Source organism: Stenotrophomonas sp. Sm10, assembly GCF_030985515.1.
GTDB classification, from domain to species: domain Bacteria; phylum Pseudomonadota; class Gammaproteobacteria; order Xanthomonadales; family Xanthomonadaceae; genus Stenotrophomonas; species Stenotrophomonas hibiscicola.
In genome coordinates this window covers 1-56,512 of the sequence record NZ_JAPTFO010000011.1, presented here as the reverse complement: position 1 = coordinate 56,512, position 56,512 = coordinate 1, and the positions used below count along the sequence as shown (strand labels likewise).

Sequence of the window (56,512 nt, the reverse complement as noted above, 5' to 3'; positions counted from 1 at the left end):
ACGACATGCAGGGACTTGTCCTTGCTTGCGGCCCGGGCCAGCAGGTCATCGCTCATCCACTTGCTGCCCGCAACGCTGCCGGCCACCGCCAGGATCGGCTGAGTCAGGAATGCCTCGGCCTTGTTGTAGGCGTCGTAGGTAATGATCTGGTTGAGGTTGCGGGTCAGCGCGAAGCCCGGGGCGTTGGGATGTTCGGCGCGCGGGGTGTGGTAGTACTCCCATGCTTCGCGCAGCTCGGCATTGGGCGCGTCTTCTTCGCGCAGTGGTGCCAGAGGAATGGTCGCGAACTCGCCCGAAGCGATGTCGGTGGTGCGCGCATTGGAGCCGAAGTCCAGGTAGCCCACGGCATCGGCGTCCTTGACCGTGTTCTCCCAGCCATTGCGGAACATCTGGCCGATGTTGACTGCACTCACCATGCCGAGTGCCTTGATGCGGCGATCGTTGATGGCGGCGTTGGCGCTGTAACCCGCGCCGGCGCAGATACCCATCGCACCGATCTTGTCCTGGTCCACGTAGGGGAGGGTGGTCAGGTAGTCGATGACCGCACTCACATCCTCGGTGCTGACATAGGGGTTCTCCAGCTGCCGCGGTTCGCCGGTGCTCGCGCCCTGGTACGAACGGTCGAAGGCAATCGTGACCAGGCCTGCTTCGGCCAGCTTCCTGGCGTACAGTCCGGCGGTCTGCTCCTTCACGCCACCACCGGGATGGGACACGACGACTGCCGGGTACTTTCCGGCTTCGTCAAAGCCTTCCGGGAAGTACAGGGTGGCCGCCGTGGTGACGCCCTGGCCATTGAGATTCTTGAACGTGACGTTGCGCATGTGCGTGCTCCGGTGTGGGTGTGAGGTGGCCGGCTCTGCTGCCGACAGAGCCCATCCTATTGACCGGATTGGGTCCAATAAATAGTCTTCCGGATACATGAGCTGTAAGAAGAACTAAACAATGCCCATCGAACCTTCGCTCGTAACGTCCCTGACCTGGTTCGCCCATATCGCCCGGCATCGCAGCTTCACCAAGGCGGCCACCGAGATGGAGATCACGCGGGCAGCGCTCTCCCAGCACCTCAAAGCACTGGAGGAGCGGCTGGATGTCAGGCTGCTGCACCGCACCACCCGGAACATGTCGCTGACCGAGGAAGGTCAGCAGCTGCTGGACGTGCTGCAGCCGGCACTGACGGCGATCGAGAAAGCCGTGGAGGAGCTGGGGGAGGTCCATGCAGAGCCTTCGGGTGTGATCCGCATGAACTCTTCGCGCATCGCGTCACGACTTCTGCTGGAGCCGCATATGGGCGAGTTCCTGGCACGTTATCCCAAGCTGCGGCTTGAACTGATCATGGATGACGGCTTCTCCAATCTTGTGGCCAACGGTCTGGACGCCGGCATCCGCCTGGGCGAGAGCCTAGACGAGCACATGGTGGCCGTTCCGATCACGCCCCCGCTGGAGATGGCGATCGTCGGATCCCCGGCCTACTTCGAGCAGCACGGTATACCCGAGACTCCCGCTGATCTGATCCGGCACAACTGCCTGGCCTACCGGTTCACGTCCAGTGGGACGATCGACCACTGGACGTTCACTGCACCAGATGGCCAAGGCCGAAAGCTGGTCTTCGAACCGCAGGGCAACGCGGTGTTCAACGACGACGACAGCATGCTCCGGGCAGCGCTGCAGGGTGTAGGACTGATTCGCCACATCGATCTGTGCGTCAGCGAGCATCTGGCCAGTGGTGCACTCGTACGTGTACTGGCGCCATGGTGCCGTCCATTTCCCGGCTTCTTCCTGTACGTCCCATCACGTGCACAGATGCCAGCGAAGGTCCGGGCGCTGATGGACTTCCTGGTTGAGCGGCGTGAGCAGCTGGCCTCTCCGCAGCGCAGGCGCGTGGTGGCCGAAGATCGTCGCGCAAAGAGAAGGCACGGCAGCCGACCCAAGGCGTTGCCTACCGGGTAAGAGGAGTTCAACGTCCGTGCGGAGCTTCGATGGCTCCGATCTCGCGCAACTCAACCAATGCGAAGTTTGGGCGTTTGTTTAGCTGACCTAACTACTCATGTACCTTGGAGCGCATTTATCCGGTGCGCCGTCCAGCCTAGGCTGGTCGCTCTCTTTGGTCGGCCACTGTGAACACACGCCTCAGGCGCGTCGCCAAGGCCATCTTCAGCCCGACCCCTCCCACATGCAGCAACGAGATGTCAGCCATAGTCGGCAAAACGGTGCTTCAGATGGGTCAGCACCTCTGTGGATTCAATTCATGTGCGTGTTGAACCATTCGACCAATCGCGCCGGCTGTTCGCCAAAATGATTGTAGGCGTAGAAGCGCTGATTGGACTCTTCGATCCACATCAACTCCTTCGCGCCTGAGGACAGTGAGTCGAAGATTTCCTGGCCGTCCTTCTCCCCGTGGATCATGAAATCCCTGCGCAGCTGCGCCATAAAAACGGGCAGCGTCACGCCCGAACCGAAGTTCTGGGGACGGAAATCAAATAAGCTAAATCCCGATGTCTCACGGCAGCGCTGGTCTAGTCGCTGTGCGGCCTCTTGAGGATCCAAATGCATGTTCTGCGCACCACGTTCGATGAAGGTGGGTCCAGATACAACGTTGAGCAGCGCCAGAGCCTTGATGTTCTCGAATTCTTCAGGCCATCTCTGCATTGCGATAATAGTGGAGTTGCCGCCCATGCACCGGCTGTAGAGACTTGTTTGCATCTTGCCCATGTCCTGTTGTTCGCGCGCGTAGCGGACTGAGCCAACAACGTCCCGGCATTCAAGCAAGCCCAAGCCGCTGATGCCCCCATTGGCCTGCCCGCTCCGGCCACAGTTGCGCAGGTCATATGTCAGGATATTGTAGCCGGCGTCATGGAGATGGCGCAGCTCCGGCAGAAAGTTGACCTCAAAGCCGCCGAAGTACTTCTTGAACTCCGGTAGGTGTCCGGGGAAGCCATAGCGGTTACAAGTCATCGGATGGTTGATGATGAGGAGGCGGTCGGAGTCCGCCGGGATGTACCAGGCTTCTAGGGGCACTCCATCTATGGATGGAAACCAAGTCTCTTGGTAGGCCATACCGTAGTCACTTGGCGTGCGCATGACGGGGGTACGTAGACCCGTCTTGAAAAGCGTCGCGTATTGCTCAACTAAGGGATGCAGCTTATCGCCGAGTTTGCCGGCGGCACCCTTGATAGCCTCTACGGCATTACCGATCAGAGAACCATCATCCGCGCCAATGGACTGCGCGTAGTCAACGTCGAACGCGCCAATTTCCTCCGAAGTTCGAACCGGCTCGTTCATTTTGTATTCCCTCCGTACACAGAAGGCTCAATGGTGCGCCCGTAATCGTGCATCTCACGTGAGAAGGCTATGAATGCGCACAGCCCTAATCTTCTCGCCAAGAAACTGACCATCGTTCGATTCGGCAGCCTGATCGGCCCTCTGCCTGCGAAACCCTTATCGATCGCCGCGAATGGCATAGCGGGCATGGGAGCAAGAATCGATCGCCAAGCGTTCCGGCAACCGGCTAGGCGTCCCGGAAGTGACCGCCTGGTCGGGAGTGATCCTTGGCGGGGCAGGGGTTAGGAAGATCTATTAGGGTAGGGTGGACGTCTGCTTCTGGCCGAGAGCGGACTTGTGCCCATCGGATAGGGCAGGGGGGCTGCTATCAAATTTTAGGATTAGGGTGCGTTATCGAGAGTAGGGCGCGCCTTCTCGCTTATAGCGAACCCCGGGGTATGTCACGCGCATCTACAGCACCCCACGCCATTCACTCCAGCAGCTAGTCAGCAGGCCGCGCCGGGAGTTCCAACTCCACAGTCGATTGCCGGAGCCAGCTATCAAGTATCAAGGCAAGGAACTCTCAGTTTATTGGGCTACGGCTACATTGCCCACCGCTCTATTGATCTGCGCAAATGCAGATGCGATCCGACCATCGTTCTGTGATAGATCGCTGCGGGCCTGTATGTGCATCCGTTGGGCCTCGATCACAGTGAGGAAGTCCACTGTGCCGGCAGAGAACTTGGCCTGCGCCAACGCGTATGCGTCAGAGGCTCGCGCGGCACGCGTGAGCAATTCCCCACGCTGTTGCTGGAGCGAGGTGAAACTGGTCAGCGCATCGTCGATTTCCTTCCAGGCCCGCAGCACGGTGTGCTGGTAGGCCACTGCGGCTTCCTGCTGCTGGAGTTCGCGAAGCTTGACGATGCTCACACGCCGACCATGGTCGAACAAAGGCAGGTCGAGCACCGGGCCTATCGACCAGGTGCGGCTCGCCCAGTCGCCGAGGCTTCCGGAAGTGGTGGATTCGTAGCCGAACTTACCACCCAGACGGATGCTGGGGTACAAATCGGCGCGGGCCACTCCGATCTGCGCGGTAGCCTCATGCAGGCGGCTTGCCGCCGCGCGGATATCCGGGCGACGCAGAGCGACCTCGGACGGCAGCCCAAGCGACAGATCGGGCAGGGCGGCCGGCATGGTAGGCGTTGTCTGCATAAGCGCACTGAGCGCGCCGGGCTTTTCGCCCAACAACAGTGTCAGCTGGTTGGCCTGCGTGCCCTCATTGGCTTGAAGTGCTGGCAGGCTCGCCCGCAACCCCGCCAGTTCGGCTTGCTGGCGGTCGCTGTCCATGTGGTCGGTGAGCCCACCGCTGACACGTGCATCTATGATGGCGGTGCGCTCAGCGGCGGCGGCGATGTCCTCCTGCACCAACGCGATTTGGCGCTGAGTGGTACGCAGTGCGAAGTAGGCCGTGGCCACGTCGCCAGCTGTGGACAGTCGCGTCATCTCCAGCAGGGCCGCCTGCTCCTCAACGCTGGCGTCGGCCGCCTCTATAGAGCGGCGCACCCGGCCCCATAGATCCAGCTCCCAGGACACATCCACGCCTGCCTGATACAGGTCGAAGGGCTCACTGAGCACCTTTTTGAGCGTGTCGGACTGGTCGCCACCGACCACGTCGAGCAGGCGCGTAGAGGCCCCGCTTTCACTTTGGCGTTGTCGGGAGACGCCGCCACTCAGGTTGGCTTGGGGCAGCGTCTGTGCCTGTACGGCACGTCGTTGCACGCGCGCCTGGGCCAGGTGCAGGGCAGCGGTCTGCAAGTCCGGCGCGGCATCGCGCGCCCGGCGCTGGAGCTCGTCGAGCACCGGATCGTGGTAGGCGCGCCACCACTCGCCGGCGGGCAATGGGTCGGTACTGGCCGTGCCGCCAAGACCGGCGTCGCTTCCGCGCCACTGGGTCCAACTGGCCGGGCTGTCCGGTGCCGGGGAGCGGAAATCCGGCCCCACCGCGCAGCCGGACAGGGCCACGGCCAGCGCGCAGGGAGCAAGGACACGCAGCAGGTGGGAGCGTCGATGGAGCGGCATCGGGAGCATGGCCATATCTCAAGAAAGTCGATTGCGGAACAGCCAAGCGGCCAGCGGCAGCGTGATGGCCGCCACGACCAGCATGGGCAGGAAATCGGAGGCGATATCGGCCAGACCTGCGCCTTCCAGGTAGACCCGGCGGACCAAGTCGATGCCGAACCGAAGCGGGTTGGCGTAGGTGGCCACCTGCAGGACATCGGGCATGTTGCGTACCGGCGTCAGCAGGCCGGAGAGCAGCATCAGCGGCATGATCAACAGGAACGTATAGAGCATGGCCTGCTGCATGTTCCTGGCCAGCGCGGAGATGGACAGGCCGACGCCGACTGAGGCGGTGGTGAACGTCACCAACCCGAGGTAGAGCAGCGCGTAGGATCCGCTCATGGGGATCTGGAACCAGAAGCGGATGATCAGCAGGATGATGGTGGACTGCGCCAACCCCACCGCAATGGAGGGCAGTGCCTTGCCGACCAGCACCTGCATCGGCGTGAGCGGTGTGACCAGCAGCTGGTCGAACGTGCCCTGTTCGCGCTCTCGCGCCACCGACAGTGCGGCAATCAACAGGGTCTGGAGCATGCTCAGCGCGGCGATCAACGCCGGCATGAGCTGCCAGCGCGACTCCAGGTTGGGGTTGTACCAGGCGCGTCGCACCATCGAAACGCCGGCGCTCCCGTTACCCATGCTGCCCGAGTAGGCACTGACGATGGAACCGACATATGCGGCCGCCGAACCGGCGGTAGAGGAGTTGCGGCCGTCGAGGATGAGCTGCACCGGTGCCTGCTGGCCATTGGCCAGGCGCTGCTCGAAATCGGACGGGAACGACAGCACCAGCAGCGCCTCCCCGGAATCAATGGCGTCGGCGATCTGAGCGGACGAGGTCAGGCTGCGCTTCCGTTCAAACACGCCGGTGCCGTCCAGTCGCGCCAGGATCTGGGTGGAGGTCTCGCTGCGGCTGAGGTCCAGCACCGCGTAGGGGGCGTGCTTGAGCTCGTAGGTGGCGCCGTAGCCGAACAGCAGCGCCTGCATCAGGGCCGGGGCAAACAGGATCGAACGGCTCTTGGGGTCCTTGATCAGGGTCAGGAACTCCTTGCGGCACAGGAAGGCGATCTTGGCGAGGTAGTCGATAAGGCTGTCCATCGGTCAATCCAGTCGCTTGCGCAGGGTGAACCAGGTGGCGATGGTCAGCACCACGATGTAGACCCCGAGGATCCCGCACTTGCTGAAGATCATCGGCCAGTCGTTGCCGGCCAGGAACAAGGTCTTGATCAGTGCCATGAAGTGCGTGGCCGGCAGTGCCTGGCTGATCACCCGGATCATCACCGGCATGTTGCGCAGGTCGAAGACGAAGCCGGAAAGCATCATCGCCGGCATGAAACTAACCAGCAGCGCTAACTGGCTGGCAACGAACTGGTTGCGCGTGGCGCCGGAGATGACCAGGCCCATCAACAGCGAAACCGTGAGGTAGAGCAGGGACGCCAGCGCCACCACCCACAGCGAGCCGCGCATCGGCACATGGAACAGGAACGTCGCGGCCAGCAGGCACAGCACCAGGTCGATGGCGCCGATGACCATGTACGGGGAGAGCTTGGACAGCACCAGTTCGAGTGGCCGCACCGGCGTAACGAACAGCGACTCCAGCGTGCCACGCTCCCACTCGCGTGCGATCAGCAGCGAGGTGAGGAAGGCACCGATCAGAGTCATGACTAACGCGATCAGGCCCGGCACCAGATACCAGGTGCTATTGCCCGCCTCGTTGAACCACATCCGCTGCACCAAGGTAATTCCCGGCGTCGCGCGGGTATCGCCCGCGCCGCGGTCCAGTTGGTTTAGTGCGGCGCTGGCCAGCGCGCCGGACACATACCCTTCGATGGTGGTGGCGGTGCCTTGGTCAACGCCATTGACGATGAGCTGCACCTGAGCATGGTTGGCGCCAAGCTGCCGTGAGAAGTCCACCGGCACGCGCACGATGCCGTCGACTTCGCCGGCGCGGAGCATGCGTTCGGCAGCCGGCATGCTGCCGGCCCAGAGCGGGCGCAGGTAGGGCGAGCCTTGCAGGCCACTTACCGCCTGCCGTGCAGTGGGAGAGGTATCCTCCAGTACCACCGCCAGCGGTGCGTTTTTAACGTCGAAGGATAGCCCGTAGCCAAACAGCAGGATCAGCGCGACCGGCAACGCCAGGCCCACCGCCAGGTTGCTGCGATCACGCAGCATCTGCCGCGTTTCCTTCTTGATCAGCGCGTACAGCCGCGTCCAGAAGCCTTGGCTGATCATCTTGGTTGCTCCACTGTGGCGCGTGCGGTCGGTTCATCGGTCTGATGCTCACGTGCCTGCTCAACGATGCCGATGAAGGCCGTGTTCATGTCGGCGCCAGCCTCCGTACCGGCCTGCACCCGCACCTCCTCAGGCGTGCCCAAGGCGAGCAGGCGACCGGCATCCTGAATTGCGATCCGGTCGCAGTACTCGGCTTCTTCCATGAAGTGAGTGGTGACGACGATGGTTACGCCATGCTGGGCCAGCCGGGTGATGGTGCGCCAGAACATCCGCCGGGCCAGCGGGTCGATGCCGCTGGTGGGCTCGTCCAGAAACAGGATTTGTGGCTGGTGGATGAGCCCGGCGGCCATCGCCAGGCGCTGTTTGTACCCACCAGGCAATTGCCCGCTCTGGGCGGCAGGATCCAGGCCGAACTGCTCCAACGAGGCCTCGATGCGGTCGCGCAGTGCCTTGCCGCGCAGTCCGTAGGCACCCCCGAAGAAGGCGAGGTTCTCGCGCACGCTCAGGTTTCCATACAGAGCGAACTTCTGCGACACGTAACCGATGCGGGAACGTGCGCGCGCACGCGCGGTCCGCAGGTCAACGCCGACTACTTCCAGGTGCCCACTGGTGGGCGGCAGCAGGCCGCAGAGCATACGAAAAGTTGTGGTCTTTCCTGCGCCATTGGGACCGAGCAGGCCGAAAATCTCACCGCGGTTGACGTTGAAAGATGTGTTGGCCACGGCGGTGAAATCACCGAACTTCCGCACCAGATCGCGCACCACGATTACCGGCCCAGATGAGGCCGCGCGGTGTTCGGGGTCGACCGGTGCCAGCGTCTGCGGCGCCATGGCCGTGGTCGCGGCCGGTTCCTCGCGTGCGGCGTGCTGTTGGTGCAACAGCATCATGAACGCATCTTCGAGCTCGGGCGGGCGAGGCTCGGGGTTCAGCCCGTCGAGCAGCGCGTCGCGCCTGTTGGCAGGAGCGTCGGTCTGTTCGATGTAGCGCACGGCGCCGCCCTTGGGCACGGCATCCACCACGATCTCCTGCGCATCCAGCAGGCGGGCCTGCAGGTCACGCGCAGGCATGCCCGTGGGCGGGGCCACCTGATAGGTCAATCCGGCTGCCGTCCGCGTCAATGTAGCCGGGTCACCCTGGGCCAGCAGCTTGCCCTCGTGCATGACAAAGACCTGCGCGCAGCGCTCGGCCTCGTCCATGTAGGCAGTGCTGACCAGTACGCTCAGTTTTTCCTTTTCCAGCAGCTGCTCGATGATGCGCCACAGGTCGCGCCGGGACAGCGGATCCACACCTACGCTGGGCTCGTCCAACAGCAGCAGGTCGGGCGAGCGCACCAGCGTGCAGGCCAGGCCGAGCTTCTGCTTCATGCCACCGGACAGATTGCCGGCCGGGCGCGCGGTGAAGCGGGCCAGGTCGGTCATCTCCAGCAGGTTGGCGTAGCGTTCGCGACGCTGCTGCTCGGGCACGCCATGCAGGTCGGCATAGAGATCGAGGTTCTCCTGCACCGTCAGGTCTTCGTACAGCCCGAACCGCTGGGGCATGTAGCTCACGCGATCCTGTACCCGCTGCGGATCGGCGGCAACGTCATGTCCGAGCACCTGCAGGCGGCCGGCATCGGCCTTCATCAGCCCGCAGACCAAGCGGATGAAGGTTGTTTTGCCGGCGCCGTCCGGGCCCACCAGCGCGGTGAGTTCACCCGGGCGGGCAATCAGCGAAATGTCATCGAGCGCAACCACTACCTCGCCCTTGATGGCGCCAGGGAAGGTTTTGCGCAGCCCTTCGGCGGCAATCGTGACCGCCGCGGCGCTCACTTCGCGTCACCCTGGCCCAAGCGGACGGTGGCTGGTTGCCCCAAGCGAAGCTGGTCATGTTCGTCTTCGGCAACCACACGCACTTCGTACACAAGGCTGGTGCGCAGTTCTTCGGTCTGTACGGTCTTCGGGGTGAACTCGGCAACCGAGGAAATGAAGCCCACGCGGCCCTGCACCGGCGCATCGGGCTGGCTGTCGGTGGTGATGGGGGCGGGCATACCGGTGCGGATGCGGCCCAGTTCGGTCTCACCGACGTAGACGCGTATCCACTTTGGATGGGTCAGCGCCAGCGCATAGACGGCGCGCGACGCGGTTGTCATATCGCCCGGCTCCAGGAGCCGCGAGCGCACCACAGCATCGGCCGGCGCTCTCAACTGCCCCTGGTAGACCTGGAAGGCCAGTAGGGCGCTCTGCGCCTGAGCAGCCTTGAGCTGCGCCTCGCCACTGGCGAGGTCTTCCTCGCGCGCGCCGATCTGGGTCAGGCGCAACGCTTCCTGCTGGTCGGCGGCCTGCGCGCGTGCAACCTCCACCTGGGTGCGGGCATGCGCCAGGTCCTGAGTGCTCACGCCCCGTCCCTGCGTGTTGCCGGCGATGTCCTGTAGTCGCGCGAGGTCTTGCTCGGCACGCGTCAGCTGCGCCTGCGCCGCCGCCGCCCGTGCCTTGGCCTGCGCCAGCTCCTGTGGGCGTGCGCCGTTGCGAAGACGGTTGAGCGCCTGGGTCTGCACCTCTATCTGCGCTTGGGCCTGCGCAGCCTGCAGTTGAAGGGCTCGGGTATCCAGCGTTGCCAGTAGCTGCCCGGCGCGAACCTTGTCACCTTCCTCGACCAGCAAGGTGTCGACCCGGCCGGCGCCATCGAAGGCAAGTGAGATCTGCCGGATGTCAACGTTGCCCTGCAGCGTGAGCGCGTCCTGCGCCGCTGCGTGTCGATGGAGCCACCACCAGACGCCGGCAGCGCCAACCAGGGCCGCTACGGCGATCACGCCAACCAACTGCTTCTTCATCGGTGGATTTCCGGCGGGTAGTGGGGGTTGGCCTTAGATTAAACTCACTTTAATGTAGGCGGCAAGCTCTGGCATAATGGTGTCTTGGCGAATGAGAACGACGTGATGAACGATGCGCGCAGAGCTGCACGCGTGGACGGAGCCGCCACGCGCTCCCGCATCTTGGAAGGGGCAGGCGAGCTGTTTGCCCGGCATGGCTATGCTGAGACCACCGGCAAGGCCATCGCCGAGAAGGCAGGCGTTGATTTGGCATCCATCAACTATCACTTCGGCAACCGCAGTGGTCTGTATCAGGCGGTTCTGGCGGAGGCCCATAGCCGGCTGGTAAGCCTTTCAGATCTATCGCGCCTGACCGCAGCCGAACTATCACCAAGCGACCGCCTGCGGTCCCTGTTCCAGAGTCTGGTGGACTCCATCCTCTTGGAAGGAGGCTGGCACGTGGACGTGCTGGCACGTGAAATTGGTTCGCCCACGTCCCACTTCCAGCATTTGCTCAGCGCGGAGATCGAACCCAAGCTGGTCCACGTTATGGAAATTGTTAGCTCAATCACCGGCATTCCGGTTCGGGATCCGGCGCTGTTGCGGTGCTTGATTAGTGTGGCGTCGCCCTGCCTGGTCATGCTGCTGGGGCGCAACCTGCCTGGTCCCATGCGCGCGGTCGCGCGCATGCCGCCAGCGGATCTTGTCGCGCATTTGCATACCTTCGCAATGGCGGGGCTGACCAGCATTGGCAGACAGCACTCGTCTGCTGCCTGACGGACGTCGTGCTGGACCCGTCGATATCGACGATCCATGGCACAACTGCCAGGACCGTCAGTTCACTTCTGTCCTGTCGGAGCAGCTGAGGCAGAAGGGCTTGAAGACTTCTATTGCAAGTCGTCGACCTTGACTCAACACTGCTTGGTCACAATCACTTTAGGATTCATGCTCCAACGGTCGATGGAGTGAGTTGCGGTCACGAACTTCGCTTCTGATGTGAGCGGGCATCGAACGTTGAGATTAGGGATGTTTATCGAGGGTAGGGTGGATGTCCGTTTCTGGCCGGAAGCACTCGTGGGCCCGCCATGGCAGCACCCGGCCCAAAGTAGCCATTGGTGCGGCCACCGATCGCCACCACCCGGTCCGTCTGTCCGCTGCCTTGTTAGCCGGACCGTGCCGCCCTAAGATCGAGCTGTATCAAGGGGAAGGCCTGGTGCAAGGGGCCTTGCGGATAAATCGTTTGACCGGACCCAAGGGTCCGCCTGTTAAGCAGCTTGCCACCAAGGGGGAAATCATGGATGAACTGGTGATTGGCGTTGTATCTGGCCTAGTTGCATCATTCATCGTGTTTGTGCTGCACAAGCTCTATCTATCGGTGATCCGACCGTGGATTGAGGACCGTGTGTACAAAGACGCGCGAATCGAGGGCCGCTGGTGCATCAGCTACCCAGAAATGTCAGAAGTCGAAGAACAGGTCACGCTGGAACGATCTGCTCACAAGGTCACGGGCCAGATCAACTGCACGAAAGGACCGGATGCAGGAAAGATCTACGACGTCGAGGGGACCTTCAGGAACCTCCTCCTTACTTTGACCTACGCATCCGCGGATCGTTCCGCACTTGATCGTGGCGCGTTCGTTCTGCAACTGAATGGCAATGGTGGCTCGTTCTGTGGTCACTCGTCTTACTACTACAACCAAGATCACTCCATTGTTGGCGCTGCATGTGAGTGGCGCCGCATTGCAGGCTAAGAACTCATTCAAGCCGAATCTGCTTCGCGAGTGGGATTTTTTCAAGCGCCAGCCCCCTTCCAGAGATTTGTAGCGTATGCCCGAAAGGCCATTAGACGATGAGAGTCGCAACTTTCCGGAGTCGGATGATCCTGACTTTGAATCAATCAACAGATTCAATCGTGCCCTTTCGGCGCACGACGAGCGCGGCCTCGCTCTCGCACTGGCTGCTTTCGCCGAGGACACGCTGGGCCGCCTACTGCTGACTTACCTTATTGATGGCAAACAAGCAAAGGATCTGGTCGAAGGTTTCAATGCGCCTCTTGGCACGCTTGCTAGTCGCATGAAGGCCGCTTATGCAGTGGGCCTTCTCACAAGGGAGCAGTACGAAGATCTTGAGATCGCACGAAAGATACGCAATGTTTTCGCTCATGATTGGGAGGGAGTCTCCCTGAATCAGCCCAACATCAGAGCCATGATCGGCCAGTTGCATGGTTACAATTTCGATCAGGCTCCTATGACCAGAGAGCCGCGTGATCGACTTCAGCAATCCATTTCAAATGTGCTTACCGAGCTTCGCATCCAGATCGCACAGCACCGTAAGCATCGCAGGCGTGCGCCACAAGTAGGATTTCGCCTCACTACTATTAAGCCGGGCTCAGGCAATTGGGCCTAACGACTCATTCAAGCCCAAGCCGTTCCGCGACGCGGCTTAAATCTAGAGTTGAACGTCCAGTCCTGGCCGGAAGCGGACGCTTGGTCGGACGTGACCTGCCTGCAGTTCTACAGTTCCCTTTCGGTGCAAAGCGGTCATACGTGCGATTTCGAGAGAGATTTTATGGAACTTCTACTAAGTGTCGAGGACCGCTTCTTGCTCGCCGATCGAGGGTTGGTTCTGGCGCCCGATTTGCCGCTCTCGCACGGTGAGAGCAACCCCGTCTTTAACGTCATCGTCGAGCGTCCGGGCGGCACTAGATTGGAGGCACAAGCGGAGCTTCGTCTCGACCATTTTCGACCTGGAGGCTACAAACTAATCGTCCATCTCCCTGGGCTCGATAAGACTGACGTACCCGTAGGCAGCAAAGTCTGGAAGGTATAATCCAAGTCTGGCCGGCAGCAGACATCGGCGGGGCGGGGGATTAGGAAGATTTATCGGGGATAGGGAGGGCAGCTGCAGACCAAAAGCGGACGTACACGGCCTAGAGACCATCGGGCAATACACGCTCTCTGCTTATCTTGGGGAAGCTGAAGTCATAGGCTAGGCAATGAGTTGTATTTGATGTATTAGTTTGCGTGGTTTCTTGGATGAAAGGGGGAGCTGTGATAATTAATGAGGCGGTCGAGAAATTTAGTGCCCAGCCTGAGGCTATTGCTCTCGGTATTTCTGCGTTGCAATCCGTGGCGTTGGATGAAATCTGGCCTCAGGATGGACTTGCGGTTGTAGTGCCCGCCAACCTGGTGCGACTCGTTTCTTTGATTCGAGGTGGAAGTCGTGAGCATGCTGAATTCCTGTTGCGCGTGGTCCATTACTTCAACTCTTCCTTCCGCTGGAACAAGGTGCGCGCTTCTGATTCAGAAGTCGTAGGTAGGTTGGTTGCATTCCTTAGTCATCTTGAGGGAGCCGGGCGTCTCGTAGTTTTGGGTGATGAGGTCGACGATGTGGAGGTCGCTGAGGCGTTCTCAGGTCTCTACCCGAGTGGTGCGTTCGAGATCGCGATGAGCCCTCCGCGCAACTTCGTTCGCGATTACTTGGTGAGAATTTATTCTTGGTCGAAGCGGACTGGTGGCGTCATCGTTGAGCGTACGAGACGTGTTTTCAACGATATGGGGCACCAAGTTGCCACATTGCAGTTGCCGGACAGTTTGGATCGCTATGTTGATCTGAAATCGAAGTATGTAAAGCATGCTTTTTCATTCCCCGGGGGTAAGGCTGCCAAGTTCTTTCTGGGCGTCGCTGTTAGCGCGGCAGGACTGTTTAGCCCTGCCGCATCTATAGCAGGTTTAGTAATTGCTTTCGCTGACCCATGAATACGGATCAGTAGATGGGGGCTATGCCTGTGGGGAAATCACGCGTTTACAGAGCGTGCGGCTGCAGGCTGAGTGATTCCGGTTGGGTGGGCTATTATTGGGTGGGCCATTAGAGGCTAAGGTGGCTTTGGAAGATTCACGTAAAGGATGTAAGCATGAAACGCACTCTCACCGGTAGTGATGGGAAGGCGATCGCAATTCTGGATGGCTGGCGCGTGCTTCAAGGCAGCGACGGGCGCATGGTTCCAATTCCCCTTGTGGTCGTGGGCTGCAAAGGAGTGATGGGCGTATGGCTGCAATTAGGTCTGGCGCACGTGGATTCTAGGCAGTGACGGACGCATGGTAGAGATACCCGCAGGGGCTCGCGCCCTTCAGGGCTCGGACGGGCGCATGGTCGCAATCCGTAAGGGCTACCGTGGCGTTCAAGGATCAGATGGCCGCATGGTAGGCATCGCCCCCGGCAAGCAGGCGGTTCAAGACGCTCGGGGCCGCATGCGTGGAAAGTAGGGCGTCATCCAACAGTTCATTCAAACCGACGCCCCTTCGCGCCCCGCTTTAACTCAGGATCTGAAGTCCGCTTTTGGCCGGAAGCGGACATCGGCGGGGCAGGGGATTAGGAAGATTCATCGGGGGCAGGGTTCATGCATCATCTTGGCAAAAGCTGGTCATCGAGTAGTAGGCTTCCCGACGACCCACGCATCAAGGAATGGAGCAAAGATGATCGTCCCAGAGGTCAATGGATATGGGGGCTCAGGCGTCGAGTCCTTTCAGGAGTACTTCGCCCGTTGGCCCCAGGAGCTAGGTAATTTCCCTCGTGACGTTGTAGAGAACTGGATCTACCGCCACTGGCAAGATTTTGGTCGACATTGGCTAGATCGTGACCTGATGCGCTTTGAGTTTCAGCTAGTTGAGCTAACCAATTCCGAGGTAATGGGAATTGGTCATATCAAGGACTGGATGCAGACCTTGGACTACTGGGGCGACGAGCTGTTTCGAAGTGCGAGCCGGAGAGCCACTTGGCTCGCCAAGTCAATGCTTGACTGTGGGACATCACCGGCGCCCATCATCGTGGCGCGCCAGGCGTCTGGCATGTATCACCCTATGGGGGCGCCAATGCACGGCACTCAGCTAATTGAGGGTCACTTGCGACTTGCATACCTGCGCGGAATGATTCGACACAATCATCCCTCACTGCGGGAAAGGCATCACGTGTGGTCGGTTCATCTGCCTCGCGACTCGTTTGAGTTGCAAGAATCACAAGCGGGAGGATCATGAGAGAGCTGTACATTCCCAAAGAACTTGGTGTGCGATTCTACTTCGACGGAGAGCTACCGAAGTCCGCATCCTCAGAGGGCGGATTCGAGAAAAAACTCGCAACGATTGAAAAGAACCGCTCGGAGCTGATTACTGCAACCGTGCTCCTCGAGGACCGAATGGTTGAGGCAGTTGGCATTCTTCTCTTTCGCAAGCATGCCTCAGGCGATCTCGAACGAGAGTTCTTCACAAAAGAGATCATGGGGACCTCGGATTTCTCCTTTGCCTTCAAACGCCGTGTGTTCACCAGGCTTCTTGAGCAGACCAAAGCGCTAGAAGCTACGAAGATCAAGGCGATCAAGGCAGCACTCAGCAATGTTATGGCTTGGCGCAATGCATTCGCCCACGGAAAGGTTCTACATGAGCTAAACGGCGGTTTCCTCCTGCAGTACCACAGTGGCGGCCATCAAGAGCTGGTGCTCGACGACGTATTCTTCGAAAAGGTTGAAGCGACAGTTCGTCATTGCCTTTACACGTGCAATGACGTCATCTTGCGAGCGCGATTGGAGCCTGAAGAAGTCCGTCCGAAGAAATCGACCTAAGGAAGGAGGCGGGCGCCAGATCACTCTGCAGTGCCGCCTCTCCAGCCTGCGCCACACCAGCCATTCCCCTATCTCTGCAGACTCAACAGAGGTTGCCGCAAAGTCGGGGGACTTGAGATGGTTAGAGGTCATTTCAAGCGCAATAGGACTTCGTTCTTTCGAAAAATCACAGGATTCTTTGGGCGGAAGCGCTTCGCATTTGAATTTTCGATCATGCCTTCCTTGATTAGTTCACCAAGTGCGGACTGCAGGTCTGAGAGCAAGCCATCTGTTTCTTCGATGAGGTCTGCCATTACGACCATGTCGACCGTCAAAGCGTCACCAACTTTCGGGACGCGTCGGAGCCACGCCTTCTTAAGGTCTTGCATGGGGCCCGTACGTTCCGCCGAATGATCGTCGGCGCTGAATAGATCGGACTGCCCATCGCTTCTAGCAACCTGATCTAACTTGTGTTGCAATTTGAGACGATCCTGCTGCCGCGATGTCTTCTCTGCTTCCTCCCAAAAGACCACTAATCCAGCGGCATGGTGGGTGGCATACACCAAGTTGAAAATTACCTTCTTTTTATTGATGTACTGGACTGGTAATACAGCGGTGCGCAAGCGTTGCCGAGCATGCTCGCCGCATTGCGCAGCAAGCTTTCCCCGGTACCGCCGCATCAGCTCGCGCCGCTTGGCCTCTCCTGCGGATCCCGCCGCCTCTCGCCAATCATCACCGAACACACCAGTCAGGTTCGTATCTTGCTCGGCCAGTCCTGTTGCAAGATTGATGAAGTTCCACATGAAATTAATCAGAAGCTCGGTATTCCGCCGCTTGAGTAGCGGTGCGAGCACCGTTGGCTCGATGATGCCCTTCCAGCCGAAAGGGTCCACGAACACGAAAGCGAACTCGTCCGGCTGTAGCCAGCGCAGCAAGTCGGGGATAGCTTCCCCGAACGGCTTACGCCAAACTTCCGGGCGGACGATGTTCGTTGGTGCAAGTTGAACGTGGCTATCCAGCAGATTGGCTCGCTCCGTATCAGTCTCCATGAAAACCGAGCGGATCTGAACCTGATGCTGGAATCTCTCTCTCAACTCAGCCTGGCACGCCGCCATATGACGAATAGCAATGCCAGGCGATGTATCAGAAAGATCATTGGACGAAGACTTCCATGGCCCAGCGAAGCAGTCGATGTATGCGATCTTGCTCCACTTTTGACCAATAATCATGAGGCACCGTTCCAGATACGACGCCAGAATGTGGTGCTTGACCAGAGAGTGCTCTCGGTCTTCATAGCGCTCCAGTGCCCGGCTTATGACTCCATTCATCCCCGTTCCCCTCAGTTGAGTTTTGCCGAATGCGACTAGGCCATTACAGATTCACGGGGCCGGGCATGCCATTCCATTGACGACCGTCGAGCTCCCGGCCGTTAGCTTTTTTGGAACGGCGCTTTCCGTCCGCCCCCCAGCCGCCCCACTGCTTGAAGAAGAAGGTGGCATCCTGTGCTTCGCACTGGGTCCGGATTGCCCGAGCCCAATCCGGCTGCATAGGGCGCGCACCTGGTCCCGACTCGCCACCAACAATCACCCAATGGATACCGGTGAGATCTAGCGAGCCAAGATCCTCTAGTAGCGGCTCACATGACAGAAAACGTATCTTGGCGGGGATTTTTCGCAGCACGTCGATGCGCGGCACGCCGTGGCGCTTGTTCTCTACGGAAACACCCAGCCAGACATTGCTAGGCACATCCCGTCCGGCGAAATAGGCACCAAGGCGCTCATGGCGCTTGGTGAGAATCTGGTAGCGATGCTGTGGCGTATCCGAAATCACCTTCATTACCGAGTCGAGAAATGCATCGGTAATGCGCTCGTGAAAGAGATCGCTCATGGAGTTGACGAAGTACATCGTTGGCTTCTTCCGTTGCCGCGGCTCATCTAAGCGCTCTGGTAGCGTCTTTAGACGAAAGCCATGCTTATAGGCATCCAAGCCCATTGCCTGCAAGCGCTTAGCTAGCGTCTCGGCATAACAATGTTTGCAGCCTGCCGACACCTTGGTGCACCCGACGGCGGGGTTCCAGGTTCGCTCAGTCCACTCGATCCGTGAACTTGTACTCATCGCGCATTCCCTGTGAAGATGGATCTGTTACGAACCGCCTATTTGAGCAATCGGGCAGCCGGGTTGTCTTCGGCGGACCCAGCCTGAAAGTATCCTATTACGCTTGCTACAGAACGATGCTCGGTCATCGCCATCACCGCAGGCAATGGAACCCCTTGCTTCCCTGCCTCGGTGACGAAACCCGACCGCAAGCTGTGCGCTCCAAAGTCTCCCTTCAGCCCTGCCAGCTTCGCCCGGCGCTTCACGATTGTAGCCACCGAACCAGGGAGCAGGGCAGGCCCCACCCGATCCTTCCAGATTCGACGGAAGATCGCTCCCTCGCGGATTCCCGCGGCCTCAAGCCAATCAGAAAGCGCTTCAGCACTTCGGCCCAGGATCGGCTTGTCCGGCGTGGAATCTCCCTTCACCCCGGCCTGCTGGGTCTTTGAGTACTCCAATCGATAGATGTAGCCGTTCTCGCCGACCTTGCGCAGGTCGCGCATATCCGCGGCCGCGATCTCGCTACGCCGGCGACCACCGCTGGCAAAGCCGAAGCAGAGTAGGGCGCGGTCACGCAGACCCTCCAAGCTGTCATCGCAGGTCGCTAGCATGGCCTCGAGTTCGGCCCGAGTGATCGCGGTCTTCTTGGTTGGCCGCTCACCCCGTTTGACCGCAGCACGCCGGGCCCGGCTGAGTAAGGTGCGGACGCTGGGCAGCTCGCAGGGGTTGGTCAGCCGCTTGAGCTTGTGGGCGGTTGAGAGCACTGCCACCCGCTGGACTACGGTCGACAGCTTCAGTGGCCCGACCTTGGCCTTGAGCCCGGCGTCCACCAACGTCTGATCCAGCGCCGGCGGCAGCTCGCTCACCAGCTCTGCTTTGCTTCGACGTTGGATATGGTCGACCAAGAACTGGATCACCACAGCCTCGCTGACCGGCAGTGCCAGCTCGATCCCGTAGCGCCCTTGATGCCAACCGGCCCAGTAGCGCAGGGCGGTGGCGTAGCTGCGGGTGGTGTTAGCAGCAGCCGCTTCGGCTAGTAGCTCGCGCACGGCATCGGCGGCTTGCTGGGCCAGTTGTTCCGGCAACACCAAGCAGAGGACCGTCGCTGCGTTTGTGGGCAACGTGTTATTTCTTTTCATACTATGTAATGTTCGCTATGAACTAAGGCTACTACTCGCGATAATCATCACTTATCGCGAGTACGCTACCAGCAGAGTAGGGCGCCAGTAAAGGAGACTTCGCATGGCCCGGGGCATCACGGAATCTGACGTCCATAGCGCCGCCGACGAATTGGTCGGCAAGGGCGAACGCCCAACCGTCGAGCGGATCCGGGCTCACCTGGGGACAGGCTCGCCGAACACCGTGACCCGCTGGCTGGAGACGTGGTGGAAGCGACTTGGCACGCGCCTGCAGCCAGCGCGTCCGGACCTGGAAGATGCACCAGCGGTGTTGGCAGAACTCGCCGGACAATGGTGGGAGCTAGCGTTGAGTCATGCCCGGGAGGCCGCCCATCGAGAGCTTGCAGAGGCTGAGCAGTCACTGGCCGCCCGGCGTGATGCACTGGACGCAAAATCCCGGCTTGTAGCTGACGAGCTGACGCAATTGCGCTCAGAGCGCGACGATGCTCTCACAGGAGAGAGGATTGCCGCTACGCAAGCTGCAGAGCTACAGCGATTGGTTGACCAGCTCCGCCTGCAGATGTCAGAGCTTGTAGAGCAGCGGGATGTCGAGCGCCGAAGAGCCGATCGAAATGAAGCATCGAGACAGCAACTCGACGCTAGGCTTCATGAGGCGCTAGAAACGGCGAAATCTGAGCGAGAAGACTGGGCCGAGTACACCAGATCTGTCGAGAATCGGGCGCTCAGCGATGTTGATCGCGCCCGACAGGAGGTGAAAGAACTCCAGGTGCAGCTAAGCAAGGCATCCGAGCAACACAGAGCTCTTGAGAAGCAGCTGCGTCAGGATGTCCAGGCCGCCCAATCAGCCGCCGCCACGGCCAGTCAGTCTGCCGATATCCTGCGCGGCAGATGTGACGCGCTCGAGGGACAGCTTTCAGGGCTTCGAGATTTGCCAGCTCAGCTGGAAGTTGCATTCAAGCGATCCAAAGAAGTTCGCATCGCTGCTGATGTTAGGCCGAAACGCAAGCGGCCGAAGCAATGAGCGCGCTGAAGTAGCACTTTTACTTGGAAGGCTCGCCTCCAGAAGGCGAGCCGAATCACCTCGGTTCCTGCAGTCGAGCCTAGTGGACGCCAACTAGGAGCGGCGTAACAACTTTAGTTGGGTCGGCTTCTGGGGCAACAGTTTCGCGGTTTCGTCGAATTAGGGGCGCCTTGATGGAAGTTCCACCAAATGTGTGGCGACTTTTCGTAGCAAATGGGGCGACTTTCCGTAGTAGGTGGGGCAACTTCTCCCCGTCAATCAATGTCGATCAGCCATTGCCACGCGGACCCAACAAAGGCCCAGATCCGGCGGACACGTAATTTCGCATAATGTATATTATGTTCATTGCGCCATTGCCCGATCCAGGCTTCACCAGTCACGCTCCTGATCCACTCCAGGCGCCGGCCTGATTGTCAGTGATTCGATCACTGCCAACCGCCCTTTGGGCTTCCCTCAACCTCTGCAGGAATGCCAAAGGATCTTGCGGATCTGACAGTGGCCGGTAAAGACGGCTTTGCGGGCGTAGTTTTGCCGCTGATCTTGCCGTGGCTGCACGCCAGCCTGGCAAGAGCGCTTTCGCCGATTCGGCACCAACGACCGAGGCCTCAGGAGCGCGTTCTGGTACCCCAGCCGTAGCCACTCACTGGTCGTGACGCGTCACGCTATTCGGCTCGTTCCATGCCGGCGAGCTCCATGCCATCTAGGCGCGGGCCCGCGTCGATGCGCTGAGGATGAGGGACATCCTTAGGAACTGTGCAGCCAGCCTCGGCTGGATATCGCCGGCCACGTGCGACCAACGCATCGCATCACAGGAACCTGTGCATCACAAAGACATCCACCAAACCCAGCGTCCCATGCCGGAACGCCTTCGGCAGCGTTCCCACCACATCGAACCCCAGCTTCCGATACAGCGCCACCGCTGGGCGATTGGTACTGACTACGTAATTGAACTGCATGGCCAGGAATCCTTCCGCCCTCGCCCGCTCCAGGCTGTGTTCCACCAGGGCCCGGCCCACACCTTGCCCTTGTGCCGGCGCATCCACCACATACGTGGCGCTGGCCACATGCGCCCCAAGGTCAGGGAAATTCGGGCCCATCTTGTACATGCCCACAACCCGGCCCTCCAGCACAGCTACATGAGGTGCCTGGGCCTGGAACCAATGCGCGCGAAACGTCTCGACTCCAAAAGAGCCGGCAAAGGGCAGCGCATCCTGCGCCGCAATGGCCGCCTTGAACATGCCCCACATCGCGTCGAAATCGCCTGCACGGGCGGGCCGGATCTCCATGCGTCTCCTGCAGATCTGTGGTCGTGACCAGGCTGGACACTACCAGAATCCGGCACCTGCCCCGTAGCCGCTTCACGCGCCACCGCCATCGGCTCCGCAATAGTTGTGGGAATTCCGGCCCTCAGAGCAGTAGATGCCTCCTGTTTCCGTGCACATCCCGCACCGGCTTCGACGGTGGCGCGTTCCTGCCTACGTCCTGCTGGGCGTCTACCTGCTGTACCTGCTGGCCGGCAACATCTTCCTCAATACCCCGTTGTTCGATCAGGTCACCAACCGCAAGCCGCACAAGTTCGTGATGACCACCGGCCCGGCCATCACGCTGCTGCCCGGTCATGTCATCGCCTGGAACGTGCACATGCGCGGCCACGTGAACCACACGGTCTACGCGCTGCATGCCGAGCGCGCCAGCGCCCGGTTGGCGGTGCTGCCCCTGTTCCAGCGCGAGGTGCGGGTTCCGCGCTTGCAGGCGACAGGGGTTTCCGCCGAGATCAGCCGCGTCGAAGAAGCCATCCCGCCACCGCCGCGCAGTGACCGCGGCTGGACGCTCCGTTTCGACGCCATCCACAGCGACAGCATCCGCAGCGCACGCTTTGGCAAGCTGCTGATCATCGGCAAGGGCCACGGCACGGTGGGCTTCCTCAAGCAGCTACGCGGCGGGCCGTCGGAGCTCTTCGAATCCGAGGTGGCGTTCAGCGATGCGGACACCAGTTTTGACGGCGTGCAGCTGTTGGGCGACATGGATCTCACCGCGCGCTTCAGCTATCCGCGCCACTATCGGGACCAGGCGCCCGGTCTGGCCAAGTTGAAGTTGCTGCATGCCCAGCTCGAGGTCGACGCCCGCAGCCAGGGCCTGCGCATGGACACGGATGCCACAACGCCGAAGATCTCCAGCGCGCCAGTGCCCGGACGCCTGCAGCTGGCGCTGCACCTGATTGACGGCCAGCTGCAGCCCGGGGACCGCGCCATCTGGCAGGTGCCGCTCTACCTGGGTGATGGTGCCCCCAATCGCGGCGTGCTGGCCCTGCAGCTCAATGTGTCCAACGACCTGCGCCTGCAGGCCCGCCTGCCGCCCAAGCCCGGCTCAGGCAGTGAAGTGGATGCGGATCTGCGCGTCCGTGGCCGGGACGTCCCCTTCCAGCAGCCCGCCCAGCTGCTGGAACGCAGCTCTGGTACCGTGCGCGCCGAATGGACGTTCGCTTCGCTCAACTGGATCCCTGCCCTGTTCGTCCGCAAGCCGTGGCTGCAGCTGGACGGCGGCGGCACGCTGAAGGCGGACCTGCGCGTGCGCAACGGCGAACTGATCGAAGGCAGCACCGTGGACATTCCGGCCGCCGAAGCCGTGGCCGAAGTCGCCGGCGTACGCCTGGCCGGCACGGCCAGCGCCCATGGCGAACTGAAGGCCGGCAGCCCCAGCCAGGCACAGCTGGCTGTCCGGCTGCCACGATTCACTGCACGGCCAACCGATGCCAAGGATGTGCGCCTGTTCGACGGCCGTGATCTGGCCCTGGACCTGAGCGGCGACGGTCGCCTGCAGGAGCTACGCAAGGGTGTCCGCGCGCACCTCCGATTCAGCCAGGCAACCATTCCCGACCTGGCCGCCTACAACCGTTACCTCGGCTCGCCGCAGGTGCGGCTGCTCCGTGGCACCGGCAGCCTGAGCGGCGATGCCACGCTCGACACCGATGGACGCGTCGGTCATGGCACGGCCCGGCTGTTTGCGCGCAACGCCAGTGCCAAGGTGGCGGGACTGGAAATGGGCGGCGATATCGGCGTGAACGCGACCCTGCGCCGCGGTGACTTCAATGAACGTCATTTCGATCTGTCCGGCACCACCGTGGAGCTGCGCAATGTGCAGGTGGCCGGTACAGAGCGCCCAAGTGCATGGAAGGGCCGCGTGGCCTTCAAGCGTGGCCGCATCGATGCGCAGTCGCCCTTCCAGGTCGATGCCACCACGGATCTGGATCTCAGCGACGCCCGTCCGTTGCTTGCACTGTTCGCAGAGCGCACCGACTACCCGCGCTGGACCTTGTCGCTGCTGGATTCCGGACAGGTACAGGCACAGGCAACGCTGCGCTGGCGCCCAGGCCATCTGGTCATCGATGGACTGCAGGCCGAGAACGATCGCCTGTCGGTACGCGCGCGGCTGGATCTGCTCGACCAGCGCAAGCGCGGGGACCTGTATCTGCGCTGGGGGCTGCTGGGTGCGGGCATCGAGCTGGACGGTGACCAGCGCCAGTGGCACCTGGCCAAGGCACGCGAGTGGTTTGATCAGCGGCCTTCCCTGCTGCCAGCGAGCCAGGGAACGGGCGCCGCAGGTTCATCGGACTGAAGGCTGGCGGCCTGCATCCATTTGCGGCCTCAGTGCGTAGACGGAATCAAGCGCATCATGGAGCTGCTATGAAGCGGAGTTCACAGGTTTTCGGGCTTCTGGGATGGATGGCGATCACCTTCATCGCGGCCACTCTGGGGGCGTGGGCGTCGGCATCCGCGGCAAGCTTCTACACCACCCTCGCCCTTCCCCCGTGGGCACCACCGGCCAGTGTCTTCGGTCCGGTGTGGACCTTGCTCTACGCCATGATGGCCATTGCCGCCTGGCTGGTCTGGCGCGAACGCGGCTGGCGTGGAGCACGACCGGCGCTGATGCTCTACCTGGTGCAGCTTGCCGTCAATGCGCTGTGGAGCTGGCTGTTCTTCGGCTGGAAGCTGGGCGCCTTGGCCTTCGCCGACATTCTTGTATTGATTGCGCTGGTATGCGCAACAACCGTCGCGTTTGCGCGCGTCCGTCCGATTGCGGCGGCGCTACTGCTTCCCTATCTGGCCTGGATCTCGTTCGCTTCAGCGCTCAACTTCGCGGTATGGCGAGCCAATCCCGGGCTGCTGTGACCTCTGCCGGTCACGCCTGGGCCGCGGCCTGCCGGTGCCAGCTCCGCAGCAGGGCCGGCTTGAAGGCCTGCTGTCCGCAGCCGGTGGGGCATCGCACCACCCGCGCCGCAGTATGGCTGACCAGGCCCTGCCCTTCCTCTGCCTTGAAGATCGTCTCGCAGGACAGGCAACGGGCCACCAGCGAGTACAGATGCAGCAACCGGCCACTGGCAGGGTCCTGCAGCGCATCCACATCCAGCAGTTCGAACTGGCAGCTGTCAGGCAGCATGCGATACGGGGGCAAGGGCACGGTCTGCAGATTCACGGGGCGGTCGCTAGGGAAGTGGACCCACCCTAGGCAATGACCTGTCGAGCTGATGTGCAGCGCAGATGTACTCTTCGCGAAAACTGCAAGTGTTCGACCTGGTCTTTACATGAAGAATTCAGCTTGGACAGAAACACGCTTCACACGCACACACTGGTAGGCGGATGCACGATTTTGCTTCACCATTGATGGATACGGATGTATCACTGGGCTATCCAGCCATCCACGAACCATGAGCCCTGCCCTTGATGCCTTCTGCTGAATCCGCGCACGACACCGCCTCGTCCAGCTGCGCGCGCGAACCGATCCATACCCCCGGCGCGATCCAGCCGTACGGTGTGCTTCTGGTCGTTGAGCCGCAGTCCCTGCAGGTGCTCGAGCGCGCCATCAGCCATCCGGGGCTGCTGCAGCAGTTCGGCGAGCCGTTGGCGCAGCATGTCAGCAAGGTGCTTGGCGGTGCGCTGGCGCCGTTCCAGGCGTTGTTCCAGCAGGCGACGGTCGGCAGCAGCGCGCATGTCGGTGCCGTGCATCTGGATGGCCATGGCCGCCATCAACTGCTGCTGCACCGCTCCGCCACCGATCTGCTGGTCGAGCTGGAAGCGCCGGTTCCCGGCCAGCCCGGCTCGCTGGAAGAACTGTATCCGGCCATCCGCGAGCTGATGGCCGGGATCGAGTCGGCCGGCACCGTGGAAGACCTCTGCCAGCTGGCTGCCGCGCACATGCGCCGGCTGACCGGCTTTGACCGCACCCTGGTCTATCAGTTCGATGCCGGCTGGAATGGCATCGTGGTGGCCGAGGATGGCAACGGCCTGTTGCCGTCCTACCTTGACCTGCGCTTCCCCGAATCGGACATTCCTGCGCAGGCCCGCGAACTCTACCGCCGCAACCGGGTGCGCCTGATCGCGGACAACAACTACACCCCCGCGCCGTTGATGCGGGCCGACGACCATCGCGACGCACCAGCCACCGACCTGAGCCTGGCCGTGCTGCGCAGCGTCTCGCCGGTCCACCTGCAGTACATGCGCAACATGGGGACCGGCGCATCGATGTCGGTATCGCTGGTGCATGAAGGCCGCTTGTGGGGGCTGGTGTCTTGCCACACCGTGCAGCCACGGCGCCTGCCCTACCACGTGCGTACCGCCTGCGAGCTCATGGGCCAGATCCTGTCGCTGCAGATCGCGTTGAAGGAGCGGGCGCGTGCGGTCGAAGAGCGCGTCGCGCGGCGCTCGATACTGGTCAAGCTGCTGGGTCGCATGGCCGGCGACGAGGACTTCATGGCGGCCCTGCGCCAGGACGAGGCCAGCCTGCTGTCGCTGACCGGCGCGGCCGGCGCGGCGATCGTTCACAAAGGCGATTGCCTGCGTGTTGGCCAGTGCCCTTCCGCCAGCGACGTGCTGGCCCTGGCGAACTGGTTGGCCGCGCAGCAGGCCGGTCAGGAAACCTACTGCACCGATCACCTGGCAGCCGACTGGTCGCCTGCCGCGCACCTGGCCGATGTGGCCAGCGGCCTGCTGGCGGTGTCCATTTCGCAGTTGCATGACAGTTATTTGATGTGGTTCCGGCCGGAAGTGGTGCGTACCGTGCGCTGGGGTGGCGATCCCCGCAAGGAAGCCGCACCGGGCGTTGCGCTGTCCCCGCGCAACTCGTTCGAGGCCTGGAAGGAGACCGTGCAGCAGCGCAGCCTGCCGTGGAGCGACGCTGACTGCGAAGCGGCACACGAAATGCGCACGGCCATCGTCGATATCGTGTTGCGCAAGGCCGAGGAAATGGCCGAACTGAACGAGCAGCTGCTCCGCAGCAACAAGGAACTGGAAGCCTTCTCCTATTCGGTCAGCCACGACTTGCGCGCTCCCTTCCGTCACATTGTCGGCTATTCCGAGCTGCTGGGCAGCTCGGCGGGCGAACGCCTGAACGATACCGAGCGCCGCTTCCTGGACACGATCGTGGAATCGGCCAAGTCCGCCGGCACGCTGGTGGATGACCTGCTCAGCTTCTCGCAGATGGGACGCTCCACGCTGGGGCGTGTGCGGCTGGACATGACCGCGCTGGCCGAGGATGTGCGCCGGAGCCTGGCCCTGGACTACACCGGCCGCGACGTGCAGTGGACGCTCGCACCGCTGCCGGAGGTTGAAGCCGATCCGACGATGCTGCGCCTGGTCTGGCAGAACCTGCTGGCCAACGCGATCAAGTTCACCCGCGAGCGCGAACATGCAGTGATCGAGGTTGGTCACGAGCGAAACGACGAGGAAGACCACTTCTTCGTGCGCGACAACGGCTGCGGCTTCGACATGCGCTACGTGGACAAGCTGTTCGGCGTGTTCCAGCGCCTGCACCACGTCGAAGAGTTCGAAGGCACCGGCATCGGCCTGGCCAATGTCCGCCGCATCATCGGCCGCCATGGCGGCCGTACCTGGGCCGTGGGCGAGCCCGGCAAGGGCGCGACCATTCACTTCACCCTACCCCGCTCCACAGGAGAACACCCATGAGGGACCTGCGGCCGATCCTCCTGGTAGAGGACAGCCCCAAGGATGCAGAGCTGACGATGGCCGCGCTTGAGCGCTGCCAGCTGTTGAACGATGTCATCCATGTACGCGACGGCGCCGAAGCGCTGGATTACCTGCGCTGCGAAGGCAAGTTCGCCGGTGCCATGCACGGCGGCCCGGTGGTCGTGCTGCTGGACCTGAAGCTGCCCAAAGTCAATGGCTTGGAGGTACTGGAGCAGGTCCGTGGCGACCCGTACCTGAGCAGCACCCCGGTTGTGATGCTGACCTCTTCGCGCGAGGAGCAGGATCTGGTGCGCAGTTACGAACTGGGCGTCAACGCATTCGTGGTCAAGCCGGTCGACTTCAAGGAGTTCTTTGACGCCATCCAAGGACTGGGCATGTTCTGGGGCATCACCAACCAGCCACCACCGCACCGGCCCAGCGGCTCGGGGCAGCACAATGCGTGATGGATCGCGCCGCAGCGAGCGCCTGCGCATCCTCATGCTGGAGGACAGCGCGCTTGATGCGGAGCTGATCACCGCACAGCTGCGGCGTGCCGGCCTGGAGTTCGAGGTCGAGCGCCTGTGGACGCGCAATGCGTTCATCGAGGCCATCGACAACCGTGCGTTCGACGTGATCCTGGCCGACCATGTGCTGCCCGGATTCGATGGCGATGCGGCCCTCGCGCTGGCGCGCGAGCGGATTCCACAGACCCCTTTCATCTTCGTCTCCGGCACACTGACGGAAGAGCTGGCCGTACAGGCGCTGACCCGTGGCGCGCGCGATTACGTCGTCAAGCAGCGCCTGCAACGCCTGCCGGATGCGATCCGCCGCGCTCGCCAGGAAGCCCATGAACGCGCCCAGCTGATGCATGCCCAGGCGGCGCTGAACGAGAGCCAGGCGCAGCTGCAGCAGGTCACCGATGCCGTACCCGCGCTGATTGCCCAGCTCGACAACGCGCATCGCTACCGGTTCGCCAACAAGGCGTTCCTGGACTGGCATGGATTCAGCCTGGCCGAGCTGCTGGGCCGGACCGCGCGGGATGTCAGCGGCATCTCCGCTTTCGAACACGCCTTGCCCAGCCTTGAACGGGTACTGCAGGGCGAACGCACGAGCTTCCAGGTCGAGCTCGTCCATCGCAGTGGCGAGTCGCGTTTCGTACAGATGGAATGCGTGCCGGAGCATGCCGCCGATGGCAGCGTGGCCGGCTACATCTGCCTGGGCAGCGACATCTCGCTGCTGAAGCAGGCCGAGCTGGCCCTGCGTGAGGACAACCAGCTGCTCGAGCAGCAGGTGCAGGCGCGCACGGCCGAGCTGCGCGCCAGCAAGCGCCGCCTGCAGGCGATCTTCGAGTCCAGCTTCCAGCATCAGGTGCTGCTGGATCTGCGCGGATGCGTGGTCGATGCCAATGACGCTTCCTTGGCCGCTGTACTTGCAGACAAGAAGGACATTGTTGGCCAGCACTTCGCCGAATCGGTCTGGTTCGCCACCACCGAGGGCATGGGCGCAGCGATCGACCGCGCCGTCGGAGACGCAGCGCAGGGCCGCAGTTCACTGCATGCGCTGGAGCTGGAGCTCCCGACCGGCCGCCGCAGCTTCGACTTCTCGTTCCGTCCGCTGCTCGACGCCGAAGGGGCGGTCACCGCCGTTGTCTCCGAGGCCGTCGAAACCACCGCACGCCTGCAGGCCGAGCACGCGCTGCGCCAGTCACAGAAGATCGAGGCGGTCGGTCAGCTCACCGGCGGCATCGCGCATGATTTCAACAACATCCTGACCGTCATTTCCGGCAATGTCGAGCACGCCATGCTGCTCAGTGAAAGGGCTGGCGAGGCCGGTGCGCTGGTGGGCCGTGCGCTGGACAATGCGCTGAAGGGGGTGGGCCGTGCCGCCAGCCTGACCCAGCGCCTGCTGGCGTTTGCCCGCCGCCAGCCGCTGCGCAGCCAGGCCGCTGACCTCAATGTCCGCCTGCTGGACATGCACGACATGCTGCAGCGTGCACTGGGTGAACTGGTGCAGCTGGAGATCCGCAGCGCGGAGGACATCTGGTGCGTGGAGATCGACATCAGCCAACTGGAGGCCTCCGTACTGAACCTGGCGGTCAACGCCCGCGATGCGATGCCGCATGGCGGGCGGCTGGTGATTGAAGTCGACAACAGCCATCTGGACCACGACTATGCCGCGCTGTTCCCGGATGCAACGCCGGGCGAGTACGTGATGCTGCGGGTGCGCGACAACGGCCACGGCATGGATGCGGCGACGCTCGCCCGGGTCTTCGAACCCTTCTTCACCACCAAGCAGGTTGGCCGTGGCACCGGCCTGGGCCTGTCGATGGTGCACGGGTTCGTCAAGCAGTCAGGCGGCCACGTGCTGATCGATTCGGTGGAAGGCGGCGGCACCAGCATCACCATGATGTTCCCGCGTTCACTGCTGCCGTTGCCCAGCGAGGCGCGCACTCCGCAGACCGGCCTGGCAGGCTATTCGCCGCGCGAGGAAACCATCCTGGTGACCGAGGACAACGACGATGTCCGCGCCCACACGGTGGATGCACTGCGGCTGCTGGGCTACCGGGTATTGGAAGCCCACGACGGCCCTTCCGCACTGCGGCTGCTGGAACGCCCGGATACCAGGGTGGACCTGCTGTTCTCGGACGTGGTGATGCCCGGCATGTCGGGCTGGGAGCTGGTGCGGGAAGTCCGTGAACGCTGGCCGGAGGTCGCCGTGCTGTTCACGTCGGGCTATCCCCGTGACCACGACCAGGTGGGCAGCCAAGGGCGGGCCGTTGCGCTGCTGCCAAAGCCGTTCACCCGAAGTGATCTGGCGACGGCCGTGCGCACCGCGCTGGAGGCAGCGCCACACTGAGGTCAGGACGCCGGATCGCGCCCGCCGGCCGCGATCCGGTTGATGTCCGCGCACTCCACCGTCGCCGGTGGATGCTCCCTGACGGCCAAGGCAATCATCGCTTGGCCCAGTGCCAGGTTGCTCGTCACCAACGAAGGTGCAACCGCACCGGCCAGTTTCATCAATGGCGCACCGCCCCAGTAAAGGGGCTTCAACAGGGCATGACGGGTGCCGGTGCCCGGGACCGGCCTGACACCGCCCGGGCGCAGCATCACGGTGCGCACCGGCAGGCTCTGCAATGCGACTTCGGTCTCGCCCTTGATCCTCAACGGCATCAGCCGGCTCCGAGGGTCCGCGCCGGCACCGGATACATACAGAAAGCACCCTTCGGGATTCGCAGCCGCCCAGGCAAGGGCCACCGCCTGAGTGGTGTCCAGGGTCACGCGTCGGTACTCGGCCTCTGCCGTTCCAACCGGTGGCGCCCCGGCACAGTAGAAGCAGGCATCGAACCCGGCCAGTTCATCCGACCGGTCCTGGATACGCAGGAAGTCCGGAACGATCAGTTCGCTGCCGGCGCCGCTCAGACTTCCCGGATGGCGGACCAGCGCTGTCAGGCCGGACACCTGTGGTGAGCGTCGGCAGGCCAGCGCCACACCTTGCCCGACCAGGCCTGCGGCACCGGTCAACAGAATCCGTAATGCGCCCGTCCCGGCCATCGTCATCCCCGCTAGAGTTTCACGAAACGCTGGATCTTCCGCGCCAGCCAGCCACTGAACACCAGCGGCGCATCCAGCGCTGACACGCAGATGCAGGGGACACCGGGCGCGGTCACCGGTTGATGCTCCACGTCTTCGTCCAGATCTGCCACGTCACCCGGTGCGAACAACCCCAGCGCATCATTGTACGAACCCCGCAGGATCTGGGTCAGTTCGCTGCGGCCATGGCTGTGCATGGGCAGGCACTTGCCCGGGGCAATCTTCAGCATGATCAGCGAGGGCATCTGCTCGGCACGGATGCAATGCACGCCGGGCGCCATCCAGCGCCAACGCAGCTCGCTGAGCGATGCGCCGAAGTACGGGTGCAGTGATGCAGGAAGGTGGTCGGGGTCGGCCTCGGGCCGCTCCCTCGGCACAGGGCGCCTGGTTCCGGCGATGGCGCTCGGCGCCTCCGAGGCCAGCTGCATCAGCATGGCCTCGCGCAACTGCTCGCGACGCCCGTCGGCAGCGGGCGGTTGGGTCTGCTCCAGCAACACCGAGCCGATTGCCTCGGCATCGCGCAGGCGCTGGCGGCAGTGGGGGCACTGCTCGAGGTGGGCACCGGCCACGATGCTCAACGGCGCCGGCAGCGCGCCGGCGGCATAGCTCATCAGCGTGGATTCGTGCAGGTGGTGGTGCGGATTCACAGCGCACCTCCCACTTTGGCCTGCAGTTGCAGGAACGCACGTCGCAGGTGTGACTTTACCGTCCCCAGCGGCATGCCCAGCGCCTGGGCAATCTCACTGTGGCTCTTCGCCTCGAAATAGGACATCCGCACCAGCCTCGCCTGCACGGCGGGCAGCTCGTTGATGCGCTGGCGAAGGCGCGCCTGGTCGGCGAACTGCTCGGCACTGCTGCGCTCGATCACGTCCACGGCCGCGGCGTCTTCCACCGCTGCCTGCACCTGCATCCAGCTGCGCTCGCGACGGATGCGGTCGATCTGCAGGTTTCGCGCGATCCGGTACAGCCAGGTACTCAGCGCGCCCTGGGCCGCATCATACTCGGCCGCCCGCAACCACAGGCGCAGCAGGCACTCCTGCGCCATTTCCTCGGCCACGGCGTCGGGTGCCCCCAGGCCACGCAGATACACGCACAGCCGCGGCATGAAGTAGTCATAGATCCGCATGAAGCAGTCGCGGTCGCGCAGCCGCGCCACACTGTCCATGTCATCGGCCCAGTTCGTCGGCTCGCTGCTCGGCTGCTGGGAACTGGACACGGTGCGTGCGGTATCGAAGTTGAGGAGGGTGCTGGCGGCGTCAGGGTACATCTGCGTGAGCGGCGGGCAGGTGAAGGTCTGTCCTCTCTACGCGCAGGGGTGGCCATTGGATGCAGCAGGCACTGCGCATCCAAGCAGCCACGGCCACCGTATGACCTGAGCCTCCCTACCGGACGAATACCATGCGCACTGCCTGGCTGCTGCTATGCCTGCCCCATGCCGCGCTGGCGGCGCCCTGGCTGCGCAACGAGGGCGTGGCCACCTCGGCGCAGGGCGACCTGCTCTATCGTGAAGTGCACTGGCGGCGCGGCCCATCGGAGGGTGCCGAACGCTGGGTGCTCTATCAGTGCCCGGATGGCCGCCCCTTCGCCCGCAAGCATCTGCCGGCCAGCGCCCGCCCGCAGGCCCGGGGTTATTCGCTGCAGGACAGCCGTAGCGGGCAAACCGCTGAAGTCGACGCCAGTGGCGAGTCGGTGTTGATCGCCTGGAAAGAAGATGCCGCCAGCGAGCTGCGTCAGCGTCGGCTTGAGCTGGCACCGGATGCGGTGATCGACACGGGCTTCGACGCCGCGGTGCGCCAGCATTGGCCAGCGCTGCTGCGAGGTGAACGCATCAGCCTGCCCTTCCTGGTGCCGGGGCGGCAGCGCTTCTTCCCGGTGCAGGTGCGGCGTACCGGCCCTGTTCGCTGGCAGGGCATCGACGCCCAGGCCATCGAGGCCAGTCTGGACACGTGGTACGGCGGCATCGCGCCGCGCCTGTCGCTGGTCTATGCCAGCGCCGACCGCCGCCTGCTGGAGTTCCGCGGCACCAGCAACCTGCGCGATGCCCGCGGCACCTACCCACAGGTCACGGTGCGCTTCAGCTCGCCGGTTGCCGAGCGGTCCGCCAGCGAATGGCAACAGGCCTGGACGCAACCCCTGGTGGGGCGCTGCAGCGTGATGCCCAAGTGAAGCCGAAATTCTCCACCGCCGGCCGCATCCATTGCGCGCACTGCTGCGTAGAGGAAGACACGACACCCGCCGAGATCCGCCATGGCCTCTGTAGCGCCCCTCCCCCGCCGACCTTGGCGCCTGCTGCGCACCCTGAAGCGCTGGGTCGACACCGGCAGCGCTGCAGACCACGCCGCTGGCGAGCCCGGACGCATCGACTGGCTGCGCGCCGTACCGTTCGCGTTGATGCACCTGGCCTGCATCGCGGTGATCTGGGTAGGTATCTCGTGGACCGCCGTGATCGTCGCCGCAGCCCTCTACGCAGTGCGCATGTTTGCGATCACCGCCTTTTACCACCGCTACTTCTCGCACCGGACGTTCCAGGCATCGCGAACGGTGCAGTTCGTGTTCGCGGTGATCGGCGCGTCCAGCGTGCAACGTGGGCCGCTGTGGTGGGCCGCCCACCATCGCCATCACCATCGGCATGCCGACCAACCGCTGGACCCGCACTCGCCGCGCGAAGGCGGCTTCTGGCGCAGCCACATGGGCTGGTTCCTGACCCGTGAGGCATTCGCCACGGATCTATCGCGCGTGCCTGACCTGGCGCGCTTCCCCGAGCTGCGCTGGCTGGACCGCTTTGATACGGCGGTACCGGTACTGCTGGCTGCTGCGCTGTACGCACTCGGCGCCGGCCTGGAGCGCTGGGCGCCCGGGCTGCACACCTCTGGCCCGCAGTTGCTGGTGTGGGGCTTCTTCATTTCCACCGTGGTGTTGTTCCACGCCACCGTTACCATCAACTCACTCGCCCATCGTTTTGGCCGGCGGCGCTTCGAGACCCGTGACGACAGCCGCAACAACCTCTGGCTGGCGCTGCTTACCTTCGGCGAAGGCTGGCACAACAACCACCATTTCTTTCCTGGCACCGTCCGCCAGGGGTTCCGCTGGTGGGAGATCGACCTGACCTGGTACGGGCTGCGCGCAATGGCGGCCTTCGGCCTGGTGAGGGGGCTCAAGCCCATCCCCGAGTGGGTACTGGCCAAGGCGAGGTACTGAAATGCGCATCGCGATCATCGGCTCCGGCATCGCTGGCCTGGCCAGCGCCTGGTGGCTGGACGGCGAACACGAAGTGACGCTGTTCGAGGCCAACGATTACCTGGGCGGGCATACCCACACCCATGACGTGCAGGTGGACGGCACGCGCATGGCGGTGGATACCGGTTTCATCGTCTTCAACCCCCTGCACTACCCGCTGCTGACGGCACTATTTGAAGAACTGGGCGTGGCCTCGCAGCCGACCACCATGAGCTTCTCAATGCACAGCGAGCGCAGTGGCGTCGAGTACAACGCCACGTCGCTGGATGGCCTGTTCTGCCAGCGTCGCAACCTGGTTTCGCCACGCTTCTGGGGAATGCTGGCCGACCTGCGCCGGTTCTACCGGGACGCACCGCTGCTGCTTGCCGAAGGCGAAGGCCCGACACTGGGCCAGTACCTGCACAGCCAGCGCTACGGTGCTGCGTTCATCGACGAGCACCTGCTGCCGATGGCTTCAGCGCTGTGGTCGTCACCGACCGACACGGTCATGCAGTTCCCGGCCCGCTACCTGGCCCAGTTCATGGCCAACCACCAGATGCTGCAGATGACCGGGCGCGCACCTTGGCGGGTAGTCAGCGGCGGCTCGGCACGCTATGTCGATGCCCTGCGTGCCCGCTGGCGGGTACGCGAGCGGCTGGAATGTCCGGTCCATTCGGTCGAGCGCATGCCGTGGGGCGCGCGCGTGCACAGCGCGGCCGGCGTGGAGGGCTTTGACGAGGTCATCCTGGCGTGCCACAGCGACCAGGCGCTGGCCCTGCTGCGTGACGCCGATCCGGTCGAACGCGACGTGCTCGGCGCCATCCGCTACCAGGCCAACGAAGCAGTACTGCATACCGACGCATCGCTGCTGCCGCGCAACCGCAAGGCATGGGCCGCATGGAATGCACACGTTCCCAAGGAGCCAGGCGCGCCCTGTACGGTCAGCTATTGCATGAACCTTCTGCAGGGCCTGCCCGGTGACACCCCGCTGGTCGTGACCCTCAACCGCAGCGAGGCGATCGATCCGGCCAAGGTGCTGCGCAGGCTGCACTATGCCCATCCGGTCCACGACCACGCAGCGGTACGCGCGCAACAGCGCTGGGCTGAGCTGCAGGGCCGCCGCCGCACCTGGTTCGCGGGCGCGTACTGGGGCTGGGGTTTCCACGAAGACGGCATCCGCAGCGCCCGCCGCGTGGTGGACGCGATGCGCGAGTGCACCCCGCACCGCGACACCATCGCACCCGGCGAGGTGGCAGCGTGAGTGCCAGCGCACTCTACTTCGGGCAGGTGATGCACCGACGGCATCATCCGCAGCCCCACGCGTTCCGCTATCCGATCGCGCAGCTGCTGCTCGATCTGGATGAGCTGGAGACCGTGTTCGCCGGGCGCTGGCTGTGGTCGGTCAATCGCCGCAACCTGGCCGAGTTCCGCCGCAGTGACTACTTCGGCAACCCTGCGCAACCACTGGCCGATGCGGTGCGCGACCATGCCGCGGCTACCCTGGGTTATCGGCCCACCGGCCCGGTGCGCCTGCTCACCCATCTTCGCTTCGCCGGGCACGTATTCAATCCGGTCAGCTTCTACTACTGCTACCGGGCCGATGGCAACACCTTGGACTGCATCGTCGCCGAGATCACCAATACCCCGTGGAAGGAGCGGCACGCCTATGTGCTGCCGGTAGCTGCGGCCACCGGCGACGGGGCATCACTGCGCTGGACATTCGACAAATCCTTTCACGTCTCACCCTTCATGCCGATGGACTGCCGCTACGACTGGCGGTTCAACGCACCTGGCGATGATCTTCGCGTGCACATGCAGGTCTGGCGCGACGGCGTTCGGCAGTTCGACGCCACCCAGTCCATGCAGCGAAGGGTGCTGGACGGCCCTGGGCTGGCCCGGGTACTGGCCTGCTACCCCCTGATGACCACGCAGGTGGTGGCCGCCATCCACTGGCACGCGCTGCGGCTGTGGCTGAAGCGCAACCCCGTGCACGACCACCCTGCTCTTGCCGAGAAACCACGATGAATTCGATGACTCCCCTGGTCGCCTTGCCACGTCCCGGCGCCCTGGATGCATTCCTGCGCCGCCGCCTGCTGGCCCAGCTTGCCCCCATGCGCGACGGCCGCCTGTGCGTGCGTGATGCACTCGGCGAAGTCTGGCTGGGCGATGCGCATGGCGAACTGCATGTCACCGTCACCATCGATGACCCGGCGTTCTACCGCAAGGTTGCAGCGCAAGGCAGTGTGGGTGCAGGTGAAAGCTACATACAGGGCGAATGGCACTGCGATGACCTGGTGGCGCTGATTCGGCTGCTGGTACGCAATCGCGACCTGCTCGACGGCATGGAGCGTGGCCCGGCCCGCCTGGGCGGCTGGCTGTTGCGGGGCTGGAACCGCCTGCGCCGCAACAGCCGCGAGGGCAGTCGCCGCAACATAGCCGCGCACTATGACCTGGGCAACGACTTCTTTGCCCTGTTCCTGTCGCCGGACCTGATGTATTCCTCAGCCCTGTTCGACAAAGAAGACGAGTCGCTGGAATCCGCCTCCCGGCGCAAGCTGGACCGCATCTGCCAGCAGCTGAAGCTCAAACCGGGCGACCGCGTGGTGGAGATCGGCACCGGCTGGGGTGGTTTTGCGCTGCACGCCGCGCAGCACTACGGCTGCCACGTCACCACCACCACCATCTCCGCAGAACAGCATGCGCTGGCGGCAGAGCGCGTGCGCGCCGCAGGCCTGCAAGGCCAGGTCACGCTGCTGATGCAGGACTACCGCGACCTGCAGGGCCAGTTCGACAAGCTGGTGTCGATCGAGATGATCGAGGCCATCGGCGCCGAGTACCTGGACACCTACATGGCGACGTTGCAGCGCCTGTTGAAGCCTGATGGCGTTGCCCTGCTGCAGGCCATCACCATCGAGGACCATCGCTACGAGCAGGCCCGGCGCAGCGTCGACTACATCAAGCGCTACGTGTTCCCCGGCAGCTTCATTCCGTCGATCAACGCGATCATGGCCGCCAAAACGCGGTCCAGCGACCTGCAGCTGATCGCCCAGCAGGACTTCGGCCACTCCTACGCGCTGACCCTGCGCGCCTGGCGCCAGCGCTTCCTCGTCCGGTTGCCCGACGTGCAGGCGCAGGGCTTCGATACGCGCTTCTGCCGCCTCTGGGAGTTCTACCTGGCCTATTGCGAGGGCGGCTTCCTGGAGCGCTCGATCGGGGTCTCCCATCTGCTGATGGCGCGCCCGGGGCATCGCCCGGGCGCCTCATCGGGCCAAGGCAGTTGAGATGCGCCGGTTCTGGGCCAATCTGCTTGGCAACCAGCTGGTCTGGCTGTGCGCCGTGGCCGGCGCCGGGCGCGGCTGGCAGTGGCCGGCGTTGCTGGCAGCCTCTCTGTACATCGGCAGCCAGCTGCTGGCGTCGCCGCAACCACGGCTGGACCTTCGGTTGATGGTGCTGGCGCTGGCCTGCGCCTGGCTGGTCGATGCCAGCGCCGCTGCGACCGGCACCGTTCGTTACGCCGCCGCCCCGCTCGCCTGGGCGCCTCCACCGTGGATCATGGCGCTGTGGGCCGCGTTCGCGATGACGCTGACCACCTCGATGCGCTTCCTGCTGCGCCACCGTGCCCTGCCGGCGCTGTTCGGCCTGCTGCTGGCACCCCTGGCCTATCTGTCCGCGGCACGTGGCTTTGATGCAGTGCGGTTCGCTGTGCCGGCATGGCAGGGCCTGCTGGTACTGGGTGCGGGCTGGTGCATCGCGCTTTCACTGCTGTGCCACTGCGCCCGTCGCGGCTCACGAGCCAGCTCGCCGCCCCTGGCTGGAGTTCCTTCATGAACCATCTCCTGTGGGTCCTGCTGTACACCTTGCTGATGATGAGTTGGGGCTGGGCCTGGCAGCGCCGCCACCAGAACATCGGCGTGGTCGATGTGCTCTGGGCCAAGGGCGTAGGTGCATCGGCCCTGTTGCTGGCGCTGCTCGGCGATGGCGCGACGATGCCGCGGATCGCGCTGGGCGTGCTCGGCGGCCTCTGGGGCAGCCGTTTGGCCCTGCACCTCTGGCACCGGGTCCGTAGCGAACCGGAAGACGGGCGCTACCGCTATCTGCGCGAACACTGGCAGAGCCACCAAGGCAAGATCTTTGGCTTCTTCATGGCGCAGGCATTGCTGGTGCTGCTGTTTGCCCTGCCCTTTGTCGCAGTGGCTGCCAACCCGAGCAGCCGCATGACGTGGTGGGCCGTGGCCGCCGCGCTGGTGTGGCTGCTGAGCGTCGGCGGCGAAGCACTGGCCGACCGGCAGCTGGCCCGGTTCCGCGCCGACCGGGCAAACAAGGGCCGCACCTGCCGCGAAGGGCTCTGGCGCTATTCCCGCCACCCCAACTACTTCTTTGAATGGCTGCACTGGTTCACTTATGTGCTGCTCGCGGTCGGTTCGCCACTGTGTTGGCTGGCGTGGGCCGGCCCATTGCTGATGTACGTGTTCCTGCGCTACCTCAGCGGCATCCCATTCACCGAGAAACAGGCGCTGCGCAGCCGCGGCGACGACTATCGCGCCTACCAGCGCAGCACACCGATGTTCTTTCCCTGGTTCCCCCGTTCTTCCAAGGAGCATTCCGCATGAACGCGATCCCGCCACTGAATCCTGCCGAAGACGCGGAAACCGGGCTGATCGCCTGGGCTGAACGCGGGCTGGTCCCCGATGCGGCGCTGCGTGCGGGCATCCGCCGCTTGTGCGCACAACGCCTGCATGAGGAAAGCGAGGGTGGCATCGAAGGCCAGTCGGCGCGCTTCAGCCGGCGCATCGCCGAGCTGGCCGACAGCCCACTCGCATTGCACACCGACGCAGCCAACCGACAGCACTATGAAGTGCCAGCTGCCTTTTTCCAGGCCTGCCTGGGCAAGCGACTGAAGTACAGCAGCTGCTACTACCCCACCGGGCGCGAAACGCTGGACCAGGCCGAGGACGCGATGCTGGAACTGTACGGCCAGCGCGCAGGCCTGGCCGATGGCCAGCAGATTCTCGAACTGGGATGCGGCTGGGGCTCACTGACCCTGTGGATGGCCGAACGCTACCCGCAGGCCAGCATCACCGCCGTTTCCAATTCGCACAGCCAACGCCAGCACATCATGGCGCAGTGTGAAGCCAGGGGGCTGCACAACGTCGAGGTGATCACCCGCGATGTCAACCAGCTTGAGCTGCCTGCGGCACGCTTCGACCGCTGCGTGTCGGTGGAGATGTTCGAACACGTGCGCAACTACGAGCGCCTGCTGGCGGGCATCGCTCGGTGGTTGAAGCCGGACGGCGCGCTGTTCGTGCACATCTTCGCCCATCGCACATTGATGTATCCGTTCGAGACAGACGGCGGCGACAACTGGATGGGGCGGCACTTCTTCACCGGCGGGCTGATGCCGGCAGCTGACACCCTGCTGCATTTCCAGCGCGACCTGCGGCTCGACCAGCGCTGGCTGCTGGACGGCACCCACTACCAGCGCACCGCCGACCACTGGCTGGCCAACCAGGATGCGGCCCGCCAGCAGGTGATGCCGGTGTTGATCGCAACCTATGGCCAGGCTGCAGCGAAGGTCTGGTGGCAGCGCTGGCGGATGTTCTGGATGGCCTGTGCCGAGTTGTTTGGCTATGACGACGGCCGGCAGTGGCTGGTGGCCCACTATCTGTTCCGACCCCGCTGAGGTGCAACATGCGCATGTTCTCGCTGCTTCCCCTGATCGCGGTCGGCCTGTTCGGTTCCGGCTGCAGTTCCAGCGACACCCGCCCGCTGCCGCGCCCGCCATCCGTGGATGTGCCGCGCTTCATGGGCGATTGGTATGTGATCGCGCATATCCCGTCGCGCCCCGAACGCGAGGCCTTCGACGCGGTGGAGAGTTACGCACTTCGTCCCGACGGGCGCATCCAGACCACCTTCACCTACCGCAAGGGCAGCTTCGATGCGCCGCAGAAGTCGATGCATCCCATCGGTCGTGTGGAGAAGGAAGGCAATGGCGCGATCTGGGGCATGCAGTTCATCTGGCCAATCCAGGCCGAGTACGTGATTGCCTGGCTCGACGAGAGCTACCGCCAGACCATCGTGGCGCGCAGCAAGCGCGACTACGTCTGGTACATGGCCCGCACACCACAGGTGTCCGAGCATGACTATGAGCAGGCGGTCGCACGGATTGCGGCCATGGGTTATGACACCCGTAAGCTCAGACGCGTGCCGCAGTCGGTCCGATGACACGCCACGACCCTTTGCGCTGGGCGGCATCGCCCGCCAACTTCTGAAGGGCCTGGATTCGGGCGTGGCGATCCATTACATCAATTGACACCCCTGGATTGATGGTTCGCGCACATTGACTCTTAGGAATAATCGCAAAAATCCAGCAAATTCGGTGCCCGGCGCGGCAGCAGCGCCAGAATGGTCGCCACGCCCTCCCGGGCGCCGATCACCTCCCAGCGCATGAATGGATACCCTGCACCGCGCCGTCTGCGGCTCGCACTGCTAGACGATCACGAAGTCGTCCGCCGCGGCACCGCCTTGCACCTGTGCCGCGACGTCCGCTTCAACATTGTCGCCAGCCACACCCACAGCGACGCGTTCATCGGCTGCCTGCGCAAGCTGGCAGTGGATGTCGCCATCATCGATCTCACCCTGGCGCCTGGCGACCGCAGCAGTGATGAGCTGGTTCCCTTGCTGCGGGAGCGCTTTCCTCATGTGCCCCTGCTGGCCTTCGCCACGCTGACGCCAACAACCCGCGTGGACCACCTTCTGGCGGCCGGCATCAGCGGCATTGTCAGCAAATCCGAGCCGCTGGAGATGCTGTCCGAGGCCATCGTGCGTGTATCGCAGGGATTGTGCCGCCTGCCGGCCGATTGCCTGGTCCCGGCCTGCCGCGACGAACTCAGTCGCAATGAACGCGAAGTGCTGGACCTGCTCCTGTCCGGCCTGACCGTGTCGGAGATCGCATTGCGCCGCCACCGCAGCGTCAAGACGGTCAGCACCCAGAAGGTGGCCGCCCTGCGCAAGCTCGGGCTGCGCAATGACGTGGAGATCTATGCACTGCGAGAGCAGCGGAACCTCCGATGAGGCGCCGTGTTCGCCTCCGGTTGCATACCTTTGTCACCTCGTTGATGGTCCTGATCCTGCTGCCAGCAGCCTCGGCCGAGGATGCAGATCTGCAGGCGTGGCCGGCGGGTCGCGAAGTGCGGGTCGCCACCGCGCCATCATTGCGCCCGCTGCCTGCACCACTGGCGGACTCGATCCCGCTCCCGACCCTCGCCCACGGCTATGCGCAGCTCGTGGCTGACCATTCCGGACTGCGCTTCCGTGACATCGCCTACACCAGCACGAGGGCAGCGGTCACTGCCGTCTGCCGGCACGAGGCCGATCTGGTGCTGGTGATGGGCGGCCCGGCGCATCGCCCACGGCCCTGCCCCGGCCTGATGGCATCCGGCGCCTTCGATGGCGGCAAGACGGTCCTGGCCGTGCGTAAAGGCGAGCACGCGCCACGTGACGTCGGCAGCGTGAAGGCGCAGGTGCTGGCCGTGATTCGCGGCGGCCCTTATGCCAGCTGGCTGGCAACCCACCATCCGCAGGTCCGCCTGCTGCACTTGCCCGATCGGCATGCAGCCCTGGCCGCCGTGGACAACGGCATCGCCGATGCTGCGATCGGCCTGGAAGCTACACTGCACGCGATGATCCGGCGGCACTTCGCGGGCAAACTGCAGCTTCATCCGTTCGAGAGCGACTTCTCCACCGATCTGCACCTGCTCGTGCGCCGCGAGGACCAGCAGCTGCTGACGCGCATCGACCAGGCACTGCACGACATCACGCTCGAAGAGCACGCGGGCCTGCTGGCATTGTGGGCGCAGCAGATGCTGCCCGCCCCCGTCGAGAACGCGCTTGATCGGGTGCGCGCCCTGCACCCGCCCTGGCTGCTGTATGTGGCCGCAATACTCATCGGCCTGACCATGTTCTGGCAGGCACTACGTTGGCGAATCGGTCGCACGGAACAACGCCTTGGGCGCGCGGCAGGAATGATCAGCCACGAAGTGCGCAATTCCGCGCAGACGATACTGGCTTCGATCGACCTGCTGAGCCAGTCGCGCCTGTCCAGGAGAGAGCACGACCTGCTCGCGGCCGCGCGTGCCGCCGGCCACGCGCTGCGCAGGCTGCTCGACCGCTCGCTCGCGTTCTCGCGTCTGGCCAGCGGCAGCTTCAGGCCCCACGTCGTACCTTGCGACGCCGGCCAGCTCTGTGCCCATGCACTGGACGCGATCCGGCCGGAGGCACTGCGCAGGGGATTGTCCCTCAAGCTTGATTGCACGCCCGACCCCGCGCCGACGGTCGCACTCGATGCTGACGGGCTGCGCCAGATTGTCGACAACCTGCTGGGCAACGCGTTGAAGTTCACTGATGCCGGTGGCATCGAAGTGCGCCTGCAGCTGTCACCCATCCCGTCTGCCAGGGAGCTGTTGCTGGATGTGATCGACAGCGGCATCGGTATCGCCCCCGCGCAACTGCCGCTACTGTTCCGCCCGTTCCAGCAGGGAGAGGATGGCCAGAAGCGCGGCGGCACTGGCCTGGGCCTGACGATTGCGCGCGAGCTGGCCATTGCCATGGGCGGCAACCTGGCCGCGTACAGCGTACATGGGCGCGGCAGTCGCTTCACCCTGCGACTGCCGGTCCGCGCTGTCCCTCGCGATCCGCCCACCATCGAGCGCCCGCAGCAGGCGCCGTTGACGGGCACAGAGCTGCTCCTGGTCAAGGACCATGCACTCAGCCGGCGCGTCGTGGCAGAGCAACTGCGTCGGCTGGGTGCCGATGTGTGCGCGGTTGCCGATGCGGAAACCGCGTTGGCCGAACAGGCGCTGCGACCGCGCGGCACGGTGGTGCTGGATATCGGGCTCCACGGCCGGGACGGCTACGGCTTGGCACAGCAGCTGCGCGCGCGGGCAAAGGCGCCCCTGCGAGTGATTGCCCTGTCCGCCCGCATGGGGCGCCGGCACGTGGCGCGCTGTCGCCGGGCCGGATTCGACGCCGTCCTGGTCAAGCCGCTGCAGGTGCCAGACTTGCTGCAGGCGCTGGGCCTTCCGCCTTCGGCGCACGCTGCCGCGCCTTGTAGCGCGCGGGGCGCCGACCCGGATTTCGCTGCGGATATCGCCCATGAGCTGGCCGGGATCGAACAGTCCCTGCAGGACGCCGATGCCGCGACATTGCGCCATCATGCGCACCGCCTGCAGGGCACGTTGCAGATGTGCCGGGCAATCGACCAGGCCGGCACCGCGGCCGCCCTGTGGGAGTTGGGGCAGCAGGCCACGCCCGACTGGGTCGAGGCATGGCGACTGCTGCAGGGATTGCAGCAGTGGCACGGCTCCCGCAAGGCGGAAGCCGTGCCTTCAAGCTGATCAGGCCGCCAGGCGCTCGACCTGGCGACGGGTCAGGTCGTTGAATCGCCCCAGCGACATCAGGTGCTGATGGATCAGCGCCAACCAGCCGCTGCGGTGCCACTCGACCACGGTCGCTTCCGGCAACGCCACGAACTTCTCAACGTCCACCACCAGGAAGCCATTGAGGTTGAACTCGCGGCCATCCGGAGTGCGCACGGTGGCGTTGCGCTCGACCAGCAGGCCGTTGTCGATCAGGGCCTTGGAGAAGGCCTGGGTCTGTTCGTGCTCGCGGGTGTACTGGCCGCAGAACTCCAGCGCCTGCTGCACCATGTCGGTGGCCTTGCCGTCCACGAACAGCGGCTGGCCTTCGTCACCCCCCTTGACCACGCGCGAGCTCTCTTCGTCGATGCCCAGCAGGAAGTCGTTGTCCGCACCGGTGTCGATGAAAATGAAGGGGTGGCGACGCAGGTAGGCCGGAATGTAGGCCTCGTCTTCCCACAGGCCGTCCTTGATGAACAGGTTCTGGTCGGACACACCGACGGCCGCCATCGGCACGGCGGTCGGGCCAGCGAACAGAATCGGGAAGTGGTGCAGGGCCAGCGAGAACTCGCCCAGCACCAGCGGAATGGCGTTGTTGCCGGCCGCAAACTCGAGCCTGCCCGGCAGGATGCGCAGATCGGCGTGCACATCGGCCTGCAGCGGCACCGGACGGGTATAGAACAGGGGAGCGCCGCTCGGCGCCGCTTCGGTGGTGGTGTCGCTGGTGGTGGTCATCTTGGGAACCGTTCAATCATGCGCGCCTGCCATCCCGGGCGCGCCAGCGGGAACAACCTGAATCCCGCATTATCAACAAGCTCGATGACAACGGCCACCCCACCGACGGCCTATTTCAGCTGCAAGGGGTAGCGCTGCCAGAGCACGTGCACCAGGAACCCGGCCAGCTCGGTGTCGCGCGCGCTCACCGCGGCACGGATCTTGTCCAGCAGCACCATATCGCTGCAGGAACGCACGTCGGCATGGTTGGCCTGCCCTGCCCGGCGCGCGCGATAACGCGCGGCGCGCTGCGCATCGCTCATCGCGTACCCGAACTTGGGCGGACGGCCGCGCTTGCGCGGCAGGGTCAGCTCCAGGGTTCCGGGGTCTTTGTCATCACGCATGAGAGGGGTGCGGGCGGCGGCGAGCAACGGGGGGTGCGCAATTTATCGTGAGGCATCACTTTAATCCAGCCTTTTCTGCAGTTTTGTTGCGATGCAGCGCCAATGTTGCCGTGTCGGTACGGATCCATCCACGCATGGCGTGGATCTACTGCAGAGCTCGCGACCCGGTCACCCGCTAGATCCACGCCATGCGTGGATGCGGAAACCCGAACAAAAAAGTGGGAGCCCGCGAACGGGCTCCCCTCGTCTTCCTCATGCAGCGCGTACCGGTTCATAGCCGTGCAGGTGCGCTTCGCTGCTGGCCCGTCCCTGGCTGAGCGACCGCAGCGCAGTGGTGTACCCCACCAGCTTCGCCAGTGGCGCGAAGCCACTGACCTCGGCACGACCGTCCTGGTCGTCGATGCGGGCGATGCGGCCATGGCGCCGGTTGAGGTCGCCCACCACATCACCCACCGATGTCGACGGCGAATGCACCGTCACCGCCATCACCGGCTCCAGCAGCTGCGTGCCACCCTCGGCCAGCGCCGCCTTGATCGCCTCGGCGCCTGCGCGATGGAACGCCATCTCCGACGAGTCCTTGGCATGGGTCTGGCCATCGACAAGACTGACCTCGATACCGACCACCGGATGACCCTGCGGCCCTTCCGACAGTGCGGCACGCACGCCCTTCTCCACCGCCGCGATGAAGCTGCGCGGCACCACGCCACCGACGATGCGGTCGTTGAACACCACCTGGTCGTCCTCACGCGGCGCCACGTCCAGCACCACGTGCGCGAACTGGCCCTGGCCACCGGTCTGCTTGACCAGCCGCCCAACGACACCCGTCATCGCGCGCATCGGCGTCTCCTGGTAGGCCACGCGCGGCGCACCTACGCCCACGTCGACGTTCCACTCGCTGCGCAGGCGCTCGACCATCACTTCCAGGTGCAGTTCGCCCATACCCCAGACCAGGGTCTCCGCCGTATCGCGATCGGTTTCAACGCGGAACGACGGATCTTCCTGGGCCAGGCTCGCCAGTCCCTGCGCCATCCGGATCAGGTCGGCCGCACGCGCCGGTTCCAACCGCCAGGCCAGCACCGGCGCCTGTGCCTGGATGTTCTCCAGGCGCAACGGCAGCGCACGGCCGCTCAGCGTTTCACCGCTGACCGCATCCTTCCAGCCCAGCACCGCGACGATGTCACCGGCCACGGCCTGTTCAATGTCGTGGGTCTGGTCGGCCTGCACCCGCACCAGCCGGCTGACCCGCCGTCCCTGCGGATGCTGCGAACTGGCCACCGCGTCGCCCACCTTCAAGGTGCCCGAGTACAGCCGCACGAAGCTGAGTGCACCGTGCTGCTGGTGGGTAATCTTGAACAGCAGCCCCGCCAGCGGGCCATCAGGATCCGGCGGCAAGACCACCTCGCCCTCATCGCTTTCGGCGCTGACGGCAGGGCGATCCAGCGGCGACGGCAGGTAATCGACCACGGCATCCAGCAGCGTCTCGATGCCCTTGTCCTTGAACGCAGCACCAGCCAGCACGGGCACGCCCGCACCCGCCAGCGTCGCCCGGCGGATCGCCGCGCGCAGTTGCCCGGCATCGATCACCCGACCTTCCAGCCAGGCATCGGCCAGTTCTTCGTCATGATCGGCCACGGCTTCGACCAGAGCATCGCGCTGGGCTCGCCACTGGATACGTGCCGCGTCGTCCCACGGGCTGATGGTCGTCGCACCGTCGCGCCACTGCAGCACGCGCTCATCGACCAGGTCGACCCAGCCGTTGAAGTCGCTCTCGCTACCCAACGGCACGCCCAGCGCCCACGGTCGCGCCTGAAGCTTGTCCTGAAGCTGCTCCAGTACGCGCTCGAACGACGCGCCGACGCGGTCCATCTTGTTGACGAAGGCGATCAGCGGCACGCGATGACGGCGCGCCTGGCGCCACACCGTCTCGGACTGCGGCTGCACGCCATCTACGGCCGAGAACACGGCCACGGCGCCGTCGAGCACGCGCAGCGAACGTTCGACTTCGATGGCGAAGTCGATGTGGCCAGGGGTATCGATCAGGGTCAGCCGATGCGGCGGCAGGTCACGCGGTGCCCACTGCGCCTGCACGGCGGCCGCGCCGATGGTGATGCCCCGTTCGCGCTCGATTACCGAGAAATCGGTGGTCGCATTGCCGTCGTGCACTTCGCCGACGCGATGGATTTCGCCGCTTTTCCACAGCAGGCGTTCGGTCAACGTGGTTTTGCCGGCGTCGATGTGGGCAATGATGCCAAGGTTGCGACGACGGGAAAGGACTTGGGTGTTCATGGGAAAGGTTCCTGCAAAGCCAACTTCGGGGGCCGCGCACCCCGGTTGGCGACAGGGTGCGCGGCTAGCGTTCGGTCTCGGCGATCTGGTGCATGGCACGTTCTCCTTGCGGTACATCGGGTTACGGGAAATGGAACTGCGGAAACGAAAAGAGCGCCCCGAAGGGCGCTCTGTGGATGATCCAGCGATAGCCGCTTCAGCGGCCCTGTGGAGCTCCAGGCAGACACGCCCGTTCCGCGCTTGCGCGGATCAGGGTGAAAAACTTCAGGAGCGGCATCCGGTTCATGGGGCGCATTCTAGACCTGCCAATCTGGCGCGCAAGTGAATATTGCGCACATGAATGGAACGATGAGGCCGACAATGATAGGGGTCAGATCCCTTTGCCCCTGGCAAAGGGATCTGACCCCTGGCGGCCTTTACTTGCAGCCGTGCAGCTTACGCGCCTCGGCCACCGTCGCAGCCCGGTCATCGCCCATCGAGATCCAGCCCTGCAGCGACATCGCCGTATCAACATGCGGCTGGCGCGCGCCACCGCGCACCACCACTTCGGTCCAGCTGCCCACCGGCGCCAGTTCGGACAAGCGTGCCGCCTGGTCGTCCTCGGTGCTGAACATATCGTCCGGGCCAGCCGGAGGCGTGGTATTCACGGTTTCCGTCTTGCGGGTCCGGACCCGAAGTGCACCGTCCGGCAGCCACTGGGTGATCACCTCGTATCGCTCAACACCGTAGGCCCAGCTGTTTTCGCCAACGCTGCGGGTCTCGCTACCGTCATCGGCCACGGCTACCACTTCGCCTGCCGGCCCGACAACGCCCGCGACAGCCCCCAGGCCGGACATCAGCGCCTGATAGACGATCATCTGCCGCTGCTCGGTGGTCAACGCTCCGGCCTTGAGCTTGGCCGCAGGAATCTTCAGATACGCCGTCTCCCTGCACAGCACCAGCACCTGCTGGTCGTCCCAACTCACCGACATTTCCTCGTTGGCGAAGTACTGCGTCTTCATCGACGTCACAGCGGCGCCCTCGCCACTGGAATGCCAGGTCTCTATCAGCGAGGCGTTCTCGGCCGCGTCGGTCAGCGAAACCTGGGAGGTCGAAGCTGCATGGGCTGCGCAAACGGAAGCAATCATCGTGGCAAGCAGCACGCTGCGCGTGACGGTACGGAACATGGCATCAGTCCATTGAAGAAAACGAAGCAACCATGATACCCGGAGCAACCCGGCGGCCTTCGTTCAGGTCACCACAACCAGCGGCACCCCGCGCCGCGGATGCTCCAGCACCACCACATCCTGCTGGTAGACCCGCTGCAGGTTATCTTCGGTCAGCACCTGCAGCGGCGTACCATCAGCGGCCACCCTGCCCTGCTCCAGCAGCACGATGCGGTCGGCATAGCCAGCCGCCAGGTTCAGATCGTGCAGCACCACGATCACGCACGCACCGGCTTCGGCACAGGCACGCACACTGCGCAGCGTGCGCTCCTGGTGGCGCAGATCCAGCGCGGCCGTCGGCTCATCAAGCAACAACAGCGGCGTGTCCTGCGCCAGCACGCGCGCGAACGTGGTGCGGGCCGATTCACCACCGGACAGCTGCTGCACCTCGCGCAGGCGCAGCGCCTGCAGTTCCGCGGCATCGATTGCCGCTTCCACCTGGGCGTCATCCACCACTGGATCCGGCGGATGCGGCAAACGCCCCATCGCCACCACTTCTTCCACGCTGAAGGCAAAGCGCACGCCGTGCTCCTGTGGCATCACCGCGCGCTCGCGCGCCAGTGGTCCGGCCTTGTAGCTGGCCAGCGGTTTGCCCAACAGGCTCACCTCGCCCGCATCGGCCCGCAGGTCACCGGCAGCCACCGCCAACAGCGTGGATTTGCCCGCGCCATTCGGTCCAACCAGGGCGGTCACCGTACCCGGCTCGAACGCCAGCGAGATGCCATGTAGGATCTCGCGCTGCTGGCGGCGCACCACCACCTCGTGCAGTTTCAGCAGCACGCTCATGGGGCCGCCTTGCGGCGCTGCTGCAGCACCAGCCAGAGGAAGAACGGTGCGCCCAGCGCGGCCGAGAACAAGCCCAGCGGAATCTCCGCGGGCGGATCGAGCGTGCGTGCGGCGGTGTCGGCCACCACGATCAGCAGCGCACCGAGCAGGCCGGACAACGGCAGCAGCCAGCGATGCCCGGGGCCGACCAACAGGCGCGCCACGTGCGGCACCACCAGGCCGACGAAGCTGATCGAGCCGGCAAAGGCCACCGCCGCGCCCACCAGCAGCGCACTGAACGCCACCAGGCGACGCCGCGTGCGGGTCACGTCCAGCCCCAGATGCTGCGCCTGGCGTTCGCCCAGCGCCAGCATGTCCAGCGGCGTGGCCAACCGCTGCAACGCGAACACGCCGATGGCAAACAGGGGCACCACCGCCGCCACATCGGCCCAGTTGGCACGCGCCAGCGAGCCCATCTGCCAGAACACCAGCGACTGCAGCTCGCTTTCGCTGGCGATGTAGGTGAGGAAACCGATCAGCGCCGAGCAGAACGCGGCCATCGCGATACCGACCAGCAGCAGCGTGGCGTTACCCGCGCCTTTGCCGGGCCGTGCCAACGCATACGTCAGGCCGATCGCCAGCGCGCCGCCGACGAAGGCTGCCACCGGCACCAGCCAGCCGGCCGCACCTGCAGCGCCGAGAACAATGGCAGCCACCGCACCCAGCGCAGCACCCTGGCTGACACCGACGATGCCGGGGTCGGCCAGCGGATTACCGAACAGGCCCTGCAGGCTGGCACCGGCCATCGCCAGAGACGCGCCCACCATCGCACCCAGCAGGGCACGCGGAATGCGCAGTTGCCAGACCACGGCCAGATCGCGGCTACTGACTGCCTGCGGATCCAGCAGGCCCAGCTTCACCGCCAGCGCCTGCATCACCTCCAGCGGCGGCAGCCGCAGCGGGCCCACGGCGAACGACGCCAGCACTGCCCCCAGCAGTGCCAGCAACGCCACCAGCAACATCGTCCGCCCGCGACGGCGGCGCCGATCCGCCGGACTCATGCCTTCGGCAACGCCGCCAGGGCCTTGGCCAGCGCCAGCGCGCCAGCACCGGAACCGACACTGGTGTACTTCAGCTGCACGTCCGGCATCACCCAGACCCGATTGGCCTGCCCGGCCGGGGTCTGCTTCAGCGTCGGGTATGCCTTCCACAGGCCCTCGGCACCGCCGAACAGCTGCAGGTCATGCTCGGTCACCAGGATCACCTCGGGCGCTGCGGCGACCACGCCTTCATTGCTCAGCTGCGAGTAGTTCTTCACCCCCGCCTCGGTGCCGATGTTGATGCCGCCCGCCAGTGCGATCAGCTGCGCCGACGCACTGTCGGCACCGGCGACGGTCGGAGAGCCACCGGCGCCGGTGGCCGAGACGTGGATCACTCGTGGTGCATGGCCCAGGCCCTTGCCAATCGCTGCAGCCTCGTCGAGCTGGCGCTGCACCTGCATGGCCAGTGCTTGCCCTGCCTCGGCCAGCCCTAGTGCGGCGGCGACCTTGCGCACCTTGTCCGGCGCCGGCTGCAGGTCATCGATGACCACCGCTGGCTCGCCCACCTCGCGCAGCTTTTTCGCCAGCTCGGTGTGGCGGCGCAGGCTGTTGCCGAGGAACAGCGAGCCCTGCAGGCTCAGCACGCCCTCCACGCCAGTGGTCCGGTTGAACAGGAACTGGTGCGGCGCGGCCAGGCCGGCCTGGGTGGTGGTGTTGGTCGGCGCGGCGAAGACCTGCTTGCCCAGCCCCAGTGCTTCGATCACCGCGATGACGTCGTCGCCACCGGCGATGATGCGACTGGTATCGGCCACTTCAATGTCAGCGCCATCGTCGGAATGCACCTTGGCCGGGAGCACCGCCTTCCGGCCGTGCACGGCCGGCATTTCGGCACCTGCCACGCGCTGCCAGCCTGCCGGCAGCGCGGTTTCCGCAGCGGGCGCCGTTGCTGCGGGCGACTCGGCAGGCGTATTGGCATCAGAGGGAGCCGACGAGCCACCACAGGCAGCCAGCGCCAGCGAAACAGCCAACGGAAGCGCACACAGGCGCAGACGGGACGCGATGTTCATGCACAATCTCCTTGCTGGCAGGGCGACGCACACGCCGCCCCACCGTGTGACTTACTGCTTCGGGGTGATGCGGGTGATGCGGTCACCCTTCGGGTCTTCGGCGCCGCGCGACTTGTTCACCGCGAAAACGTTGCCCTTGCCATCGGCGCGCACATGGTTCGGCAGCGTGCCACCATCGAGGTTGGCGACCACCTTGCCGTCACCATTCACCACGGTGACCGTGCCAGCGCCACGGTTGCTGACATAGGCCAGGCCGGAGGCATCATCGAAGGCGACGTTCAGCGCACCGGCGCCGACCGGCACGTCATGCAGCACCTTGCCGGCAGCCACGTCGACGATCAGCAGGTTGTCGGTGCCCTGCGAGGCCACGTACAGGCGGTTGCGCGCCGCGTCGAAGGCCACGCCCGAGGCACTGATCGAATTGCCCAGATCGATGACCTTCTCGACCTTGCCGCTGGCCACATCGATCACTGCCGCCTCCGGGGTGCCGATGCTGACGGTGAACAGCTTGCCGCCCTTCTCGTCCAGCACCAGGCTCATCGGGGTGAACTTGCCGTCGTCCACGCCGGATTCCAGCGTCACCTGCGGCAGCTCCTTGAGGGTCTTCGCATCGAACACCGTCAGGTGGTCCTCGCCGGTGGCAGAAGCGAACACTTTGCCGTGCGTACCGTCGACCACCACGTCGCGCGCATGCGGCACGGTGTCGACGGGGAACTGGTGGACCAGCGACAGGTCCTTCTGGCGATAGACGGCGATCGAGTTCTGGCGGGTATTGGTCACCCACACATTGCCGTTGGTGTCATCCACACCCACGCCGTAGACCGCATACACCGCACCATTGGTGCTGCCAGGCACCTGCGCCGGGGTGATCGCCTTGGTCACCTTCAGCGACTTCGGGTCCAGCTTCAGCAGCTGCGACTGGGTCACCGGCGGGCGACCCACCGCCGAGGTCACGAACACCGCATTGCTGGCGGCGCTGTAAGCGGACTGGTACAGGCCCGGCACCAGCTTGCTGGACTGGGTGGCGAACTGCGCCTGGCCGGACAGCGGCAGCTGCGGCGACACGCGCAGCTTCAGCACCGTGGCCGCAGCCGGCTGGCTGGCGCGCACCACCACCGGGTGGGTGCCCGGCACCGCATCGGCCGGAATGCTCAACTGGGTCTTGAAGTTGCCATCAGCATCGACCACCAGCGGCTGCGCGTTGAGCACGCTGTCACCGCGCAGCAGGCTGACCTTCTGGCCCGGCAAGAACCCACGGCCGACCACGTCGGCAGTGCTGCCGGGAACCACGTTCTCACCGCGTGAGACGACTTCACCCTTGAAGGTGGCGTTGGCCGGCTGGTCGAACACCGGCTGCGCGGTGGCGGTCACCGCCAGCAGCAGGCCGGCAGCAAGAGTGGTAAGACGGAAAGACGGACGGAACGACATGGCAGGCTCCTTGCACACGTAGGCCGCGCCGCGTGGCGCGGGATTCATCGGTTGCCTGGGCCGCTGCACGCCGGCAGCCTCGCCTGGGTAGTGGGGTCGCACGGCATGGCGTGCGAAGGCATTCATTCGGCGGCGCTGTCCCCGCCACTGGGCGCGCCATCGCCGGCGCTGCGGTCGGTCACGCCGTACAGTTCATGCAGCGCGGCATGGAACGAGGCCGGCAGCATCGGGCCGTGTCCCAGCCCCGGGAACTCGCGGTACTGCACGCTCAGGCCCGGCACCTTGGCCAGCCGCTCGGACAGCTGCATCGCCGCATCCGGCGTGGCACCGCCAATGCGGCGCAGGTGCGCGACCACCCGTGGGTTGCTCAGGTCGCGCTTCCCACGATCGCCAACACGCTCGGCACCGCCCAGCATCAGCCAGAGCTTTGCCGGTTGGCCATGCACGTTCTGCACGAACTGCTGTTCCGGATCACCCAGCGCCGCGCCCTGGCTCCACCACAGCGAGGGGCTGGCCGCCAGATAGGACTGGAAGGCGGCGGGGCGGGTGTAGAGCGCATTGAGCACGAACAGCCCGCCCAACGAGTGCCCCCACAGTGCTTGCTGCTGCGTATCGATGCGTGCGCGTCGCTCGACTTCCGGCTTGATGCGGCGTTCGATCACATCGAGGAAGGCCGCAGCACCACCGCCGACCGCCTGGGTCGTACCGCTCTCGTCATCGGCACGATCGATCCACGCGGTGTAGTCGCGGGTGCGCGCCCCGGAATCGATGCGCAGGTCGTTGTCGTAGCCGATCAGCACCAGCACCGGCGGCGCCTTGCGCGCGGCCAGCTCGGCCAGCAACGGCTGATCCAGGACCATGGCGACGGCGTTGCCGTCCAGCGCGTACAGCACCGGAGAGGGCACCTTGCTGGCCTTGACCGGGATCGCCAGGTTCACCCGCCAACGGCGCTGCTGGTCCGGGCTGTCCAACACGAAATGCTCGAAGCGATAGCTGGCCGCCGGCTCGTCGAGCACGGTGTGGCCGATCTTCTGCAGCGGATTGCGCTGCTGCGCATGGGCGTACGGGGTGGCCAGGAGCAGACCCATCATCAAGGCGGCCATGCCGCGGGCCAGTGGACCACGGCGCAAAGGCGGGACGAAATGCTTCATCAGCGGCGGCACGAGCGGCCGATGGCCGCCGGTTCACAAGGGACCGCAGTCTACCTTAAACGCGAATGATTATCACATCGATCAAATGTCACACTGTGTATCACGCGCGCGATGCGTTCATTTTCCCGGTTGCGCCAGAAACACCGAATCCACTATTTTGCCGGGCAGCAGGGCGCAGGAGCGCCCTTCCCTCGCAGGGCTGCGGATGGATGGGCAATCGAGCCATCGGCCGCGCCCTGTCCCTTGCCAAACCCATCCACGCATGGCGTGGATCTGCTCACCACCACCCACGGGAATGGATCCCGTGACTGCGAGAACATCTTGAAGCGCACCGCCCTGATCGCCCTTTCCCTCGGCCTGCTTGCACCGCTGGCCGCCCATGCCGCACAGGACCTGCCAACGCTCTACCAGGCCTTTGAAGAAGCCGGCAATTCTTCACTGGGCATGGACGAACTCAACCAGACGGTGACATTCACTGCCGTGGCACTGAGCGTTTCCAGCAACCTGGCGGGCGAACCGCTGATCGAGGCCGGCGATGACCAGGGCAATGTCCTGGCCCGGCTGACCAGCGACGATGAGCAGCAGGCGGCCAAGCTGGGCGCGCTGGAAGAAGGCGCGACCTTCACCGCCAGCTGCACGCTGCAGTTCAGCTCGGGAACGGATTACCTGTCCTTCGGCGATTGCAGCATCAAGTAAGAAAGAAGCCGGCGAAACGCCGGCTTCGTTTTCCCGCCCTGTAGAAGTCGAGCCATGCTCGACTCACGCAATCTCACGGCCCCGCAGGCACCGGGCCGTAGACGTTCTGCTGCGGTGTACCCGGCAGCAGCGCGAACACGAAGATCACCAGGCCACCGAACGGAACAAAGGCCAGCAGATACATCCAGCCCGACTGGTTGCAGTCGTGCAGGCGGCGCACGGTGACGGCGATGACCGGCACGAACGTGGCCAGCCAGAACACGACCAACAGGATGATCGAAGCGATGCCCAGCATGTCGGACTGCATCACCAGCCCGGCGATGAGCGGCACCATGAGGACGGTCGAGACGATCAACAGGAACAGCTGGAACATCCAGTACTCGCGACGGTTGGCACGGCCCTCGAACTGGGCATAACGCTTCAACGGCAGAATCATTTCCTGCACGGCATCGATCCTTGAAAAAGTAGCCGCGCAGTCTGCCAAAGGAACGCCCGCAGGACAATGTGATGACGAACCACACTCGACCGCCATTACCCCTGTAGAGCCGAGCCATGCTCGGCTGCTGTTTCCGCAGGTGCTGCTGGCTCGGTCCAGAGTGGAGTCGAGCATCGCTCGATCCTACATAAGCCAGCTCAACGGCCCTTCGCGGCCCGCGCCGCCTCGCGCTCGGCGCGCAGCCGATCCAGCTTTTCCTTCAGCTTGATCTCCAGGCCGCGCGGCACCGGGTTGTAGTACACCCGTTCGCCCATCGCGTCCGGAAAACCGGTCTGGTCCAGCGCGATGCCGCCTTCGGCATCGTGGTCGTACTGGTACTCGGCGCCATAGCCCAGTTCCTTCATCAGCTTGGTCGGCGCATTGCGCAGGTGCAGCGGCACCTCTTCGGTACCGCTCTGGCGCACGTCGGCCTTGGCCTGGTTGAAGGCCGCATAGCCGGCGTTCGACTTGGCGGTGCTGGCCAGGTAAAGCACCAACTGCGCGAACGCCAGCTCGCCTTCCGGGCTGCCCAGCCGCTCGTAGATGTCCCAGGCTTCCAGCGCCATGCTCTGCGCGCGCGGATCGGCCAGGCCGATGTCCTCGATGGCCATGCGGGTCAGCCGGCGCGCGAGATAGGACGGATCGCAACCGCCATCGAGCATGCGGGTCAGCCAGTACAGCGCAGCATCGGGGTTGGAGCTGCGCACGGACTTGTGCAGCGCCGAAATCTGGTCGTAGAACTGCTCGCCGCCCTTGTCGAAGCGGCGGGTACGGTCGGCCAGCACCTGGGTCAGGGTCTGCGGGGTGATGCGACCACCCTCCCCGCCCGCCAGTTCTGCGGCGATTTCCAACAGGGTCAGCGCACGGCGCACGTCACCATCGGCAGCGGTGGCGATTTCCAGCAGCAGCTCGGGAGCGACCTCGATACCCTCCTCGCCCAGGCCGCGCTCGCGATCCCCCAGCGCACGTTCCAGCGCTTCGACGATGTCGGTTGGTGATACCGCTTCCAGCACATGCACGCGGCAACGCGACAACAGCGCCGAATTCAGCTCGAACGATGGATTCTCGGTGGTGGCACCGACGAACAGGATGGTGCCGCGCTCGATATGCGGCAGGAACGCATCCTGCTGCGCCTTGTTGAAGCGATGTACCTCATCTACGAACAGCACGGTGCGGCGGCCTTCGGCGAAGCGTTGCGCGGCCTCGGCCAGCACCTGGCGCACTTCCGGCAACCCGGACAGCACGGCAGAGATGGCGCGGAATTCCGCATCGGCGTACTCGGCCAGCAGCAGCGCCAGCGTGGTCTTGCCGCAGCCGGGCGGCCCCCACAGGATCATCGAATGCACGCGACCGGATTCGACTGCACGGCGCAGTGCGCTCTCCGGCGCCAGCAGGCGCTTCTGCCCGACCATTTCGTCGAGGGTACGCGGGCGCATGCGCTCGGCCAGCGGGCGCAGGTGCTCCCGATCAACACTCAGCAGATCGGGGCCGGGGAAGGAAGTTGAACGATGTCTTGCCACCCGCTCATTGTACCGCGCCGCCCAACGGTAGCGCCGGGCCATGCCCGGCGGATCAGGCCGCAGGGATCAGTAGTGCCGGCCGCTGGCCGGCAGCTTGGCAATGTGTCGGAAATGAGCCGAAGCCGCCGCAGCCAATTCTTCGGTAAGCCACTGATTCACATGGAGTGTACTTTCCCGGGGATCGTGCACCCTCGTCAGTAGCCGAGAATTTGGAACTCAACCCTTCAGGACCCAAGCGTGCGCGATCCCGAATCCAATCTCCTTGAGTTCATTGCTGGCTGCGCTGTCGACGAGGACATCTACTATCTGGCTGCCGCCCTTGGCCCCGGGCATGACTACTACGA

General features: G+C 64.2%; 51 protein-coding genes (1 of these 51 cut by a window edge). 25 read left to right on the top strand and 26 right to left on the bottom strand.

Going from position 1 to position 56,512, the window contains the following annotated elements; all coding sequences use genetic code 11:
• Positions 1 to 821, bottom strand: the 5' portion of a protein-coding gene (locus O0J15_RS05165) for an alpha/beta hydrolase (RefSeq protein WP_308305212.1). It extends 97 nt beyond the left edge of the window; only the first 821 of its 918 coding nucleotides appear in the window; it begins with the start codon at positions 819 to 821; its stop codon lies beyond the left edge, outside the window.
• A 121-nt stretch (positions 822 to 942) separates the two neighbouring features.
• Here O0J15_RS05165 and O0J15_RS05160 point away from each other — a divergent pair, with 121 nt between their 5' ends.
• Entirely contained in the window at positions 943 to 1,947 is a 1,005-nt protein-coding gene (locus O0J15_RS05160; RefSeq protein ID WP_100442036.1) for a LysR family transcriptional regulator, read from the top strand.
• 291 nt (positions 1,948 to 2,238) lie between these two features.
• Here O0J15_RS05160 and O0J15_RS05155 read toward each other — a convergent pair whose 3' ends face one another.
• From O0J15_RS05155 to O0J15_RS05130, 6 genes are all read right to left on the bottom strand, one after another.
• On the bottom strand, positions 2,239 to 3,279 hold the full coding sequence (locus tag O0J15_RS05155; RefSeq protein ID WP_308305211.1) for an alpha/beta hydrolase: 1,041 nt from the start codon (positions 3,277 to 3,279) through the stop codon (positions 2,239 to 2,241).
• A 567-nt stretch (positions 3,280 to 3,846) separates the two neighbouring features.
• Positions 3,847 to 5,346 (bottom strand): efflux transporter outer membrane subunit, encoded by a 1,500-nt coding sequence (locus O0J15_RS05150; RefSeq protein WP_308305210.1) that lies wholly within the window; start codon positions 5,344 to 5,346, stop codon positions 3,847 to 3,849.
• Between the two features lie 9 nt (positions 5,347 to 5,355).
• Entirely contained in the window at positions 5,356 to 6,471 is a 1,116-nt protein-coding gene (locus tag O0J15_RS05145; RefSeq protein ID WP_308305209.1) for an ABC transporter permease, read from the bottom strand.
• Between the two features lie 3 nt (positions 6,472 to 6,474).
• The gene (locus tag O0J15_RS05140; protein WP_308305208.1) at positions 6,475 to 7,605 is read right to left on the bottom strand and encodes an ABC transporter permease; all 1,131 of its coding nucleotides are present in this window, start codon (positions 7,603 to 7,605) and stop codon (positions 6,475 to 6,477) included.
• Positions 7,602 to 9,413 carry an ATP-binding cassette domain-containing protein gene (locus O0J15_RS05135; protein ID WP_308305207.1) on the bottom strand — a complete coding sequence of 604 codons (1,812 nt, stop codon included), beginning with the start codon at positions 9,411 to 9,413 and terminating at the stop codon, positions 7,602 to 7,604. The genes O0J15_RS05140 and O0J15_RS05135 overlap by 4 nt, the downstream gene beginning before the upstream one ends.
• The gene (locus O0J15_RS05130) at positions 9,410 to 10,414 is read right to left on the bottom strand and encodes a biotin/lipoyl-binding protein (RefSeq protein WP_308305206.1); all 1,005 of its coding nucleotides are present in this window, start codon (positions 10,412 to 10,414) and stop codon (positions 9,410 to 9,412) included. The genes O0J15_RS05135 and O0J15_RS05130 overlap by 4 nt, the downstream gene beginning before the upstream one ends.
• A 105-nt stretch (positions 10,415 to 10,519) precedes the next feature.
• Between O0J15_RS05130 and O0J15_RS05125 the strand changes: the two genes are divergently transcribed.
• From O0J15_RS05125 to O0J15_RS05100, 6 genes are all read left to right on the top strand, one after another.
• Positions 10,520 to 11,170: a CerR family C-terminal domain-containing protein gene (locus O0J15_RS05125; protein WP_308305205.1), complete on the top strand. Its 651-nt coding sequence runs from the start codon at positions 10,520 to 10,522 to the stop codon at positions 11,168 to 11,170.
• A gap of 271 nt (positions 11,171 to 11,441) precedes the next feature.
• The gene (locus O0J15_RS05120; protein ID WP_308305204.1) at positions 11,442 to 12,143 is read left to right on the top strand and encodes a hypothetical protein; all 702 of its coding nucleotides are present in this window, start codon (positions 11,442 to 11,444) and stop codon (positions 12,141 to 12,143) included.
• A gap of 76 nt (positions 12,144 to 12,219) precedes the next feature.
• Positions 12,220 to 12,798 carry an MltR family transcriptional regulator gene (locus tag O0J15_RS05115; RefSeq protein ID WP_308305203.1) on the top strand — a complete coding sequence of 193 codons (579 nt, stop codon included), beginning with the start codon at positions 12,220 to 12,222 and terminating at the stop codon, positions 12,796 to 12,798.
• Positions 12,799 to 13,427: 629 nt separating this feature from the next.
• Positions 13,428 to 14,150: a hypothetical protein gene (locus tag O0J15_RS05110; RefSeq protein ID WP_308305202.1), complete on the top strand. Its 723-nt coding sequence runs from the start codon at positions 13,428 to 13,430 to the stop codon at positions 14,148 to 14,150.
• Positions 14,151 to 14,305: 155 nt separating this feature from the next.
• Positions 14,306 to 14,482: a hypothetical protein gene (locus O0J15_RS05105; RefSeq protein ID WP_308305201.1), complete on the top strand. Its 177-nt coding sequence runs from the start codon at positions 14,306 to 14,308 to the stop codon at positions 14,480 to 14,482.
• A gap of 939 nt (positions 14,483 to 15,421) precedes the next feature.
• Positions 15,422 to 16,006 carry a hypothetical protein gene (locus O0J15_RS05100; protein WP_308305200.1) on the top strand — a complete coding sequence of 195 codons (585 nt, stop codon included), beginning with the start codon at positions 15,422 to 15,424 and terminating at the stop codon, positions 16,004 to 16,006.
• 128 nt (positions 16,007 to 16,134) lie between these two features.
• Here the strand turns inward: O0J15_RS05100 and tcmP are convergent, their stop codons facing one another.
• The 3 genes from tcmP to O0J15_RS05085 are packed head-to-tail and all read right to left on the bottom strand — an operon-like array spanning position 16,135 to position 19,218.
• Positions 16,135 to 17,313 (bottom strand): three-Cys-motif partner protein TcmP, encoded by a 1,179-nt coding sequence (gene tcmP, locus O0J15_RS05095; protein WP_308305199.1) that lies wholly within the window; start codon positions 17,311 to 17,313, stop codon positions 16,135 to 16,137.
• A gap of 43 nt (positions 17,314 to 17,356) precedes the next feature.
• Complete coding sequence (locus O0J15_RS05090; RefSeq protein WP_308305198.1) at positions 17,357 to 18,100, bottom strand: phage Gp37/Gp68 family protein; 744 nt, start codon at positions 18,098 to 18,100, stop codon at positions 17,357 to 17,359.
• Between the two features lie 38 nt (positions 18,101 to 18,138).
• Positions 18,139 to 19,218: a site-specific integrase gene (locus O0J15_RS05085; protein WP_308305197.1), complete on the bottom strand. Its 1,080-nt coding sequence runs from the start codon at positions 19,216 to 19,218 to the stop codon at positions 18,139 to 18,141.
• Between the two features lie 103 nt (positions 19,219 to 19,321).
• Here O0J15_RS05085 and O0J15_RS05080 point away from each other — a divergent pair, with 103 nt between their 5' ends.
• Positions 19,322 to 20,239, top strand: coding sequence for a DNA-binding protein (locus O0J15_RS05080; protein ID WP_308305196.1), 918 nt, complete (start codon positions 19,322 to 19,324; stop codon positions 20,237 to 20,239).
• An 806-nt stretch (positions 20,240 to 21,045) separates the two neighbouring features.
• Here the strand turns inward: O0J15_RS05080 and O0J15_RS05075 are convergent.
• A complete protein-coding gene (locus O0J15_RS05075) occupies positions 21,046 to 21,525 on the bottom strand; it encodes a GNAT family N-acetyltransferase (protein ID WP_308305195.1) in 480 nt (159 codons plus the stop codon).
• A 133-nt stretch (positions 21,526 to 21,658) separates the two neighbouring features.
• Here O0J15_RS05075 and O0J15_RS05070 point away from each other — a divergent pair, with 133 nt between their 5' ends.
• Both O0J15_RS05070 and O0J15_RS05065 read left to right on the top strand, forming a co-directional pair.
• The gene (locus O0J15_RS05070) at positions 21,659 to 23,854 is read left to right on the top strand and encodes a hypothetical protein (RefSeq protein ID WP_308305194.1); all 2,196 of its coding nucleotides are present in this window, start codon (positions 21,659 to 21,661) and stop codon (positions 23,852 to 23,854) included.
• A 68-nt stretch (positions 23,855 to 23,922) separates the two neighbouring features.
• Positions 23,923 to 24,408 (top strand): TspO/MBR family protein, encoded by a 486-nt coding sequence (locus tag O0J15_RS05065; protein ID WP_026346980.1) that lies wholly within the window; start codon positions 23,923 to 23,925, stop codon positions 24,406 to 24,408.
• Positions 24,409 to 24,418: 10 nt separating this feature from the next.
• Here O0J15_RS05065 and O0J15_RS05060 read toward each other — a convergent pair whose 3' ends face one another.
• Positions 24,419 to 24,712: a hypothetical protein gene (locus tag O0J15_RS05060; RefSeq protein ID WP_031269080.1), complete on the bottom strand. Its 294-nt coding sequence runs from the start codon at positions 24,710 to 24,712 to the stop codon at positions 24,419 to 24,421.
• A 248-nt stretch (positions 24,713 to 24,960) separates the two neighbouring features.
• Between O0J15_RS05060 and O0J15_RS05055 the strand changes: the two genes are divergently transcribed.
• From O0J15_RS05055 to O0J15_RS05045, 3 genes are read left to right on the top strand one after another with little or no spacing between them, the layout of a single operon-like run.
• On the top strand, positions 24,961 to 27,198 hold the full coding sequence (locus O0J15_RS05055; protein WP_308305193.1) for an ATP-binding protein: 2,238 nt from the start codon (positions 24,961 to 24,963) through the stop codon (positions 27,196 to 27,198).
• Complete coding sequence (locus O0J15_RS05050; RefSeq protein WP_019659676.1) at positions 27,195 to 27,662, top strand: response regulator; 468 nt, start codon at positions 27,195 to 27,197, stop codon at positions 27,660 to 27,662. Before O0J15_RS05055 ends, O0J15_RS05050 begins: the two co-directional genes overlap by 4 nt.
• On the top strand, positions 27,655 to 30,054 hold the full coding sequence (locus tag O0J15_RS05045) for a hybrid sensor histidine kinase/response regulator (RefSeq protein WP_155029523.1): 2,400 nt from the start codon (positions 27,655 to 27,657) through the stop codon (positions 30,052 to 30,054). Before O0J15_RS05050 ends, O0J15_RS05045 begins: the two co-directional genes overlap by 8 nt.
• A 2-nt stretch (positions 30,055 to 30,056) precedes the next feature.
• On the opposite strand, the gene O0J15_RS05040 is transcribed toward O0J15_RS05045, so the two are convergent.
• The 3 genes from O0J15_RS05040 to O0J15_RS05030 are packed head-to-tail and all read right to left on the bottom strand — an operon-like array spanning position 30,057 to position 32,055.
• Positions 30,057 to 30,749 carry an oxidoreductase gene (locus tag O0J15_RS05040; protein WP_155030433.1) on the bottom strand — a complete coding sequence of 231 codons (693 nt, stop codon included), beginning with the start codon at positions 30,747 to 30,749 and terminating at the stop codon, positions 30,057 to 30,059.
• An 11-nt stretch (positions 30,750 to 30,760) separates the two neighbouring features.
• Complete coding sequence (locus O0J15_RS05035) at positions 30,761 to 31,435, bottom strand: ChrR family anti-sigma-E factor (RefSeq protein ID WP_155029522.1); 675 nt, start codon at positions 31,433 to 31,435, stop codon at positions 30,761 to 30,763.
• Complete coding sequence (locus O0J15_RS05030) at positions 31,432 to 32,055, bottom strand: sigma-70 family RNA polymerase sigma factor (RefSeq protein ID WP_058981669.1); 624 nt, start codon at positions 32,053 to 32,055, stop codon at positions 31,432 to 31,434. Before O0J15_RS05030 ends, O0J15_RS05035 begins: the two co-directional genes overlap by 4 nt.
• Positions 32,056 to 32,186: 131 nt before the next feature.
• On the opposite strand from O0J15_RS05030, the gene O0J15_RS05025 reads away from it, so the two are divergent.
• The 11 genes from O0J15_RS05025 to O0J15_RS04975 all read left to right on the top strand — a co-directional run bounded on the left by O0J15_RS05025 (position 32,187) and on the right by O0J15_RS04975 (position 43,396).
• A complete protein-coding gene (locus O0J15_RS05025) occupies positions 32,187 to 32,954 on the top strand; it encodes a hypothetical protein (RefSeq protein ID WP_308305192.1) in 768 nt (255 codons plus the stop codon).
• A gap of 81 nt (positions 32,955 to 33,035) precedes the next feature.
• Positions 33,036 to 33,986 (top strand): acyl-CoA desaturase, encoded by a 951-nt coding sequence (locus O0J15_RS05020; RefSeq protein ID WP_010485789.1) that lies wholly within the window; start codon positions 33,036 to 33,038, stop codon positions 33,984 to 33,986.
• Position 33,987: 1 nt separating this feature from the next.
• A complete protein-coding gene (locus O0J15_RS05015; RefSeq protein ID WP_010485790.1) occupies positions 33,988 to 35,265 on the top strand; it encodes an NAD(P)/FAD-dependent oxidoreductase in 1,278 nt (425 codons plus the stop codon).
• Positions 35,262 to 36,029, top strand: coding sequence for a DUF1365 domain-containing protein (locus tag O0J15_RS05010; RefSeq protein ID WP_010485792.1), 768 nt, complete (start codon positions 35,262 to 35,264; stop codon positions 36,027 to 36,029). The genes O0J15_RS05015 and O0J15_RS05010 overlap by 4 nt, the downstream gene beginning before the upstream one ends.
• On the top strand, positions 36,026 to 37,285 hold the full coding sequence (locus O0J15_RS05005; RefSeq protein ID WP_058981679.1) for a cyclopropane-fatty-acyl-phospholipid synthase family protein: 1,260 nt from the start codon (positions 36,026 to 36,028) through the stop codon (positions 37,283 to 37,285). The genes O0J15_RS05010 and O0J15_RS05005 overlap by 4 nt, the downstream gene beginning before the upstream one ends.
• A 1-nt stretch (position 37,286) precedes the next feature.
• Complete coding sequence (locus O0J15_RS05000; RefSeq protein WP_134734874.1) at positions 37,287 to 37,832, top strand: DUF2878 domain-containing protein; 546 nt, start codon at positions 37,287 to 37,289, stop codon at positions 37,830 to 37,832.
• Positions 37,829 to 38,614 carry a DUF1295 domain-containing protein gene (locus O0J15_RS04995; RefSeq protein WP_308305191.1) on the top strand — a complete coding sequence of 262 codons (786 nt, stop codon included), beginning with the start codon at positions 37,829 to 37,831 and terminating at the stop codon, positions 38,612 to 38,614. Before O0J15_RS05000 ends, O0J15_RS04995 begins: the two co-directional genes overlap by 4 nt.
• Complete coding sequence (locus tag O0J15_RS04990; protein ID WP_308305190.1) at positions 38,611 to 39,684, top strand: class I SAM-dependent methyltransferase; 1,074 nt, start codon at positions 38,611 to 38,613, stop codon at positions 39,682 to 39,684. The genes O0J15_RS04995 and O0J15_RS04990 overlap by 4 nt, the downstream gene beginning before the upstream one ends.
• Before the next feature lie 8 nt (positions 39,685 to 39,692).
• Positions 39,693 to 40,226 carry a lipocalin family protein gene (locus tag O0J15_RS04985; protein ID WP_019659664.1) on the top strand — a complete coding sequence of 178 codons (534 nt, stop codon included), beginning with the start codon at positions 39,693 to 39,695 and terminating at the stop codon, positions 40,224 to 40,226.
• A 180-nt stretch (positions 40,227 to 40,406) separates the two neighbouring features.
• Positions 40,407 to 41,075 (top strand): response regulator transcription factor, encoded by a 669-nt coding sequence (locus tag O0J15_RS04980; protein ID WP_227844946.1) that lies wholly within the window; start codon positions 40,407 to 40,409, stop codon positions 41,073 to 41,075.
• Complete coding sequence (locus O0J15_RS04975) at positions 41,072 to 43,396, top strand: ATP-binding protein (RefSeq protein WP_308305189.1); 2,325 nt, start codon at positions 41,072 to 41,074, stop codon at positions 43,394 to 43,396. The genes O0J15_RS04980 and O0J15_RS04975 overlap by 4 nt, the downstream gene beginning before the upstream one ends.
• On the opposite strand, the gene O0J15_RS04970 is transcribed toward O0J15_RS04975, so the two are convergent.
• From O0J15_RS04970 to O0J15_RS04930, 9 genes are all read right to left on the bottom strand, one after another.
• Positions 43,397 to 44,152: a SapC family protein gene (locus tag O0J15_RS04970; RefSeq protein WP_019659662.1), complete on the bottom strand. Its 756-nt coding sequence runs from the start codon at positions 44,150 to 44,152 to the stop codon at positions 43,397 to 43,399.
• 110 nt (positions 44,153 to 44,262) lie between these two features.
• Positions 44,263 to 44,535 (bottom strand): hypothetical protein, encoded by a 273-nt coding sequence (locus tag O0J15_RS04965; RefSeq protein WP_005409616.1) that lies wholly within the window; start codon positions 44,533 to 44,535, stop codon positions 44,263 to 44,265.
• A gap of 252 nt (positions 44,536 to 44,787) precedes the next feature.
• Positions 44,788 to 46,821, bottom strand: a complete 2,034-nt coding sequence (gene fusA, locus O0J15_RS04960; RefSeq protein ID WP_308305188.1) for an elongation factor G — start codon at positions 46,819 to 46,821, stop codon at positions 44,788 to 44,790.
• A gap of 416 nt (positions 46,822 to 47,237) precedes the next feature.
• Complete coding sequence (locus O0J15_RS04955; protein WP_308305187.1) at positions 47,238 to 47,987, bottom strand: hypothetical protein; 750 nt, start codon at positions 47,985 to 47,987, stop codon at positions 47,238 to 47,240.
• 63 nt (positions 47,988 to 48,050) lie between these two features.
• Entirely contained in the window at positions 48,051 to 48,812 is a 762-nt protein-coding gene (locus O0J15_RS04950) for a heme ABC transporter ATP-binding protein (protein WP_021201792.1), read from the bottom strand.
• Positions 48,809 to 49,852 carry an iron ABC transporter permease gene (locus O0J15_RS04945; protein WP_111098315.1) on the bottom strand — a complete coding sequence of 348 codons (1,044 nt, stop codon included), beginning with the start codon at positions 49,850 to 49,852 and terminating at the stop codon, positions 48,809 to 48,811. Before O0J15_RS04945 ends, O0J15_RS04950 begins: the two co-directional genes overlap by 4 nt.
• Entirely contained in the window at positions 49,849 to 50,898 is a 1,050-nt protein-coding gene (locus O0J15_RS04940; RefSeq protein WP_021201790.1) for a hemin ABC transporter substrate-binding protein, read from the bottom strand. The genes O0J15_RS04945 and O0J15_RS04940 overlap by 4 nt, the downstream gene beginning before the upstream one ends.
• A gap of 51 nt (positions 50,899 to 50,949) precedes the next feature.
• Complete coding sequence (locus tag O0J15_RS04935) at positions 50,950 to 52,326, bottom strand: YncE family protein (RefSeq protein ID WP_308305186.1); 1,377 nt, start codon at positions 52,324 to 52,326, stop codon at positions 50,950 to 50,952.
• Between the two features lie 122 nt (positions 52,327 to 52,448).
• Positions 52,449 to 53,477 (bottom strand): alpha/beta hydrolase-fold protein, encoded by a 1,029-nt coding sequence (locus tag O0J15_RS04930; protein ID WP_308305185.1) that lies wholly within the window; start codon positions 53,475 to 53,477, stop codon positions 52,449 to 52,451.
• A gap of 321 nt (positions 53,478 to 53,798) precedes the next feature.
• Here O0J15_RS04930 and O0J15_RS04925 point away from each other — a divergent pair, with 321 nt between their 5' ends.
• The gene (locus tag O0J15_RS04925; protein WP_021201787.1) at positions 53,799 to 54,173 is read left to right on the top strand and encodes a hypothetical protein; all 375 of its coding nucleotides are present in this window, start codon (positions 53,799 to 53,801) and stop codon (positions 54,171 to 54,173) included.
• 73 nt (positions 54,174 to 54,246) lie between these two features.
• On the opposite strand, the gene O0J15_RS04920 is transcribed toward O0J15_RS04925, so the two are convergent.
• Positions 54,247 to 54,618, bottom strand: a complete 372-nt coding sequence (locus O0J15_RS04920) for a DUF805 domain-containing protein (protein WP_308305184.1) — start codon at positions 54,616 to 54,618, stop codon at positions 54,247 to 54,249.
• Between the two features lie 188 nt (positions 54,619 to 54,806).
• Positions 54,807 to 56,084 carry a replication-associated recombination protein A gene (locus tag O0J15_RS04915; protein ID WP_019659651.1) on the bottom strand — a complete coding sequence of 426 codons (1,278 nt, stop codon included), beginning with the start codon at positions 56,082 to 56,084 and terminating at the stop codon, positions 54,807 to 54,809.
• Positions 56,085 to 56,512 lie beyond the last annotated feature (428 nt).

Coding starts and splice junctions, on each gene's coding strand:
- O0J15_RS05160 (WP_100442036.1), top strand. CDS start 943: ATGCCCATCGAACCTTCGCTCGTAACGTCCCTGACCTGGTTCGCCCAT.
- O0J15_RS05155 (WP_308305211.1), bottom strand. CDS start 3,279: ATGAACGAGCCGGTTCGAACTTCGGAGGAAATTGGCGCGTTCGACGTT.
- O0J15_RS05150 (WP_308305210.1), bottom strand. CDS start 5,346: ATGCTCCCGATGCCGCTCCATCGACGCTCCCACCTGCTGCGTGTCCTT.
- O0J15_RS05145 (WP_308305209.1), bottom strand. CDS start 6,471: ATGGACAGCCTTATCGACTACCTCGCCAAGATCGCCTTCCTGTGCCGC.
- O0J15_RS05140 (WP_308305208.1), bottom strand. CDS start 7,605: ATGATCAGCCAAGGCTTCTGGACGCGGCTGTACGCGCTGATCAAGAAG.
- O0J15_RS05130 (WP_308305206.1), bottom strand. CDS start 10,414: ATGAAGAAGCAGTTGGTTGGCGTGATCGCCGTAGCGGCCCTGGTTGGC.
- O0J15_RS05125 (WP_308305205.1), top strand. CDS start 10,520: ATGAACGATGCGCGCAGAGCTGCACGCGTGGACGGAGCCGCCACGCGC.
- O0J15_RS05120 (WP_308305204.1), top strand. CDS start 11,442: ATGTCCGTTTCTGGCCGGAAGCACTCGTGGGCCCGCCATGGCAGCACC.
- O0J15_RS05115 (WP_308305203.1), top strand. CDS start 12,220: ATGCCCGAAAGGCCATTAGACGATGAGAGTCGCAACTTTCCGGAGTCG.
- O0J15_RS05110 (WP_308305202.1), top strand. CDS start 13,428: ATGAAAGGGGGAGCTGTGATAATTAATGAGGCGGTCGAGAAATTTAGT.
- O0J15_RS05105 (WP_308305201.1), top strand. CDS start 14,306: ATGAAACGCACTCTCACCGGTAGTGATGGGAAGGCGATCGCAATTCTG.
- O0J15_RS05100 (WP_308305200.1), top strand. CDS start 15,422: ATGAGAGAGCTGTACATTCCCAAAGAACTTGGTGTGCGATTCTACTTC.
- tcmP (WP_308305199.1), bottom strand. CDS start 17,313: ATGAATGGAGTCATAAGCCGGGCACTGGAGCGCTATGAAGACCGAGAG.
- O0J15_RS05090 (WP_308305198.1), bottom strand. CDS start 18,100: ATGAGTACAAGTTCACGGATCGAGTGGACTGAGCGAACCTGGAACCCC.
- O0J15_RS05085 (WP_308305197.1), bottom strand. CDS start 19,218: ATGAAAAGAAATAACACGTTGCCCACAAACGCAGCGACGGTCCTCTGC.
- O0J15_RS05080 (WP_308305196.1), top strand. CDS start 19,322: ATGGCCCGGGGCATCACGGAATCTGACGTCCATAGCGCCGCCGACGAA.
- O0J15_RS05075 (WP_308305195.1), bottom strand. CDS start 21,525: ATGGAGATCCGGCCCGCCCGTGCAGGCGATTTCGACGCGATGTGGGGC.
- O0J15_RS05070 (WP_308305194.1), top strand. CDS start 21,659: ATGCCTCCTGTTTCCGTGCACATCCCGCACCGGCTTCGACGGTGGCGC.
- O0J15_RS05065 (WP_026346980.1), top strand. CDS start 23,923: ATGAAGCGGAGTTCACAGGTTTTCGGGCTTCTGGGATGGATGGCGATC.
- O0J15_RS05055 (WP_308305193.1), top strand. CDS start 24,961: ATGCCTTCTGCTGAATCCGCGCACGACACCGCCTCGTCCAGCTGCGCG.
- O0J15_RS05050 (WP_019659676.1), top strand. CDS start 27,195: ATGAGGGACCTGCGGCCGATCCTCCTGGTAGAGGACAGCCCCAAGGAT.
- O0J15_RS05045 (WP_155029523.1), top strand. CDS start 27,655: ATGCGTGATGGATCGCGCCGCAGCGAGCGCCTGCGCATCCTCATGCTG.
- O0J15_RS05040 (WP_155030433.1), bottom strand. CDS start 30,749: ATGGCCGGGACGGGCGCATTACGGATTCTGTTGACCGGTGCCGCAGGC.
- O0J15_RS05030 (WP_058981669.1), bottom strand. CDS start 32,055: ATGTACCCTGACGCCGCCAGCACCCTCCTCAACTTCGATACCGCACGC.
- O0J15_RS05025 (WP_308305192.1), top strand. CDS start 32,187: ATGCGCACTGCCTGGCTGCTGCTATGCCTGCCCCATGCCGCGCTGGCG.
- O0J15_RS05020 (WP_010485789.1), top strand. CDS start 33,036: ATGGCCTCTGTAGCGCCCCTCCCCCGCCGACCTTGGCGCCTGCTGCGC.
- O0J15_RS05015 (WP_010485790.1), top strand. CDS start 33,988: ATGCGCATCGCGATCATCGGCTCCGGCATCGCTGGCCTGGCCAGCGCC.
- O0J15_RS05005 (WP_058981679.1), top strand. CDS start 36,026: ATGAATTCGATGACTCCCCTGGTCGCCTTGCCACGTCCCGGCGCCCTG.
- O0J15_RS05000 (WP_134734874.1), top strand. CDS start 37,287: ATGCGCCGGTTCTGGGCCAATCTGCTTGGCAACCAGCTGGTCTGGCTG.
- O0J15_RS04995 (WP_308305191.1), top strand. CDS start 37,829: ATGAACCATCTCCTGTGGGTCCTGCTGTACACCTTGCTGATGATGAGT.
- O0J15_RS04990 (WP_308305190.1), top strand. CDS start 38,611: ATGAACGCGATCCCGCCACTGAATCCTGCCGAAGACGCGGAAACCGGG.
- O0J15_RS04985 (WP_019659664.1), top strand. CDS start 39,693: ATGCGCATGTTCTCGCTGCTTCCCCTGATCGCGGTCGGCCTGTTCGGT.
- O0J15_RS04980 (WP_227844946.1), top strand. CDS start 40,407: ATGGTCGCCACGCCCTCCCGGGCGCCGATCACCTCCCAGCGCATGAAT.
- O0J15_RS04975 (WP_308305189.1), top strand. CDS start 41,072: ATGAGGCGCCGTGTTCGCCTCCGGTTGCATACCTTTGTCACCTCGTTG.
- O0J15_RS04970 (WP_019659662.1), bottom strand. CDS start 44,152: ATGACCACCACCAGCGACACCACCACCGAAGCGGCGCCGAGCGGCGCT.
- O0J15_RS04965 (WP_005409616.1), bottom strand. CDS start 44,535: ATGCGTGATGACAAAGACCCCGGAACCCTGGAGCTGACCCTGCCGCGC.
- fusA (WP_308305188.1), bottom strand. CDS start 46,821: ATGAACACCCAAGTCCTTTCCCGTCGTCGCAACCTTGGCATCATTGCC.
- O0J15_RS04955 (WP_308305187.1), bottom strand. CDS start 47,987: ATGTTCCGTACCGTCACGCGCAGCGTGCTGCTTGCCACGATGATTGCT.
- O0J15_RS04950 (WP_021201792.1), bottom strand. CDS start 48,812: ATGAGCGTGCTGCTGAAACTGCACGAGGTGGTGGTGCGCCGCCAGCAG.
- O0J15_RS04945 (WP_111098315.1), bottom strand. CDS start 49,852: ATGAGTCCGGCGGATCGGCGCCGCCGTCGCGGGCGGACGATGTTGCTG.
- O0J15_RS04940 (WP_021201790.1), bottom strand. CDS start 50,898: ATGAACATCGCGTCCCGTCTGCGCCTGTGTGCGCTTCCGTTGGCTGTT.
- O0J15_RS04935 (WP_308305186.1), bottom strand. CDS start 52,326: ATGTCGTTCCGTCCGTCTTTCCGTCTTACCACTCTTGCTGCCGGCCTG.
- O0J15_RS04930 (WP_308305185.1), bottom strand. CDS start 53,477: ATGAAGCATTTCGTCCCGCCTTTGCGCCGTGGTCCACTGGCCCGCGGC.
- O0J15_RS04915 (WP_019659651.1), bottom strand. CDS start 56,084: ATGCGCCCGCGTACCCTCGACGAAATGGTCGGGCAGAAGCGCCTGCTG.